The following is a 57,671-nucleotide window of genomic DNA, read 5'->3' as shown; positions in this document are numbered from 1 at the left end:
AAATTTTTAGGATCGACTATATCTTCTATTTCAAAATCTATTTTTTCTTCATCTTTATAATTTTTTTTAAATTTACCAATAAAACCATAGATTGTATCTACTTCACATTTGCTTGCAAATTTTTCATATACTTTACCAAATAGGCCACTGTCTATACTGCCATTAGCATCTGCAAGTGTTAAGAAAGCCATTTTCTTCCCACTTTTAGCTGTAAAGTCTCTTTTTTGTGTAACTGTGGCAATTAAAGCTGTCTTTTTATCCAATACAAATTTTTCAGGTTTTGATAAATCAAATATAACGCTGTTTTTAATCTCTTTTTTATATAAATCTAAAGGATGTCCTGATATATAAAACCCAAGTAATTCTCTTTCTCTTTCAAGTTTTTCTAAAATATTCCAATCAGGTAATTCTGGAATTTCAAATTCATTATAACTATCTTGTTCAAATTCTTCAAATAAGCTCATTTGACCTATTTCTTTATCTTCAATTATTCCTTGAGCAAACTTTACAGCTTCAGGTAAAGCTGAAAGAAGAGATGGCCTATTTATTTTTAAGGAATCAAACGCTCCTGCTATAATTAGAGATTCTAAAAGTTTGGAGTTTAATACTTTTGGATTACTTCTTTGGAGAAAATCCATGAAACTTTTATAAGGTCCATTTTTTTCTCTCTCTTCAATTATTTTAGCAACAGCTACTTCTCCAACATTCTTAATTCCAGCAAGACCATAAACGATTTTATTATCTACTACGCTAAAACTTTTTTCAGAATAATTTATCGAAGGTGGTAAGATTTCTAATCCCATATTTTCAGCAACATTTAAGTATTCCTTAAATTTGTCTGGGTTATTCATTTCATTAGTTAAGTTAGCTGCTAAGAATTCTGCTGGATAATTTGCTTTTAAATATGCTGTTTGATAAGCGACAATTGAGTAAGCTACAGCATGAGATTTGTTAAATCCATAACCCGCAAAAGGTTCAAGCATTTCAAAAATCTCTATAGCATGTTCTTTGCTATGTCCCTTTTTTGCAGCTCCTTCTATAAATATCTTTTTTTGTTCTTCTAGTTCATATACCTTTTTCTTACCCATTATTCTTCTAAGAATATCAGCTTGTCCTAAAGAATAACCTGCAATTATTTGGGCAACTTTCATTACTTGTTCTTGGTAAACTATAACTCCATAAGTAGTCTTTAGTTCATCCTCTAAAGCTGGATCTGCATATGTAATTGGTTGTCTATTATGCTTGCATTCAATAAATTGAGGGATGTAAGCCATGGGACCTGGTCTATATAGAGCATTTAAAGCTACAAGATCTTCTATATTACTTGGTTTTGCTTGCTTTAATATTTTTTGCATCCCTGTAGATTCAAATTGGAAAACACAGGAGGAGTCCCCATTTTGTAACATCTTGAAGGTTGCTTCATCTGTTTCACTTATATTTTCAATTGAGAAATTTTTGTCTTTCTTATGAATTAAATCTACACAGTGTTTAATTAAAGTGAGGGTTTTTAACCCTAAGAAGTCCATTTTAACTAAACCACAATCTTCAATCAAATCCATTGTATATTCTGTAGATACTGCTCCTGTTTTTGGATCTTTATATAGTGGTACATAGTTAGTTAATTCTTCTCTACCTATAACTACCCCAGCAGCATGGGTTGAAATGTGTCTATTTAATCCTTCAAGTCTTCTAGCTACAGCGAATAGAGTTTCATAGACACCACCTTGATCTCTTATTTCTCTAAGCTCTTCACTCATCTCAAGGGCTTTATCGACACTCATTTTTCTTTCGTCTGGTATAAGCTTAGCAATTCTATTTGCTTCAGCAAAAGGAATATCTAAAACTCTTGCACAGTCTTTAATTACGGCCTTTGTTTTTAAAGTTCCAAATGTTGCAATTTGAGATACTTTTTCTACTCCATAATGCTCAGTAACATAATCAATTACTTCGCCTCTTCTCTCTTGGCAGAAGTCAATATCGAAGTCGGGCATACTAACACGATCAGGATTTAAGAATCTTTCGAATAGAAGATTATATTTCATAGGATCAACATCTGTTATTCCAAGAGAATAAGCTACAATAGAACCTGCTCCAGAGCCTCTTCCAGGTCCAACAGGTATATTATGTTGTTTTGCCCAATAGATATAATCTCTAACGATTAAAAAATATCCTGGGAATTTCATATCTATAATAATCTTTAACTCATATTCCAATCTTTCTTCATATTCTTTAGGAACAGGATTATATCTTTTTTTAAGTCCTTCTTTTGATAGATGAATCAAATATTCTTCTTCATTTTTAAAGGGTTCGGGTATAGTTGATGCTGGTAAAATTGGTCCTGGGAAATTTATTTCTAAATTACATCTACTAGCAATTACATTAGTATTTTCTACAGCTTCTGGGTAATCTTTAAAAAGTTCAGCCATTTGATCTGGGCTTTTAAAATAGAATTCTCTACCCTTAAATCGCATTCTCTTTTCATCGCTTAATTTAGCACCAGTTCCAATACATAGTAAAACATCTTGTGCTAACCAATCAGTATCTTCTATATAGTGAATGTCGTTAGTACAAACTAATGGAATATTTGTTTCTTTTGCAATTTCAGCTAGAATTGGATTTGTAGCTTTTTGCTCTTCAAGACCATGGTCTTGAAGCTCTAGGTAGTAACGGTTATCGTCAAAAACACTTTTATACCAAAGAGCTCTTTCTTTTGCTTTGTCAATTTGTCCTTGTTGAATTAATTGTAAGATTTCTCCTCCTAGACAGGCAGAGAGACAAATGAGACCTTCGTTATATTTCTTTAATAATTCATCATCAACTCTAGGTTTTTTATAAAATCCTTCTGTGTAAGATATAGAAACTAATTTAAGTAAGTTTCTGTATCCTGTTTCATTCATAGCTAATAAAATTAGATGATATCTTTTAGTATTATCCTCATAACCCATTTTTTTTCTTAAAGTATGGCCTTCAGGATTAGAATAAACTTCACAGCCAATGATAGGGTTTATATCTGCAGATTTGCAAGCTTTGTAAAATCTTAGAGCACCAAAGAGATTTCCATGATCAGTTATCGCAAGACTTTTCATATTGTATTGTTTAGCTTTTTCTATATATCTGCTTATTGGGGCAGCCCCATCTAGTAATGAAAAGTCGGTGTGATTATGAAGGTGAACAAAATTTGTCAATGTTTTTCTCCTGGGTTATTATTATACTCAATATTATAATAATAATCTAAAAATTTTTCTCTGATTTTTCAACAAATTTCTTTGAAGGCGGAATTTGATATAAAATAGACTGTAATATTCGCTTAGCTCTCTCTTTTTGTAAATAGGTTACACCTTTAATATCCTTATTTAATTCATCTATATATTTTTTTGATATAGTAATTGCATTTTTTGGTATTATGGGTATTTGTACTCCATCTAATTCTGATGGAACTAGAGTTGATAGATGAATCCCAGCTGTTGGGAAAGTCACACTCATTTTAACATTATTAAGTAATGTTTGATTAATATCGGCTCTAAATGCAAAGATAACAGTAGAATTTGGTTCCTTTATTGGGTTCCCAACACAATAAAATCGTTCAAAATCAAAAGTATCTAAAGGTATTTTTATTTTTTTTATTAATGTACCCTTTTCTAGTAAAAGAGAATCATTTTTATATATTTTCTCTATAGGTACAAGCTTAGTTACAATTTTATTTTTTGATAAATCTAATAATTCAAGACTAGCTCCCATACAAGTTAATGTTCCAGGGAGAGAGTATCTAATGTTGTTTGTAGCAAGGGCTCCTCCTATTGTAATTTGATTTCTTACAATATGTGTCGCTGTATTGCTTAAAGTCTCTAATAACAAGTCATTGAAGGCAAGCGTTCCAATTTCTAATAACTTATTAGTTGTTACCATAGAGCCAACTTCAACATGTTTAATATTTCTTGTTACTTCAAATAAGTCTTTTATTTTTTCTAAAGAGATAATTTTTTGTGTATTATTAGATGGATATAATGAATGATTTTTCATTAAATAAGTGCCCCCAGCAAAAAATATTGAATCGGGGTTTTTTAATACAACTTGATGTAATTCATTTATTGTATCAGGTATGATCAATCTATTATTTCTATAATACACGGCGTTTTATCCTATCTTCTAATGCTTTAGTAACTATGTTATATAAATCTTTTGAGGTTAAACAACTGCAACTATTTAGAGAGAATTCTCTTTGTGCAGTTTCAAAATCAATTTGATTTTTTTCATCATCATCTATAGCTTTTGTTAAAAACTTTTTAGATAAATCATCAATATTGTTATCTATTCTTTTAGTTTTAGCTTTTAATAGCATTGATTCTATAATAAGAGTTTTTGCTTCATAACAAATTGGACAAGGTTCACAATTTAATAAATCATAAGTCCTTCTTATATTTCTATAATGAGCACTTTGCATAAAAGCATCAAAAGTTGTTACGGTTTTCCCTTGCAATTTATATGCTGGAATTAAACAACTTAGTACTGGCTCTTTTTCCAATATTACCAGACAGTTCCCACAAACATTATGAGAACAATTTCTAATTGGAATGTCAATATTTAAATCTTCATATAATATTTGAGATAAAGGTTTCATTTCATCTACAAATAATTCTAAGGCTGTTTTATTTAATTTCATCGATAATTTAATCATACTGACTCTCCAATTTTTGATAAAATGCTTTCACTCGATATTGGTAAGTTTTCATTATCTTTATTTAACGCCATTTCTAAAGCAGTGTTAAATGCTGCTGTTACAACACCTTTAAGTCCACTTGTTATACTATCACTAATATTATCATATTTATGCTCAACTTTGATATCGACTATAAAATTGTCTCCATATGCTATTTTAGCTCCTAATTCAATTAAACAGTTAATAATAACTTGTTTAAGATTCGAAATATAGGCTTTTTCATTTACTAAGCTTCCTATGGAGCAATTAGCCCATACTCTATAAACAATAGCATCAAGAGTTATTGGATCAATACTAGTTTCTATAATTAAAGATATCCATGATTTGCTTGAAAACAAAAAGTTTTTATTACTTTTTTTACTTCCACCGACAGTAACACTGATAGGAAGGCCTTCAATAAATCTTTTTTCGTTAATCTTTTTACAAGCCTGTTTTACTTGTGCTGCCATTATTCCACTATTAGTTGAGAGAACACTTGGTCCACTATCAACTAAATTCGGTCCATCTTCACTAAATGCTATATCTTCTTTTTTGACATCAAGTTCACTAGATATAATTTCTTTCCAAATCTCGCTTCCTTTTCCATCTGTAAAAAATGAAGTATTAAGTTCAACTTTCCCATCAAAATTTAATGTTAATGTAATTTTTGGAGTTGAATATATTTCATGAGTAGCTGAAAAGCCACTTATACTTGGAGCTATGGCTAAACCAATACCTCTAGCATAAGGTGTAAAGGTAGATAAGTTTTTATTAAGAGTTGAATTAACTTTATAAGCTGCATATTTTCTATTGAAGAAACTTCTTTCAACAAGATCTTGTAAAATTTGTTTTTGCTCTTGTATTGAATCAATTTCCATTATTTTTTTATGGATTGAGCTTTCATTTAAACTTTGAGAAATCCAAAAGAAGGGTGAGAGATTAAACTTTTTCCCAAGTTTTGTTGTATGAATTTGTGTTGATGCTATTGCGTTTACATAGCCAAGTCCCCCATAAAAATGGGCAGGTTCAAGTGAGCTTTGAATAAAATTGAAATTAATAGATATAGCTTTTAGATCATAAAGAGGAATTAACCCAGCTATATACTGTTTGCTCATTTCTTTAGAAAATAATTGATTAGAGCCTTGATCTATTGTTACATTAATTTTTTCAATGATTGTTTTTTTATCTTTAATAGAATACCAAGTTTCTCTTTCAATTGTAGTTTCAGGTCTAATACTAGTTAAGTTTTCATGTAAATATATTACTTTCTTTGTTTTGATAGCCGCTAATGCTGCAATGCTAGCTAAAATTGCAGGTTGAATTAACATTTCATCCTTTTTAGTATAAGTTGATTCTCTATGGACTATAATCTTTTTTTTGTTAAATCCACATACATTATTAACGGCAGAAGCTACTAAAGCTGGCCATTGAGTTGGACTGTAAATGTGTAGCATATCATCTTCTAAAGAGACAATAACTTTAGTAGTTTGATTTAAAGTTGAAGAAACTCTTTCGAAATTTATTTTTGATTTAAAATAATTATATTCGACTTCATGTATCTCTTTTTTTTCTTCATCATTTTCTTGTTCTTTTTCCTCTGTTAAAGCTAAAGAATTGATTTCAAGGATTTTATTTAATTCTTTTTCATATTCTCCTTCTTCAAAGTTGATAGTTATATTTTTTTTTGAATTTTCAACTTCATCTTTTTCTTGATAAGTTATTTCAATTTGTTTTATTAAAGCTTCTGCTTTTTCTAATGTTGGAGCAAAAATTCCAAATAAAGGTTGGTTTAAATAACTTATAGAGGAGGAAGCGATCAACGGTAAGGTTTCTTTTAATATTTCTATTCTATTAGAACCAATAATGTCTTTAGGTAGAATAATTAGACAATCGTCTGGAATTTGAGGAAGTTTAAATTGAGGATTTTTGGATACACCTTCCTTAGCTCTTACAATTAAACCATGAAGTGTACTCTTATTATTTAAAGAAATTGTCTTTTTTTTCATACATACCTCTTTGATAAAGGATATCATGAAAAACGTTTGATGGAAACTAGGAAAGTTTCATATCTTTTATGGAAAAATTATTAATTGTGGTGTACCATGTATCCATGAATAATAAAGATAAATTGTTAAAAGAAGTTCAAGATATTAGTAATAAATTAAGAGCTTATCAAAAAGCATATTATGTAGATAATAACCCAATCGTAAGTGATAGGGAATATGATAGATTATTTGATAGATTAGTAGATATTGAAAGAGAAAATCCGTCACTTAAATTTGAGGATTCTCCCACTCAAAGAGTAGGTAGTGACTTGGATTCTTCTTTTGAAGAAGTTACTCATACAATACCCGTTTTAAGTTTAGATAAAGCTTATAGTGGAGAGGAGATAATTTCTTGGATAAATAAATGTCAAACTAAAGAAGATTTAGATTTAAATTTTGTATTAGAGCAAAAAATAGATGGAATATCGATTGTTCTATATTACGAAAAAGGGATATTAAAAAGAGCTGTAACTAGAGGTAATGGATTAATTGGAAATGATGTTACAAACAACGTTAAAACTATCCAAGAGGTACCGCTTAGGTTAACTGAAGATATTGATGTTGCTGTTAGAGGCGAAATCTATTTAAGTAAAAAAGAGTTTGAAAGAGTTAATAAAACACTTGAACAACCTTTTGCAAATCCAAGAAATTTATGTGCTGGTACTATTAGAAGAAAAAAAAGTAGTGAAAGTGCAAAGATTAAGTTAAATATTTTTATTTATGAAGGCTTTTTCAATGAAGAAACGTATAGTTTTAGTTCTCATATTGAAATTCTTGCAAAGTTAAAACAATTAGGCTTTAGAGTTAATCCATCTTTAGCTATTTTTTCCAAAACTCGTGAAAAAGCTAAACAGTTATTAACTTCTTCTAATTTAGAAGGAAATAGTTATGAATTTGATAAAATTTATGATGAAATAAAAAAGCAAACAGAGGCAAGAGGTTCCCTTGAATGGGAAATTGATGGACTTGTTATAAAGGTAAATGAAATTAAGGTGAGAGAGGCTTTAGGTTATACTGTTCATCATCCTAGATGGGCAATCGCTTATAAATTTGAATCTCCTTTTTCTCAAAGTGTTGTAGAATCAATTGATGTTCAAGTTGGTAGAACTGGCAGGTTAACGCCTGTTGCAAGGATAACTCCGGTAGAAATTGGTGGCTCTACTGTTAGTAATGTTACTCTTCACAATCAGCAATATATTGATGAGCTAGAATTAGCTGTGGGTGATATTGTTGAAGTAAGCAAAAGGGGAGATGTTATTCCTGCAGTTGAGCAAGTTATAGAAAAAAATGAAATAGGAAATACAACTTATCAAATGCCAAATACTTGTCCTATCTGTTCTTCTTTAGTTGAAAATAGAGGTTCTCATACTTTTTGTCCCAATTCTTATTGCCCAAAACAAGTTTTTGGAAGATTAGAATTCTTTGTAGGTAAAGGACAAATGGATATAGATACTTTAGGTCCTAGAACAATAGAGGTTCTTTTAAAATTAGATTTGGTTAAAGATGTTCAAGATATTTATAATATTAATTTTGATAAATTAAGCTTAGAAAAAGGCTTTGGTGATAAAAAAATCAAAGCAATTATTGATGCTATAGAAAAAAGTAAAACCCAACCTTTTAGCAGAGTTTTAATTTCTCTTGGTATTCCTGAAGTTGGTAAAAAGATTGTAGATATGCTAATAAAAAATGGCTTAGATTCTATGGATAAACTTTATCAAGTTGTAGATGCTAAAGATTATGAAACTTTATGTAATATTCCTCTAATAGCAGAGAAGACTTCTAAAAACATTATCGATACTTTATCAGATCCAACCATGAGAGAGAGAATTTCTGCTTTAAAAAAATGCGGTTTAAACATGGAAGAAAAATATGAGGAAGATGAAGAAATAGAGAAAATCTTTGAAAATCAGGTTTGGGCCGTAACAGGATCTTTTGATGAGTTTAATCCAAGATCTTTAGCAATGGAGGAAGTTGAGAAAAGAGGTGGTAGAACTGTCTCCTCTATATCTTCTAAAACAACTCATTTGTTGCTCGGTAGAGGTGGAGGAAGTAAAAGAAAAAAAGCAGAGGCTTTAGGTGTTAAAATAGTTGATGAAGAAAATTTTCTCTCTTTATTAAAAAAAAATAAGGCTGAGAAAAAGCAATCAATAAGTTTTGAGCAAGGTGAATTATTTTAAAATATGTATAAACTTTACATAAAAATACGAAAAACCGCATAAATATATAGAATAATATAAGGATTTTCATTAATTTATAAAAAATCATTATTAGGGAGCAAAGTAAGAATGAATGAATTAGCTAAAGAATTGAATGAAACTTTGAAAGATAGTGTCGTTTATGATTTATTATCTGATTATGGCAAGAGAATGTATTTTCCTAAAGGGATTGTAGCCCAAAGTGCTCAAGCAAAAGCGAAAGCAACACGCTATAATGCTACAGTAGGTCAAGCTTTCAAAAATGGATCTCCTCTATATTTAGATGGGATATATGATAATTTTGATAAGGATAAAATAACTCCAAGTGAAATTTTTACATATGCACCTGGTGGTGGTCTTCCTAAACTAAAAGAGCTTTGGAAGGAAGATATGATAGAAAAAAATCCTTCTTTAAAAGGTAAAAGTTTTTCACTTCCTGTAGTAACTGGAGGACTTACTCAAGCTTTATCGATTATTTTAAGATTATTCTTAGATGAAGATGATAGTGTTTTACTACCTCATTTATTTTGGGATAATTATGATTTAATTATTAAAGAAAATGTTAATGCCTCTTTTACAACTTTCCCTCTATATGATGAAACTAGAAAAGCTTTTAATGTTGAAGGCTTTAAGAGTGCTATCGAAAATTCTACAGCTAAAAAACTTGTTGTTCTTTTAAATTTCCCGAATAATCCTACAGGTTATACACCAACAAATGATGAAATGGATAAGATAGCAAAAATTTTAATTGATGCAGCTAAAAAAGGTAGAAAAGTCTTAGCTATTTGTGATGATGCTTATTTTGGTTTGTTCTATGAAGAAAATACTGCAAGAGAATCTTTATTTGCTAAATTAGCGGATTCTCATGAAAATCTATTTGCTGTTAAAGGTGATGGTGCAACAAAAGAAGCTATGGTTTGGGGCTTTAGAGTAGGCTTTATAACAGTATCAACAAAAGGTTTTACTCAAGAGCAATATGATGCATTTAATAAAAAGATTTTAGGTTGTATTAGATCTTCTGTTTCTAACTGTAGTAAACCTTCTCAAAGTTTATTAGTTAAAGCTTTATCAGATAAAGCTTCATATAATAAAGGCAAAGAAGATGCTAGAAAAGAAATGGAATTACGCTATCGTTTGATAAAAGATAAACTAAAGGAAAAAGAATCAATTGATTATCTCAAACCGCTTGCTTTTAATAGTGGATATTTCTTATCTTTTGAATGTAAGGGTGATGTAGAAGAATTAAGAGTATATCTTTTAGAAAAATATAATATTGGTGCTATAAATATTATGAACAAAGTATTTAGAGTAGCATATTGTTCTGTAGATTTAGAAAATCTCGGAGATCTATTTGATATAATTTATAAGGCTGCAGGAGAATTATGGACTTAAAAACTAAAATTTACTTAGTTAATCAAGATAATGAGAAATTTATGGGCATTGGAGTTGTATGGTTGTTAGAAGGAATAAAAAAACATTCCTCACTTCGCTCTGCAGCTACTGAGTTAGGAATTTCATATTCAAAGGCGTATTCTATGATGAATACGCTTGAGAAATCTTTGGGTAAAGTAATTTTAGTTAGAAGAAGAGGTGGTTTTTCAAGACAAGGGGCCTATTTGACTGAATTTGGAGAAGACTTTCTTAAAGCATATAAAACTTTCCATAATGAAATAAAGGAAATAACAAAAGAGCCATATAATAAATTTAATGAAGATTTAAATGCTCTTTTAAATTGTTATGATGAAGATGGGAACAAAATATAAAAGTTTACAGAATTTTCAAAAAACATTAAACTTTTGAACTGTGCTGTTTATATTAGGAGGAAATAGATAATGAAAAAAAATCCAACTGAAGGATTGAAATATGATTTTGATATAACTAATTTAGGGGAGCCTAAATTATCAACACCTATTATAATGAGCGATAGCCAAGGTGATGGAAGAGCTGATTATGTAAGTGATGATGACAGATTATTTTTTAGTGTAGATTCTCAAATCAATGAAAAGGGTGAAAGAGTTCCATTAATTCAAGATACTGTTGAAAAAGCAGGACCTAGAAAAAAAATTTATTTTAATCCAGCACATGTTCATGCTGCAATTTGTACATGTGGAGGAATTTGTCCTGGTTTAAACAATGTCATTAGATCAGTTGTTAGATGTTTTTGGTATAGATATGGAGTTAGGAGAATTAGTGGTGTTCAATTTGGCTACCGTGGTTTATTAGAAAATTCTCCTTGGCCTTTAATTCCTTTAGATCCAGACGTAGTTGATGATATTCAAGAAAAAGGTGGAACAATCCTTGGCTCTGCTAGAGGCGGGGGAATGCAAGTTGATGAAATAGTTGATTCATTAGAAAGACTTAATATCAATATTTTAATTTCAATCGGTGGTGATGGTACTTTAAGAGGTGCTTATGATATCGGCGAAGAAATTAAAAGAAGAGGATTGAAGATTGCAGTTATTGGTGTTCCTAAAACTATAGACAATGATTTATCCTTTATTCAAAGTTCTTTCGGTTTTGATACTGCTGTTGGTGCTGCTGTACCAAGCGTTAGAGGGGCCCACGTAGAAGCTAAGAATTCAATTAATGGAATTGGCCTTGTTAAGGTAATGGGTCGTGAAAGTGGTTTTATTGCAGCACACACATCTTTAGCACAAAGTGATGTTAATTTCTGTTTAATTCCTGAAAATCCATTTGACTTATATGGTCCTAATGGTTTATTTGCACATTTGAAAGAAAGAATAATGACAAGAAAGCATGCTGTTATTCTTATAGCTGAAGGAGCTGGCCAAGAATTAGTTCCTGCTACAGGTAAAAAAGATGCATCAGGTAATGTTAAATATGGTGATATTGGTATTTTCTTAAAGAGTGAAATAAAGAAATTCTTCGATGAAGAAGGAATTGAAGTTAATATTAAATATATTGACCCTTCATATATTATTAGAAGTGCTCCTGCAAATTCATTTGATTCAATTTACTGTGCTAGACTTGGAGCTCATGCAGCACATGCTGCTATGGCAGGTAAAACACAGTGTTTAATTTCTCAAATTAATAATAGATTTGTACATATTCCTATTAAACAAGCTGTTAGCAAGAGAAATCATGTTGATATAGAAGGTAGTTTATGGAGAGATGTAATTGAAAATACTAGACAACCTTTTTCCATGAAAAATGATAAGAATATAGATTAAAAGGTGATAATATTTAGTAAATAAATAGTAAAAAATCAATTAATTGTATATTTTTTTTAAAAAAAGGGTTGAACAAAAAGCATAATTTTTGTATCTTACGCCTTGTAAGAGAGTTAAAAATTCTTTGTTGAATTTTCTCTTCAACCTCCTTTTGTTTTGCCTCGGTAGGCTTTTACCTCCTTTTAGTCTACTGAGGATCTTTTTTTGTCTAAATTAATTGATTAATATTCTATTTTTATTCCAGTGCTAAATTGAAAGTCATTATATGAGTTTGCTGAGGCTTTTAAGTCTTGGAAATACATATATGATAGAGTAGTTTTATTCGAAATATTTATGTGTTTGTTCTTATACATAGAATAATCTAAAGAACTGTGAATTATATGTTTAATAGAATAAATTCCATTTTTAAATATTGTTTCACCATAGTTAGGCATTCCATCATTTGTATAAGATCCTCCACCTTCGTTATGAAGTGGTGTAAAAATATCTACTTCACCTTTTATAGTTAGTGAATAATATAATAATGCTGTGAATTTATTTAACCTGTCATATTCTGCTTGAATTTTAAATGCAACAGTATCTCCACCTTCTGAATAACCGATGTATGTGGGCTCAATAACATAACTTTGATTTATAACAAAAGTTCTATCAAATACTATAAAATCAACGATATCCCTTCTATATAAACAAGGTAGAGTATATAAGCCTTCAACAGATAAAGATAAAATATCATTATTTACAGGGACTATATAATTTAAGCCAGTTGAAAGACCCCATGCACCAGATTGGCTGTCACTTTCATTTGGGGCTCTTGCTTGGTCTAATACAAATTGAGAGTACCAATTTACTCTATTAAATAAAAGAACTTCAGTTTCTAAAGATGCGATTGCATTAAACATTCCTCTCATATTTATGTTGTGATAAATATATGAAGGATTGAAATACAAGAAGGAATTCATATCATTTTGATACATAACATTTTCACTTACAGCAAACCTAAAAAAATCAAAAGGCATGAATTCTAATCTATGAGCTAAAAACATTTTAATTTCAGTATCAGCATCTTCACCACTTGAGGTTTTAGTATTTAAAAAGGCAATAGTATTGTTAATATTAAACTTTTGAGAATAAACTTTTAAGTTAACAAAATTATTTTTTATATGATCATCATAAATAAAATTACCTATTATACTATTTCCCCAATTAATTTTATCTTTTGAATAGTTAAAGTTAATATTCTTACCACCTATAGAAATTATTGATCTTTTTGGTGTATCAAAATCTATGTATTTACTTGCAATAGGTATATTAGTTGAGAATATCTTATTATATTGATTTGTTAGGATGTTATAAGTTATTTTATTATCTGTTAAAGCTATACTTGTTTCACCATTAACATCTCCATATTTAGTAATAAAATCTGAATCTTCTAAATAGTATCCAGCTTCATCGCTAGGTTCATATTTTCCTTGCATATATTGCAATTCGCTACTTGTGAAAAAAATATCATCAACAGAAAGAGTTAGCCCTAATTTTAATAAAGGCATTCTATCTTCTTGATCATAAATCCAATCTCTAAATGTAGTAACATCTTCAGTATTTGTATGTGAATACATTTCAAGGCCTGAAGTTGCATTAAAATCAAGCGAAGAATAGTCATCTAATTTGAATAAGTTATCTTCTTCATCTAATCTTTCTAAAATATAATTGTAATATTTTATCCCTGTTTTGCTTAATGAATTATAATTAATTTCATTTAAATATAACTTCATTTGGCCAATCGAATAAGGTTTTGCTGAAGTTGGGGGAATTTTTGAATCTAAAATATACACTAAATCAATGTAATCATATATTTTATCTTCAATTGGTAATATCTGTTGATCTTCAGAATAAAGATTGAAAGATATTACCAATAATAAAATTATAAAAAGTGTTTTTTTCATTTATTGTCCTATATACTGTAAGAAAGGCTAAGAACAAGTTGAACGTCTGAAGTTTTTTGTCCTGAAACATTTTGATAGTTTTTAATGTTTATATAATCAACTTGCATAAAGCAACTTAAATTTTCATTTACTTCATAATTAGCACTTGCCCCAATTACTAATGTTTTAGATACTGCATTTCTATCATCTGGGTCTGATGTTGGCTCTCTAGATGATAAAGAAGTGTTATTATTATTTTCATTGTTTGTCCCAGGATGATCTGTTGTTGGAGTAGTATATGTACTCTCATCATCACTAGTACTTATAGATTTCCAAGTTGTATATTTATCAAAAGTTCCATGAAGCATATAGAATATATTAGCTTGAATATTCCATTTACCATAATTTTTAATAGATGAATTTAAATTAAATGTTATAGCATCCCCACCATATTTATATCCTAAGAATTCATTATGATACCAGGTACCACCATCAACATTTGGTGAAAATTCTCTAAAAGCAACAATATAGTTAATACCATAGTCTCCTACCTCTTGTGAAGTGCTCGTACTTGTATCTCCATTTCCTCTTAAATATAAATAGGGATCAGTGAAGGCAAATTCTAAGCTAGTATTTCCTTTATATACATCAAGTACATCATAATGATATCTAATACCAGCTAAATATCCAAAAGCATTTGGGTATGCATTTGAAGAGGTTGAGCCAGGTGCAGGTTCTCCAGGAAGGGCAAATTCATCAACTACCATTTGCCCATAAATATTAAAGTTTTTAAAAGCTGTGTAATCTGCTTCTAAAGAAAGCATGGAATTTGCATTTCCTCTAATATAATAATCATGGAAAATTGCTGTTGGGGATAAATATCTTAAATCTAATACATTATCTAATGATGAGTACATAATAGTTTCAGATAAAGCTAGTGTTAATTTATCATTAAATAATCTACCTTCTCCTCTGTGAGCAATAAGGGCATATGTTCCTTGAACTTCACTGCTTTGTCCAAGGCCAGTTGTAGGATCTCCATCACCACTACCATTTATTCCATCATTTATATAGTTACTTGGGTGAGGGAAAAAGGCTGTTAAGAAAGTATATTTAAATTGGTTCGAAAAGTTTGTATATCTAAGTTGATCTAAATATGGTAGGTTATCTCCAATTAAAAGGTTTGATGCAACGCCATTTCCCCATCTAACTCTATCTCTACCAATAGAGAGAGAACTTGACTCATTACCAAAGGCTATAAAAGCTCTATATGGCATATTCATATCTAAATCTTGTATATCATTTGGAGGAAGTGCTATAACATTAGTAGAAAAAATAGTACTGCCAAAGGTGTTTTTAAGAGAATAGTTGTTTCCTATAGAGAAATTACCTAGACCATAAAAATTACTATTATTCCAAGCTTCAACTCCAATATTTATTAAAGGTTTTTGATCTAAAAAGTTGTATTGAAAGTTTTCTCGTCTAAGGAAGTCTGTTGTCTCAGAGTGAACATATCCTTCTAAATTGAGATCAACACCCCAATCGACTTTTCCATATTCATTTGAGTTTTTGTCATCTATAGAAAGACTTTCTGTAATATAATTATAAACAGCTTGGTCAGCTTTACTAAATTTCCTAGTATCTAATAAATCTAACATCATTATCAACTCTGCATCTGAATAAGGTGCGGCAGCTGATGGCAATCCTAGAGATTGTGATAAATAGAGATCACGAATTCCCTTATATATGTCGTTGTCGACGTGTTGAATTTTTTGATGATTGTCAAAAGCAAAAATGTTATTGGAACAAAGAATACCCATTAATATAATATATGTAATAATTTTTTTTATTTTCATCAAAATACTCCTATATTTTATACAATTAGTTATATTATAGGGGAAAATTTTTATATGTACAATGAAAATAGTAAAATAACATTAATAAAAAAAAGAGACTGGATTTTTCCAATCTCTTAAAATATATGTATTTTTATGATTTTATATGTATTTTTATGATTCTAAATATTATAAAAGTGATGAATAAGAAATGAGAAGTTCGTCTCCTTCACAACCGTTTAACACCTTTTTAGCTAAGATTTTTCCAAGTTGAACACCTTCTTGATCGAAAGAGTTCAAATTCCATATAAAGCCTTGGAACATTACTTTGTTTTCAAAATGGGCTAGTAAAGCACCGAGCACTTTTGGTGTTAATTGTTCTGCAACTAAGAGAGAAGAATATCTATTTCCTTCAAAAACTTTGTTTGGATTAGAATCATCTTTACCAATAGCAAAAGCAACAATTTGAGCTGTTAAATTTGCATTTAATTTTTCCTGACTTGTTGATCCATCAACTAAAATATCTTTTTCGAATTGGCTTCTCTTAAATCCGATAAATTGTAAAGGAACAATGTCAGTACCTTGGTGCAATAATTGGTAGAAAGAATGTTGTCCATTAGTTCCAGGTTCACCAAAAATAACAGGACCTGTTTGATAGTCTATTTGTTCACCATTTCTATTTACATGTTTACCATTACTTTCCATATCAAGTTGTTGTAAATGAGCTGGGAATCTAGATAAAGCTTGTGAATATGGTAGAACAGCGGTAGAAGGAATTTTTAGAACATTTCTAAGATATACACCGATACAAGCATCTAATAATGAGGCATTTTCTAATACATTTTCATTTAAAGCATTTTTATCTGACTCATTTGCACCTTCTAATAGCTCATTAAAGGTATCAAAACCTAAGGCAATTGATAATATTACTCCACCAACTGCACTAGTAGAACTATAGCGACCACCAATATAATCATCAATATAAAAAGCATCAAGAACTTGTTTGCTTTTTGCTAGAGGACTAGTTTTACTTGTTACAGCAATCATATGTTTACTAGGATCAAATCCTTCAATATTGGCAGATTTTAAAGCATCAAAAACTAAATCTCTATTTGTTAGAGTTTCTTGAGTTGTTCCACTTTTTGAAACTAAAACAAACAATGTAGTTTCAAAATCAATATCTTTTATAACATCACTAACATCATCTGGGTCAACATTGCTTATGAATTTTGCATCAATAACTTGTGTTCCTTTTGCTATAGCATAACCTTTTAAAGCTAGATATAGTGCTCTAGGGCCTAAGTCACTTCCGCCAATACCAATTTGGATTACTGTTTTGAACTTTTTATTAGTAGAGCCAACAATTTCTCCATTTCTAACTTTTGTTGAGAATTCTTTGATTCTTTCTAATTGTGATTTATAAAACTCGCCTTTGTTTTCATCATCAACAATAACATCATCTAATAATTGACCTCTTGTTAATTGATGAAGTACAGCTCTATTTTCTCCAGTATTAATTCTGTTTCCTTTTAAAAGCAATTTATATTTTTCAATTAAAGATTGTTCTTCACATAGTTGTTGAAATATTTGAAGATGTTCTTCACTAACAGGCATTGTTGCATAAGAATAAGTTAAATTAGTCCCATTTTTAACTTGATATTGTTCTATTCTTTTTTTGTTTAAACCTTCTTTTAAATTAAAAGGTTTTGTTTTTGATAATTTATCAAAAGATGTAAGATCTGTTAAATTTTTAAATTCCATTGTAGTCTCCTATGAGAGTTATATTATTTAGAGATTAAAAAAAAAGCAAGAAAAAAGGCTTTGATTAAGATCAAAGCCCTAAGAATTTATTCTTGTATGTCAGGTATTCTATTTTTGAAGCTTTCTTGTAAATCTTCTTTAGTCATGCCTTCTCTGAGAATAACAAATATTGTATCATCACCTGCTAAAGTTCCTAGAATTTCTGGTATAGCAAGAACATCTAAAGCAATCGCAACACTATTTGCATGACCACTTCTAGTTTTTATAACCCCAAAGTTGCCACTGAATTCTATAGATAGAATACCACGTCTAACATCTTGGATATAACTTTTTTCAGATTCGCTAATTAAGTCATTTTCAGGTAAAGCATAGTAATAGCCAGACCAACCATCAGAAATTTTTCCAACTTTTAACATTTTCAAGTCTCTTGATAGAGTAGCTTGAGTAACAGAGTAACCTTCTTTTTTTAACATTTCTAATAATGTGTCTTGGTTATCAATTCTGTTATTTTTAATTAATTCTTTTACAAGATTAAGTCTAGTATGGCGTTCTCGCATTATGGACTCCTTTGATACTATGCAATTGTACTGTATAAATATACAATAAATATATTAAAAAAACAAGATATATTTATTATGTAAAAAAAAAGCGAGTTTATTTTATAAAATAGTGAAAAAAAAGTTATCAAAATTTAACTATATTAAAGGAAAAGAGATAAATTAAGTCAAACGTGTTATTAATAGCCTTGAAACACTGATGTCTAATGTGCATTATTTTATTATGAAAACAAATTATGTGGGGTTATTAATTTCTGTAGTATATGTAGCTTTTATATTAGGATTTTCTGCTTTTATAAAAACTCATACAAAAGTTAAAGATGAAACCGTTCGGAAATTTATTCATATATTATCTGCAAATTGGTGGTTGATTTTATTAAAATTTATTGACGATCCTCTAATTGCTGTTATAGGGCCAATAGGGTTCGTTTTTATAAATTCTTTGTTTATTTTTTATCCAAAATTAGGCACCCCTTTTGGCTGTTCTAATAAAAATAGAAATTTTGGGCTTGTATATTATCCTTTTTCATTGATAATACTAATACTATATTCATATTTAGGTGCGCTTGATATTAGTGCTGCTACAGTTGGTGTATTTTGCATGGGATATGGGGATGGCTTTGCCGCTATACTAGGAAGCAAGTGGGGAAAGAAAAAAATTCCACTACCTACAGGTGGAAAAACTTACTTTGGTAGTATTGTTATGGTTATTGTTTGCTTTCTAAGCAGTTTTATTATTTTAGCTTTAATGAGTGATTTAACTTTAACAGTGATAATATTTTCTTCTATATTAATAAGTTTAGTTGCAACTTTGGTTGAAGTTATTACACCTTTAGGCTTAGATAACATAAGTGTGCCAATATTAAGTGCTTTGATTGCTGGGGGGATAGTTTGATGAATAGGTTTTTAGCTAGTGCTAATCCAAGTTCTTTAGCTGCTTTTATTGATAATTTCTTTTTATCAATTAATTATTATGTAATTTGGATTATTGCAATATTGCTAATAATATCTATAGTTGCTGTTATTACAGACCAATTAAATATTACAGGGTCGATTGCAGCTTTTTGTCTTGGAGTTATGATAATTTTAGCATTTGGGTTTGGAGGACTAGGCGTTTATCTTTTTTTTATAATAGGCGCTGCAATTTTATCTAGACTAAATAAAAATAATGAGATATATCTTGAAGCAAAAAATATCCAAGAGAAATCAGGTAGACGGGACTTTGCTCAAGTATTTGCAAATGGTGGTATTGGTTTTATTTTAGCAGCATTATATCTATTTTTTCCTCATCCTATTATTATAATAATGTTTGGAGCAAGTGTAGCCGAAGCAGTGAGCGATACATTTGCTGGTGAAGTTGGGATGTTGACTAGATCTAAAGTTGTTTCAATACTTACTGGAAGGCCCTTAAAACCAGGACTCTCAGGAGGAGTTTCTTTTCAAGGGACCTTAGCAAGTTTGATAGGTTCGTTTTTGATTGCTATATTATGGTATTCTGTTTATTATGCTCCTTCCCTTAAAACGATTTCCTATCTAGCTATTGTAACACTCGCTGGCTTTATCGGAGCCATTGTAGATAGCATTTTAGGAGTAACAATACAGGCTCACTACTATGATGAGGAAAATGATCGAATTGTTGAAAAAGAATATGTAAATGGGAAAAAATTACCTTTAGTTAGAGGTATTAGAACAATAAATAATGATAAAGTAAATTTTTTAAGTAATATGTTTAGTGTTGCTTTTGCAGCATTTTTCTATTTGATTATAAGATAATCCAAAACAAAAAAAATATTAAATATTGACTTGCTTATTGGCAAATTTATTTGTATTTTTTTAGAGATAGCTTAGTGCTATGAAAATTTACTTTAAATAATTGAATTTGAAGAGAGGAAAATGAAATGGCTAAACAACTACAATTTAGTGAAGAATCGAGAAAATCTTTAGTAAATGGTGTTGAGAAAATTTCTCGTGCAGTTATGACAACTTTAGGCCCAAAAGGTCGCCTTGTTTTATTAGATAAAAAATTTGGGGCTCCAACTGTAACTAAAGATGGAGTATCAGTAGCTCGTGAAATAGAACTCGAAGATCCATTTGAAAACATGGGTGCGCAATTACTTAAAGAAGTTGCAACAAAAACCAATGATGTAGCAGGTGATGGTACAACTACAGCTACTGTTTTAGCTTGGTCAATCACAAAAGAAGGTATGAAGAGTGTAGCCTCAGGTGTTAACCCAATGGGTATTCGTCGTGGTATTGATAAAGCAGTTAATGATGCTGTAGCAGAAATTAAAGCAATGTCTAAATCTATTAAAGATAAAGAAGAAATTGCTCAAGTTGCTACTATCAGTGCAAATAACGATAGAACAATTGGTGATGAAATCTCTAATGCAATGGAAAAAGTTGGTAAAGATGGTGTTATAACTGTTGAAGAATCAAAGACTTTTGAAACAACTACTGACTTTGTTGAAGGTATGCAATTTGATAGAGGTTATCTAAGTGCTTACTTCTGTAACAATAGAGAAACAATGACTAGCGTATTAGAAGATCCATTTATTCTTATTTATGATAAGAAAATTTCTAATATGAAAGAGTTATTACCTATTCTAGAAAAAGTTGCTCAAACTAATAAACCTCTATTAATTATTGCTGAAGATGTTGAAAGCGAAGCTTTAGCTACATTAGTAGTAAACTCAGTCAGAGGCATTTTAAATGTAGTAGCTGTTAAGGCTCCTGGTTTTGGTGATAGAAGAAAAGCTATGCTTGAAGATATTGCTATATTAACAGGTGGAGAAGTTATAAGTGAAGAAATTGGCTTAACACTTGAAAAAGCTGAAATTTCAATGCTTGGTAGAGCTAAGAATGTTAAAGTTGATAAAGAAAATACTACAATTATCAACGGTGCTGGTAAGAAGAGTGATATTGAAGAAAGAACTGCTCAAATTAAAGCTCAAATTCTTGAATCTACAAGTGATTATGATAAAGAAAAACTTCAAGAAAGACTTGCTAAACTTGCAGGTGGTGTAGCAGTAATCAATGTTGGCGCTGCAACAGAAGTTGAACTAAAAGAAAAGAAACATAGAGTTGAAGATGCATTAAGTGCAACTCGTGCAGCAATTGAAGAAGGAGTTATCCCAGGTGGTGGAGTTGCTCTAGTTCAAGCTGTTAAATCTTTAGAAAAGAAAAATCTTGATGATTTAACTGAAGATGAAAAGATTGGTTATAAGATTGTAAGAAGAGCATTAGAAGAACCTATTCGTCAAATTGCTCAAAATGCTGGTCTTGATGGTTCAATCATTGCTGACAAGTGTAAAAATAGTAAGAAGGGCGTTGGTTTCGATGCTAATGTAATGGAATGGGTAAATATGGTAGATAATGGAATTATTGATCCTATGAAAGTTACTCGTTGCGCATTACAAAATGCAGCATCAATTGCTCAATTAATTCTAACAACAGAATGTGCAATTACAGATATTCCTGAACCTGCAGCTCCTGCAGCCGCTCCTGCACCTGGTGCTGGAATGGGTGGAATGGGCGGAATGATGTAATTTCCCACTAAATCTTTGAAATAGGGCTTCGGAAATCGAAGTCCTATTTATTATATTCCCCATAGACAAAACTTAAAACTTGACTATAATTAACTTAACATGTTATTTTATTTTGCATTGGTATTTGAATTTATTCAATAATTTCAATATCTGATGGGAATTTTTGACATAATATTATAATTATGCATTATAAAGGTGGTTTATTAAATGAATTCATTATTAGCACTAATGGGAACAACTGGTGCCCAGAGTAGTTCCGCTCAAGCCGGGTCAATGGCAACATCAATTATTACTTTCGGTTTAATAATTGTTATTATTTATTTCTTAATTATTCGTCCTCAAAGAAAACGTGATAAAGAAGCAAAAGAAATGTTAGCTTCTATTGCTAAAGGTGATAAGATTGTTACCATCGGAGGAATCCATGGAACAGTCGTTGCAATTAGAGAACAAACTGTTGTAGTAAAAGTTGATGATAATTCAAGAATTGAGTTTACTAAATCAGCAATCAGTAGTGTTGTTGCTAAAAAAGGTGCATCAAAAGTTTCTGCAAAAAATAAAGCAAAAACAAAGAATGCAAAAAAAGAAGTAGAGAACACAAAAGAAGAAACTAAAACTGAGGCTACTGATACTAAAGAAAAAGCAGCCGAAGAAAAAACAGAAAAATAAAAATATCACATAAGTTACTATTGGAGAATGTTATGAAAAAACGTGATCGATTGATCATAGTTCTTTTGGTATTACTATTGTGCGGTTATTTCTTATATCCAACTTTTAAGTGGTATACAATCGTACCTCAGGAAACAAAAGATCTCGCAAGTGGCTCAAATGAGCAAATTAGAGAGTATGCCCGTGGACAGGCTACTCGAGAACTTCGTGCAATTAAAGAATTAGTTACAAGTGATGCTTCAGCTGATGTTCCAGCAGAGTATTCTTATCTAAAACCTATTGCAAAGGAAAATTATCGTGCGATGAGTAAAGATGTTCCTTCATCATGGACAATAGAAAGTCTATGTGCAGGCTTCTATAATGAAAAAGCAATGTTTGATGCAATTGAACAACATTATAGATCATCATTACTTGAAGTTAAAAACTTAAGCGATAGCGTTTTACAATTAGGATTAGATTTACGCGGTGGTATGAGTATTTTATTAGATGCTGACGTTGATGCATATAATGAAAAAGCTGGTAAAACTGCAAGTAGCCAAGAAATTAATGCTTTAGTTCTTCAAGATATTGAAATTCTTCAAAATCGTATTGACCAATTTGGTGTTAGTGAACCTGAAATTAGACTACAAGGAAATGATCAAATTTTAGTTGAAATTCCTGGTGCTGCAGACCCTGAGAGAGTAAATTCATTCTTACAAGGTAAAGGTTCATTGCTATTCCAAATTGTAGACCAATCTTTAACTACTGAATTAAATACATACTTCGAACAAAATCCTTCCGAAGTTTACACAGACAGTGGTGAAATCAAACAACCAGATTTCCTACCTGCTGGTAAAATAGCAGCTGGATATTATGTAAAAGATTCTTATGGAATTGATGAGCTACAAAGCTTTGTTGTATTAGACTCAGAAATAGGGCTAGATGGCATTCACTTAGAAAGTGCCCAAACTGGAACAAATTCAATTACTGGACAACCTGTAGTTAATTTCCATTTAGACGCTAGTGGTGGAGATGCTTTCTATAAATTTACTTCAACTCATGTTGGAGAGTCTATGGCTGTTGTTATGGATGGAAAAGTTAAATCAATTGCTACAATTAATGAAGCAATTAGACAAGACGTTCAAATTTCAGGATTCACTCAAGATGAAGCAGCTGACTTAGCAATTGTACTTAGAACTGCGGCCTTACCAATTGAACTAGTAGTATCAAGTCAACAAGCAGTTGGTGCAACCTTAGGAGAAGATGCTGTTGAAGCTGGATTGATGGCTATAGCAATTGGTTTAGCATTAGTAGTAATCTTTATGTTTATATATTATGGCTTAAGTGGTTTAGTAGCTGATTTAGCTTTAGTATTAAACTTAATTTTGATGCTAGCTGTATTATCCGCCTTTAAGTTCACACTCACATTAACATCTATTGCAGGTTTAATATTAACCCTTGGTATGGCAGTTGATGCAAATGTAATTATTTTTGAACGTATTAAAGAAGAGTTACGATTTGGAAAGAGTTCACAAGTCGCAATTAAGACAGGATTTGGAAAAGCATTCTGGACAATTATGGATGCAAATATTACAACCATAATCGCAGCATTAGTTCTTTCCCAATTAGGTTCAAGTGCAGTTAAAGGTTTTGCTAATACCTTAGCTATAGGTATTATAAGTTCTTTATTTACTGCTTTATTTGTATCACATTTAATTTTTGACGCTGCTATCACCGATCGTGAGGGAGCCAAATTACATATAACCTGGAGGAAAAAATAATGAAAAAGAATCTTCCTGTTATTAAAACACGTTTTATAGCGTTAACATTCTCAGTTCTATTATTAGTCATAGGTATTGGTTCCTTAATTTTTAATGGTGGTTTTAATACTGGCATTGACTTTGAAAGTGGATTAAGCCAAAGAATTCAAGTAGCACCTGTAGGGCTTTCTCTTACATATAGTGGAAGTGAAGATATTTCAGTTTCAGTAGACAATGGTAGCTTAGTTATTGAAGAAAGAGGCGAAAGCGGAGTTAATACAGAAACATTAAATAGTGTTGATTATCCTACAGCTTCAGATTTAGCAAAAGGGCTTGAATCAATTGAAGGAATAAGCGTTGAAGTTGTTAATCCCGATTTCAAAACTGAAAATTTATTATCTGGTTATGGTTTTCCAGCAACCTTATCTGAAGAAGCTGTATCTTTAAATTTTGCTACAACTGGTGAAGTTTCAATTGATCAAGTTAGAGAAACTTTAGCTGATTTAGGTAATGTTCAAGTTCAAACAGTTGGAAATGAAGAAGACCAAGTATTCCAAATTAAACTTGGAACTAATGATGGTGATACACAAGATAGTATGGAAAATGCTGTGGCAAATGATTTTGAAAAAACATTTGGAGATGGTTTTGTCGTACTTGAAAGCAATTTCGTTGGACCAAGATTTAGTAAGACTTTAATTTATGGATCTCTTCTAGCTGTTCTAGTAGCTATGGTTTTGATTCTATTCTATATTTGGATTAGATTTAGATTTGCCTATGCAGTTTCCTCTTTGATAGCCTTAACCCATGATGTATTATTACTATTAGGTTTTATTGCTCTATTTAGATTTGAAGTATCTAGTACAACGATAGCTGCTGTATTAACAATTATTGGTTATTCATTAAATGCTACAATTGTTATTTTTGATAGGATTCGTGAAAACAGTGCTTTAATGAAAGATAAACCATTTAATAATGTTATTGAGCATAGTGTAACTCAATCATTAACACGTACAATAATTTCAAGCGTCACTACAGTCTTAGCTGTATTACCTCTTGCTTTATTAGCTAGTGGAACGATTAAATTGTTTGCAATAAATCTTATATTTGGTATCGTAATTGGTACATATTCATCTAACTTTATTGCTCCATCTTTCCTTTATTGGATTAGTGGTGGTGAACATGTTAATGAAAAAAAGAAAAAATAATGAATTCATGATTTGTTAAATATAAGCCGCAAGAATAATCTTGCGGCTTTTTTTCCCTTTTAAAAGATACAATTATAATTTATAATGAGGCAGAGGTGAAAATGAAAGTAATAAAGTCAGAAGTAATTGGTTATTGTAAAGGTGTATCAAGAGCAATATCAATTGTAAATGAAGCTTTAGACCTTGGAAAAGAAAAAAATTTAAAAGTTTATTCATTAGGCCATGTTATTCATAATCCACAAATAGTTGAGCAAATGGAAAAAAAAGGTTTAATTATTTTAGAGGAGGAGGATGCAAATAAAGTTGAGCCAGGGATTATTGTCTTGAGGGCTCATGGTGTTAGTGACAAGGTTAGAAGAACTTTTTTAGACAATAATTTTTATATATACGATGCTACCTGTCCAATAGTGTTAAAAGAACAAACAATAGTGGAAGCAGCTCCAATTGATTCAACTATAGTAGTAATAGGTGGACAAAAACATCCAGAAGCTATAGCTTTACAAAATGTTGAAACCCCTAATGAAAAAGTTATAATAAGTGATGTTGAAGATATAATAAAAATTCCAACAACTAATAATTTGTTTGTTGTAATACAATCAACTTATCCAAGTGGGATGAGTAGAGATATAGTAACTGCATTAGATAATTTTGCAGCAAAAAATAAAATTAATGTGCAGTTTGCAAATGAACTTTGTAATAGTAATCAAAGAAGAAGAAACGCTGTTGCAAAATTGTCAAAGCAATGTAATTGTATAGTTGTAGTGGGTGGGAAAAATAGTTCTAATACTAGAGGTATTTATAATTATTGCAAAAACCAAGGTGTTGAAACATATTTAGTTAGTAATAAAGAGGAGGTACCTTTACATTTATTTGATTATGAAGTAATTGGTTTAGCTACAGGTACATCCACTCCTCCTTTTGTGATTGATGAAATAGAAAAATATTTAATAAGAGGTAAAAATGAAACATAAAATACCAATTCCAACAATAAAACGGTTTCCATCTTATATTCGCTTAATAAAGCAATATAAAGAAAATGGACTTGAAAGTGTAAGCGCAACTAACCTTGCAAACGATTTAAGATTAAATCCTATACAAGTTAGGAAGGATTTAGCATTTTCCGGAATAGAAGGAAAACCTAAAGTTGGATTTAACATTGATGAATTGTTAAGAGCCTTGATAGAATCTTTAGGTTGGAATAATTCTACAGATGCTATTTTAATTGGAGCTGGTAATTTAGGCTCAGCTTTGATGGGTTATAAAGGATTTGAAACTTATGGTTTAAGAATTGTTGCAGCTTTTGATAAAAAAGAGGAAGTAGTTGGTAAGAAAATAGGTGACCTTTGTGTAAAACCTTTAACCGAACTAGAAGAGTATGTCTTATTAAATGGAATTAGTATTGCAATTTTAACTGTTCCAGCGTCACAAGCACAAACTTGTGCGCAATTATTAGTAAAATGTGGAATTCAAGCAATTTGGAGTTTTGCCCCTAAAGATTTAACTCTTCCAGAAAATATTGCTGTTCAGAGAACTGATTTAGCTACCCAATTTGCTGTTCTTTCCGCTAAGTTAAGATCAAACATATTAAACGATAAGAGCAAAGCTGATTCTGATCTATGGTAATAACAATAATGTGATGAAAATCACATTATTGTTGAATTTAACTAATTTAATATGAAATAATTGAATATAAAATTAATTATTTATTATTTTTTATGAATTATTTCTATATATTGTTTTATTATTTTGTAAGATTGGATTATATACTTTAATTTTACTTGACCCCATAATAAAAAAGTATTATAAAAATAATGCATGGGGAAAAATATGAAAAAAGTTAAGGTTGAGCTTTGTATGGGAAGTTCTTGTTTTTCTAGGGGAAATTCAAGAACTCTTGAATTGTTAGAAACTTTTATTAAAGAAAATAAATATGAAGATTTAATAGAAGTTGAAGGACATTTATGTTTGGGAAGGTGTAGTTCAGGGCCAATTATTAAAATTAATGGCAAGGATTATGAAAATATCAATCCTGAATGTGTTATTGATTTAATTCAAGAAGAATTAAAGAAGTAATAATTGAGGAGTAGAAATGATTCATCCAATATATACTGAACTTACACAATGTAGAGATTGTTATAAATGTGTTAGGGCTTGTCCAACAAAAGCTATCCAAGTCAAAGAGGGTAACGCAGTTGTTATTCATGATAGATGTACCTATTGTGGAATATGTGTCGACGTATGCCCAGCTTCAGCAAAAAAAGTCAGAAAGGATTTAGCAAGAGTTCAGCTATTTATGAAAAGTAATCGTAAAATAGTTTGCTCTTTAGCGCCTTCCCATAGTAGTGAATTTGAAGATAGAGAAGCAGCCCTATTAATTGCGCTTAAGTCTTTAGGCTTTGATTATATAAGCGAAACAGCAATAGGGGCTTCGTTAGTTAGTGCAACTGTAGATGAGTATAGAAATAGAAATATAGATACTTCTTGGATTTCTACCGCCTGTCCTTCAGTAGTTCAATTAGTTAAAAAATATTATTCAACTTTAGAAAACCAATTAGCCCCAATCCCATCCCCATTACAATTGCATTGTGCTTATTTAAGAGAAACTTATGGCGATGATATTGGGATAGTTTTTGTTGGCCCATGTATTGCAAAAAAATGGGAAGCTGATGAATGGCCAGGTTATCCAAATTTTTCTTTAACCTTTGAAGAGTTAAAACAATGGCTTGAAGAAGAGAAAATAGATTTAGAGACGATAAATAAACAGTTGTTTATTACAGAATGTGAAATTCCCTCTTACGTTCCAGCTAAAGCAGCAGTAACCTCCGCCTATAGTGTAGAAGGGGGAATGATTGCCTCGTTTAAAGGGGGACAAGATTTCTTTCAAGATAATTCAATTGCTCTCTCAGGAAATCAAGTAATCAAATCAACTTTAGATAATTTAGTAAATAACGAAAATCATCAGTTTCTTGAACTTTTAAGTTGCGAAGGTGGTTGTATAAATGGACCAGCAACTAAGAAAAATATCCCCTTATCTAATAAAAAATATATTACAACTGGATATACTAGAGAAAGACTGCATGAAGAAAATTTATTTACTCCTCCAAAAAATTTCATCGATAAAGTTGTAAAAGAAGGATATAACATAATAAAAGTTGATCAAACTACTAAGACTCATAAGCATTATGATAATTCTGTTTATAGTGAAATAGAGATAAATAAGGCTTTAAGAGAATTAGGCAAAATACATCCTGAAGATCAAATCAATTGTGGGGGATGTGGTTATTCAACTTGTAGAGATATGGCTATTGCTTATTTAGATGGTATGGCTGAAATCGAAATGTGTGTTACAAAAATGAGAAAAGAAGCACAAAATAAAATGGATGTCCTTCTTAGAACAATTCCAATGGGTGTTGTTATAGTTGATGAAAATTTAAATATTATAGATTGTAATGCAAGATTTTTTGAACTATTTGCAAATGTAGATTATGAAATGGATGATGCTTCCCTTGAAGCAATAAAAGGCATTTCGATTCGTCAGTTTGTAACATTTGAAGATAAATTCCAAGAACAATTTAAAAAAGAAGTATCTAAACAAGTTAAAATTAAATTTAATGATATGTTTTTAAAAGTTACTTTTTTCTCAATAAACAAACATAATCTAGTTGGAGCTTTGTTTGATGACATTACAAGCCCTACAGTTAGAAGAGAAACAGTTGTAAAAAAAGCAGAGGTAGTTATTCAAAAAAGTTTAGAAACTGTACAACAGATAGCATCTCTACTTGGAGAAAATGCTGCAGACACTGAAATAACCTTAAATTCTTTGATAGAAGCATTTGATGTACCTTCGGATGAGAAAAATAAAACGAATAAATTATAAAGGAGACTTATGAAAGATATTTTTATTGATATAGATTACAGTCAAATTTATAAGTTCGGCCAAAAAATAGGTGGGGATGTTTTTTTACAAAAGCGAAATCCCGAGAGAAATCAAATAGTTGCGGTTTTAAGTGACGGTTTAGGTTCTGGAGTTAAAGCAAATGTATTAGCTTCACTTACAGCAAATATGGCAAAGAAATTGAGTTTTTCGCCAATGGATTTAAGGCATTCGGCAAATATAATTATGGACACTTTACCAGTATGTAAAGAGAGGAAAATTAGTTATTCAACTTTTTCTATTGCTGATATTCGTTACAATGCTTTAAATTCAAATATTAAAGTTAACTTTTTAGAATATGATAATCCTCATGCTATATTTTTTAGAGAGTCAAAAAATATAGAATGGACTGGAGATGTTACTATTTTAAATAGAAAAAAAGCATTCAAAGAAGAAGCAATTGTACATAATGTTTTTAATTTAAAAGTTGGAGATAGATTAATTATTATAAGTGATGGAGTAACTCAGGCAGGTCTTGGTGCTTCAAGAGCACTTGGTTGGAGACTTCCAGGTGTGAAAGAATATATTAGCGAGATTTTAAAAGAAAGTCCTTCAATTAGTAGCAGAGCTTTAACTAAAAAAATCGTAAATAAAGCTTTAAGCTTAGATGGTCTAGCCTCAAAAGATGATATTACTTGCTGCTGTATTTATATAAGAAAACCAAGAAGAACTTTAATTGTAACAGGGCCACCTTTTTCAAAAGAGTCTGATCCATTACTTTGTAAGAAGATAGAGGCTTTTAAAGGAAGGAAAATTATTTCTGGAGGTACCACAGCTTTAATAGTATCTAGAATTTTAAATAAAAGGATTAAGGTTGATTTGTCTTCCTGGTCTAAAGATGTACCTCCTTCTTCAGTGATGGAAGGAATGGATTTAGTTACAGAAGGGATGCTAACTCTATCGAAGGTAGTTAATACTCTTGAGAGAAAACTTCCTTTAGTTGAATTAGCAAATGATGCAGTAAAAAAGTATGTTGAATTAATTTTAGACAGTGATCAAGTTCATTTCATAGTTGGAACAAAAATAAATGAGGCTCATCAAGATCCTAGTATTCCTGTAGAAATAGGGATAAGACGGACATTAATTGAACGATTAAGAAGGGCTTTGGAAGATAATTATTTAAAAGAAACATCGATAGAATATATTTAAAAGAGAGGAAAAAATGGACAAAAAGGTTTCAATTAAAATTTGTGTTGGCACATCTTGTTTTGTACAAGGAGGCTCAGATTTACTTTTATATAATGATTTCATTGATTCAGATATCATTGAAAATTGTGAAATCGAAGGAACATCTTGCTTTAATGCATGTAAAGGTCATGAGGGAGAGAGTGCTCCTTTTGTGATGATTAATAATAAAATATATGGCGATATGACACCCGAAAAATTAAAAAAAATAGTTGATGAGGTTTATCATGCTAGAAAGAAATAATCAATTTACTCATTTAAAAAATAAAGTATATTCTACAGTTTTAAAGAGCTATTTTAATGGGACATTGGAAGAAGACATTGATAAAATTCCTTATTGGATAATTCCTAAAGACACCGATCCAAGTAGATGTTGTATATATAAAGAAAGAGCAATGATTAGATACAGAATTTTGGCATTTCTTGGAGTAAATATTGAAAAAGATGACGATGAAATGAAACCTCTAAGTGCATATTATAGAGAAGTAATTTCTAAAAAGATGAAGCCTTTACCAGTTTTAACAACTATAAGTACAGCTTGTAGTGCATGCCCTAAAGATCAGTACCATATAAGTGAAGCTTGCAGAGGTTGTTATGCTCGACCATGTTTAGCAAACTGTCCAAAAGATGCAATTGTTTTTGTAAATGGAAAAGCATCTATAGATCAAGAAAAATGTATTAGATGTGGAAAATGCCAAGAAGTTTGTCCTTTTAATAGTGTTTTACATAGATTAGTTCCTTGTGAAGGCGCCTGTCCTGTAAATGCAATAAAGAAAAATGAAAAAGGCTTTGTAGAGATAGATTACAAAAAATGTATAAGTTGTGGTAAATGTGCAAGAAGTTGTCCTTTTGGTGCAATAGTTGAAAGAAGTAGTATTTTTGAAGTATTAAAGCTACTTACTTCTGATGAGAAAGTTACAGCAATTATTGCTCCGGCAATTGATGGTCAATTTCCAGGAACCTTAGGCCAAATTAAAAGAGCTCTAAAACTAGTTGGCTTTGATGATGTTGTTGAAGTTAGTGAAGGTGCAGAAATAACTAGTATAAATGAAGCTATGGAACTTAAAGAGAGACTTGAAAGAGGCGATAAACTTATGAGTACAAGTTGTTGTCCTTCATATATAGAAATCATTGAACGTCATTTGCCAAATTTAAAATCTATAAAAAGTGACACACTCTCTCCAATGGCATATACAGCACAACTTGTAAAAGAAAAAAATCCTGAAACAAAGGTAGTGTTTGTGGGGCCTTGTTTAGCAAAAAGGGTTGAAGCAATTAAATTAGATACAATTGATGGAGTTATTACATTTAGTGAGTTAGGTTCAATGTTTGTAGCGAAGGATATAGATGTTAAAGAACTTGAGGAAGATGATTTAGGCAATACAGAGAGCTTTGAAGATTGTAGAAACTTTGCAATAAGTGAAGGTGTTAAAGGCTGTGTTCTAAGTAGAATGGAAGATCCTTCGATAGTAAAACCTTTTTCCATAAATGGTGTAGATAAAAAAGTCTTTAAGATGCTTAAAGTAATAGATAAGATTCCATCTAAAGGAAACTTTGTTGAAGTTATGGTTTGTGATGGAGGGTGCATAAATGGCCCTGGAACCATAGTTAATCCAAAAATTGCAATGAAACTAAGAAATGGTAATACAAAAGCAATTGCTAAAGTAATGAAAAAAGAAACACTTTATTGACCAAGAGTAAATTAATGTTTATTTTATATCCAAGAGGTATATATGAACACAAAAGAGGACTTAGAAGCTTTATTAGAAAGCTATGATGGGTCAATAGAAAGCAGGTATTGTTCCTTAGCTAATACTGTTGCTTTTTTAAAAAATTTACTTGAAGAAATTTCTTGGATAGGGTTCTATCTAAAAAAGGATTCATTTTTAGTTTTGGGCCCTTTTCAAGGAAATATAGCTTGTGAAAAAATTCCCTTCACTAGAGGTGTTTGTGGTGATGCATATACCTTAAAGAAAACTATTAATGTAGATAATGTTAATTTATATGAAAATCATATAGCTTGTGAAAGTGATACTTGTAGTGAATTAGTAATCCCATTAATAAATAAATCAAGAGTAGTTGGTGTTTTAGATATAGATTCTAAATCTTTTAGTAGATTTAAAGCTGATGAAATTGCATTATTAGAAGAACTTGCCGATGTTATTGCAAAAAAACTATTTTAATTAATAGTTATTGCTTGACATCCCAAATTAAAAAGAGCATATTTTTATTAAAGGCTATGATAAAGACGAGTAGCAAAAGAAAGTGCTAAGAGAGAGAGTATTCATTGGCTGGAAAATACTCAGTTACTCTTTTGTGAAAACCCCTTTGGAGCTGCAACCCCAACGATATAAATCAAGTAAGGAAGCCGTTTTCTCAACGTTATGAGACAAATTAAGCGTCTTTTCTTTTTGTAAGGAAAGGAAGCAAGGTGGAACCGCGGAAGCTATTATGCCTTCGTCCTTGTATTTGATGATTTATGTCATCATTTATAGAGATGAGGACATAATAGCTTTTTTTGTTATTAAAATTAGGAGATAGATTATGGCAGAAAAATTAAGTGCTGAAGAAAAATTAGCTAGAGTTCGTCATTCCATGGCACACGTAATGGCTGAAGCTGTTTTAGAAATGTTTCCAACAGCTCAAATAGCTATTGGACCAGCAATTGAAAATGGCTTTTATTATGATTTTGAATTACCAAGACAGTTATTAAGTGAAGATTTAGATGAAATAACTGAAAAAATGAAAGCAATAATTAATAGTGATAAAGAATTTGTAAGGACAGAAGTATCTCGAGAAGAAGCAAGAGAAAAATTCAAAGATCAAAAATATAAATTGGAATTACTAGATGCAATTGATGAAAATGAAGTTGTATCTTTATACAACCAAGGTAATTTTACTGATCTTTGTAGAGGTCCTCATGTAAAATCAACAAAAGAATTAAGAAGTGATTCTTTTAAATTAATGAGTATAGCAGGAGCATATTGGAGAGGAAAAGAATCAAATCCAATGCTAACTCGTATTTATGGAACAGCTTGGACAAATAAAAAAGATTTAAGATTATATTTACAAAAATTAGAAGAAATTGAAAAGAGAGATCACAGAAGACTTGGTAAAGAGTTAGATTTATTCTCCATGCATGAAGAAGCTGGTCCTGGTTTAGTTTATTGGCATCCTAAAGGTGCTAGAATTAGATTAGCAATTGAAGACTTCTGGAGAAAAGAACATTATAAAAACGGTTATGAAATGGTATATACCCCACATGTAGGTAAATCTTGGCTATGGGAAACAAGTGGTCACTTAGATTTTTACAAAGAGAGTATGTATCCAGAAATGGTAATGGATAAGGCTAATTATTATGCAAAACCTATGAACTGCCCATTCCATATCATGATTTATAACAATAAGAAGCATTCTTATAGAGAGCTTCCATGTAGATGGGCTGAACTTGGAACAGTTTACAGATATGAAAAAGCTGGAGCTCTTCATGGACTTTTGAGAGTTAGAGGATTTACACAAGATGATGCTCACCTAATTGTAACTCCTGAACAAATGGATAGTGAAATTGAAACAGTATTAAAGTTTTCTCTTCATATGTTACATAGCTTTGGATTTAAAGAAATTAAAGCATATCTTTCTACAAAACCAGAAAAGAGTGTAGGAGAAGTTGAAAGATGGGATGCTGCAACATCTGCACTTAGAAGAGCAATTGAAAAAGAAGGCTTAGAATATGAAGTTGATGAAGGCGGTGGAGCATTCTACGGACCAAAAATTGATTTAAAGATAAAAGATGCAGTTGGAAGACAATGGCAATTATCAACAGTTCAATTTGACTTTAACTTACCAGATAGATTTAATATGACATTCGTTGATAAAGACGGTGTTGAAAAACGTCCTTATATGATACATAGAGCACTTCTAGGTTCAATTGAAAGATTCTTCGGTGTATTATTAGAACATTATGCTGGATCTTTCCCAGCTTGGTTATCTCCTGAGCAAGTTAGAATTATTCCTATTAATGATTCTTGTTTTGATTACTGTAAAGAATTAGAAATGAAACTTCTTAGTGAAGACTTTAGAGTTTCAGCTGATTTAAGCACAGCTCACTTTAAAGCAAAAATCAAAGAGGCTCAACATGAAAAAGTGCCATATATGATAGTTGTAGGTAATAGAGAAGTTGAATCGAAACAAATGTCGGTAAGGCTTAGAAATGGAAAGCAAGAAAATTGGGGAGATTATAATTCCTTTGTTGAAAAGCTTCATAAAATAATTGACTCAAAGCAAATTGAGTTATAATAATGAAAAAGGGTGGCAAAACATGTCGCCCTTTTTTAAGGACTAAAAAAATGAATAAAGAAAAATTTAAAAAATTAGAAGATTTAGATAGAAAAATTACTATGATAAATCATTTAACTCAGGTTTTGGAGTATGATTTAGAAGTAAATGCCCCCAAAAAAGCTTTAGGAGAAAGGTCAAAACAATTATCATGGACTTCTTTAGAAGCTCATAAAATTGCTTCAAGTGATGAGATGGGAGAACTATTAGCAGCCCTTGGAGCTTCAGATGAAAATGTAGAAGGTTTGGGAGAGAGTGATTTTGAAAAAGCATTAATTAGAGTAAGGTTTAAAGAATATTCTAAAGCAAAAAAGATTCCTTCACAGTTTATAGAAAAGAAACGAGAAATATTAACAGTATCATATGATAAATGGGTGGAAGCTAGAGAAAATGATGATTTTTCAATATTTGCACCATATTTAAATCAAGTTTTAGAATGTGCTAGAGAAGAAGCAGAGTATATTAAAAAGCCTAATCAAAGTTTATATGATGCCTTGTTAAATGAATATGAAGAAGGCTTAACAAGTGAACAGATAGATAAAGTATTTGATGATTTAGAGAAAAAACTAATACCCTTGGTAGCAAAATATAAAGATATAGAAGTAAATGATAAATTCTTATATCAAAAGTATGATGTAAAAAAACAAGAAAAGTTTGCTACTGAGATTTTAAAAGACATGGGATTTGATTTTGATAGAGGAACTTTAGCCTTAGCTGTTCATCCTTTTACTACAACATTGGGCTGTGATGATATTAGGATAACAACAAGATATTCAGACCCTAATTTTAGTGACCCCCTTTGCTCTACCATACATGAGGGTGGACATGCTTTATATGAAATGAATGCTTCTAAAGATTCTCTTAAAGGAACAAGTTTAAGTGAAGGTGTTAGCATGGGCATTCATGAAAGTCAAAGCAGATTTTGGGAAAATGTTATAATTAAAAATCCAGAATTTTGGGATGTTTGGTATCCAAATTTAAAAGAAAAATTTCCAACTCAATTAGAAAACGTTTCACAAAAAGAGTTTGTTAAAGCTATTAATAAAGTTAATCCTTCTTATATTCGAGTTAATGCTGACGAAGTAACTTATAATTTACATATAATATTGCGATATAAATTAGAGAAGCAATTGATTGAAGGGTCTTTAAAGGTAGAAGATTTACCGAAGGCTTGGAATAAGAGATTTGAAGAAGCTTTCACATTGAAGATTGAAAATGAGAGTGATGGTTGTTTACAAGATGTTCACTGGGCTAGTGGATTGATTGGATATTTTCCAACATATGCATTAGGTAATCTTTATTCTGCTCAGTTGTTAAATAAAATGGAAGAAGATTTTGGTGGTAAGAAAATTGGTAAAATTATCAAAGAAAATGGTTTAAGAGATATTAGTAAGTGGTTAGATGAAAATGTTCATAGTAAAGGAAGTTTGTATATTCCTAAAGTTTTGATCCAACAAATAACAAATAAAGCCCTTGACGGGAACTATTTCACACAGTACCTTGAAGACAAGCTAGAAGTAATTTTTGATTAATTAGGAGATAATTGTGAATTTACCAAATAGATTAACACTTGCACGTTTAATAATGACACCTCTATTTTTTATAGTATTTAATTTGCCGATATGGTTTAATTCTTCATTTCAGACAGTTTCGACAGTCTTAGTTCTACTGTTATTTATTGCAATAGAAGCAACTGATTTACTAGATGGGATAATAGCTAGAAAAAGAAATTTAGTTACTGATTTAGGAAAAGTTATGGATCCTTTCGCAGACACCTTTGCAAGACTTACGTATTTTGTCTGTTTGATGAGTGTTGGAATTTTCCCTATAATAGCTTTTGTTATCATTTTATGGAGAGAGTTGGCTCAATCCTTTATAAGATCATTATTAATGAGAGAAGGAAAAGCTCTTCCTGCTAATATTTGGGGAAAGACTAAAGCTGTTTTGTATGCAGTATCAGCAGTTGCTGGTGTTCTCTATCTAATATTGGTAAGAAGCCTTCCAGATATGAAATATTTAGAACAAATTCATTTAGTTTTAAATGTTTTATTCTATATCTCAGCATTTGCGTCAATAGGCTCTTTTTTCACATATATTATCCAAATTAAAAAAAGCAAGATTTTAAGTCATTTGAGTAAATAATAATTTAAGCAATATAATACTCCCTAATTGTGAAGTTTATAAATTCTTTACAGTTGAGGGAGTTTTTTTATTTGCATCGAGAATTAAATGTAAATAAAAATTAAAATTATTATAGTGAATATTTAATTGTAAAAAAATAAAATGAAATGATAAAATCTTATCAAATTTTTAGTTAAAATTTGGTGATTTTTTAATAGTAAAAATGAGGTTGAAAAAAAAATAAAAAAATTGGAAAAAAGTACTAGACAAAATTTTAAAGTTTTCGTAATATCCCACTTGTTGTTCGGGTAAAAACGTTATTACAAAGCGATTTAAACGGCAATTGCAAGAAAATTTAAATAAAAATTAAATAAGCTATTGACTATAATTTTTATACATGTTATTTTCAACAAGCTTGTTAATAATTTAAGATGTTTTCAAGCAGATTTTTGACATAAATATTAGAGAAGAGAAGAGAAGTTAAAATGCTTTTCGATTACCATTTATTTGGTCGTTGGAAAAGCAGATTATAGAAAGCATTAGGGCTTTCTGTCAATTCAAAATAAGAACAAAGATGAAATAAGCTAATGTTCGTTAAGCGAGTGACAGGAATTAAATTAATTTGTTAATTATAGTGGTCTTTATGACCATAATTATATAACGGAGAGTTTGATCCTGGCTCAGAACGAACGCTGGCGGCGCGTTTTAAGCATGCAAGTCGAGCGGTAAGCTAACTTCGGTTAGCCTAGAGCGGCGGACGGGTGAGTAACACGTGGATAATCTACCCTCTTGTTTGGGATAGCCTGTGGAAACATGGGGTAATACCAAATAATACTCTTTTATCACAAGATAAGAGAAGGAAAGGCGCCTCAAAGCGTCGCGAGAGGATGAGTCTGCGTCCCATTAGCTAGATGGTAGGGTAAAAGCCTACCATGGCGATGATGGGTAGCCGGCCTGAGAGGGTGATCGGCCACATTGGAACTGAGATACGGTCCAGACTCCTACGGGGGGCAGCAGCTAAGAATCTTCCGCAATGGACGAAAGTCTGACGGAGCGACGCCGCGTGAACGATGAAGGCCGTGAGGTTGTAAAGTTCTTTTCGGGAGGAGGAATAAGGTTTGCAGGAAATGGCAGACTGATGACGTGAATCCCGGAATAAGCCCCGGCTAACTACGTGCCAGCAGCCGCGGTAACACGTAGGGGGCAAGCGTTGTTCGGAATCATTGGGCGTAAAGGGCGTGCAGGCGGTATTGCAAGTCTGGCGTGAAAGATCTCGGCTTAACCGAGGGAACGCGCTGGAAACTGTAATACTAGAGTACAGGAGGGGACATTGGAATTCCAGGTGTAGGGGTGAAATCTGTAGATATCTGGAAGAACACCGGTGGCGAAGGCGAATGTCTGGCCATGTACTGACGCTGAGACGCGAAGGTGCGGGGAGCAAACAGGTTTAGATACCCTGGTAGTCCGCACAGTAAACGATGTACACTAGGTGGTGGGTGGTTACACTCAGTACCGAAGCTAACGCATTAAGTGTACCGCCTGGGGAGTATGCTCGCAAGGGTGAAACTCAAAGGAATTGACGGGGGCCCGCACAAGCGGTGGAGCATGTGGTTTAATTCGATGATACGCGAGAAACCTTACCAGGGCTTGACATATATTGGACGAATCTAGAGATAGGTTTTCCCTTCGGGGTCGATATACAGGTGCTGCATGGCTGTCGTCAGCTCGTGCTGTGAAGTGTTGGGTTAAGTCCCGCAACGAGCGCAACCCCTACTGCCTGTTACCATCACGTTATGGTGGGGACTCAGGTGGGACTGCCGGTGACAAACCGGAGGAAGGTGGGGACGACGTCAAGTCATCATGGCCCTTATGTCCTGGGCTACACACGTGCTACAATGGCCGGTACAAAGCGCAGCGAAACCGCGAGGTTAAGCGAATCGCAAAAAGCCGGTCTCAGTACGGATTGGAGTCTGCAACTCGACTCCATGAAGTTGGAATCGCTAGTAATCGCGCATCAGCATGGCGCGGTGAATACGTTCCCGGGCCTTGTACACACCGCCCGTCACACCATCCGAGTTGGGGGTACCCGAAGTCGCTAGTCTAACCCGTAAGGGGGGGACGGTTCCGAAGGTATGCTTGGCGAGGAGGGTGAAGTCGTAACAAGGTAGCCGTACCGGAAGGTGTGGCTGGATCACCTCCTTTCTAATAAGAAAGGTAAAGTATTAACCTCTCACAGTTAATACTACAAACATAGGATGTTATCCGATAGGTGGAAGACCTATCACAAAAAGACCCTAGTGTCTCTTCTCTTCTTTTGTATTTATGTCGTTCGGGACTGTAGCTCAGGTGGTTAGAGCGCTTGCCTGATAAGCAAGAGGTCACAAGTTCAAGTCTTGTCAGTCCCATTTTCAGCGAGCATTATATGTCGCTGGTTTTTTTACAGAATATTTTATTTATTCAATATAGCGTAAGGGATTGTAAAGATAATATGGTCAAGCGAATAAGGGTCCACGGAGGATGCCTAGGAGCCGCCAGGCGAAGAAGGACGTGGTTAGCTGCGAAAAGCTGCGATGAGGGGCCAACACCCTATGATCCGCAGATATCCGAATGGGGTAACCCGACAGTCTGGATGATTGTCACTATTATGTGAATAAAATAGCATAATAGAGGTATACGCTGGGAACTGAACCATCTAAGTACCAGCAGGAGTAGAAATCAAAAATGAGATTCCCTTAGTAGCGGCGAGCGAAGGGGGAAGAGCCCAAACCAAGCGCTTTTAAGTGTTTGGGGTTGTAGGGGTGCATCGGGGGAATCCCGATTAGTAAGAAAAGTATTTATTAGACGAAAGATTCTGGGACGGTCTGTCAGAGAAGGTGAAAGCCCTGTAGTCGAAAATAGATACTCTAATTGGATGCACTACCTGAGTACGGCGGGACACGAGAAATCCTGTCGGAATCTGGGGGGACCACCCTCCAAGGCTAAATACTCGGCGGCTACCGATAGCGCATAGTACCGTGAGGGAAAGGTGAAAAGCACCCCGGGAGGGGAGTGAAAGAGAACCTGAAACCGTGGACTTACAAGCGGTCAAAGCCCGAAAGGGTGATGGCGTGCCTTTTGTAGAATGAGCCTGCGAGTTACCGTGTGTAGCAAGGTTAAGGGATAGGAGTCCTGGAGCCGTAGGGAAACCGAGTCTGAATAGGGCGATAAGTTGCATGTGGTAGACCCGAAGCCAAGTGATCTAACCATGGCCAGGCTGAAGCTGGAGTAAAATCTAGTGGAGGGCCGAACGTAAATCCGCTGAAAAGGGTTGCGATGAGCTGTGGTTCGGAGTGAAAGGCTAAACAAACTTGGAGATAGCTGGTACTCCCCGAAATAGCTTTAGGGCTAGCGTTACGTGGACTGCCACGGAGGTAAAGCACTGGATAGATGCGGGCCCTTCACCGGGTACCAAGTTTAACCAAACTCTGAATGCCGTGGTACAATGCGTAGCAGTCAGACGGCGACTGATAAGGGCCGTCGTCAAGAGGGAAACAGCCCAGACCGTCAGCTAAGGTCCCAAAGATATACTAAGTGGGAAAGGAAGTATGATTGCACAGACAGCCAGGAGGTTGGCTTAGAAGCAGCCACTCCTTCAAAGAGTGCGTAATAGCTCACTGGTCGAGTAGTCATGCGCCGACAATCCAACGGGGCTAAGTATATCACCGAAGCTACGGCACAGCGCTAGACGCTGTGGGTAGGGGAGCATTCTGTGTACGGATGAAGTCAAGACGGAAGTTTTGGTGGACGGGACAGAAGAGAGAATGCAGGCATGAGTAACGAAAAGAGGGGTGAGATCCCCCTCCGCCGAAAGCCTAAGGTTTCCAGGGTAAAGTCAATCTACCCAAGGGTTAGTCGGCCCCTAAGGCGAGGACGAAAGTCGTAGTCGATGGGAAGCGGGTCAATATTCCCGCACCTCTCAGTGTTTCGATGGAACGAAGCATAGGGCGAAACGCGGCAGGGCGACGGTTGTCCCTGTCAAAGCAGCGATGCGTTAAGGTTAATAGGCAAATCCGTTAACTAAGAGGAGCTGTGAGCGATTACTTTTACGGAAGTAAGAAGCGCGTGTAGTCGTCGTGCCAAGAAATAGTTTCTAAGGTAAGGCACTGAGGGACCGTACTATAAACCGACACAGGTGGGCGAGCTGAGAATGCGAAGGCGTACGGAAGAACTCACGTTAAGGAACTCGGCAAAATGCATACGTAACTTAGGGATAAGTATGGCTCACGAGAGTGAGTTGCAGAGAAATGGCCCATGCGACTGTTTACCAAAAACACAGGTCCATGCGAACCAGCAATGGGAAGTATATGGACTGACACCTGCCCGGTGCTGGAAGGTCAAGGGGAGTGGTTATTGATTTATCAAGAAGCTGCGAACTCAAGCCCCAGTAAACGGCGGCCGTAACTATAACGGTCCTAAGGTAGCGAAATTCCTTGTCGGGTAAGTTCCGACCCGCACGAATGGTGTAACGATATGGGCGCTGTCTCAACGTGAGATCCGGTGAAATTGAAGTTCAGGTGAAGATGCCTGATACTTGTGGTTAGACGGAAAGACCCCGTGAACCTTTACTTCAACTTGACATTGAAAATTGGACAAGGATGTGTAGGATAGGTGGGAGACGTAGATGCGTGGACGTCAGTTTGCGCGGAGTCGTTGGTGAAATACCACCCTTCCTTTTCCAGTTTTCTAACCCTGGCCGTGAAACCGGTTAGGGGAGAGTGTCAGGCGGGAAGTTTGACTGGGGCGGTCGCCTCCTAAAGTGTAACGGAGGCGCGCGATGGTCACCTTAGGATGGTTGGGAATCATCCCTCAAGTGTAAAGGCACAAGGTGGCTTGACTGCGAGGCTTACAAGCCGAGCAGGTACGAAAGTAGGTCTTAGTGATCTGGCGGTAGCGAGTGGAAGCGCCGTCACTTAACGGATAAAAGGTACTCCGGGGATAACAGGCTGATCTTGCCCAAGAGTTCATATCGACGGCAAGGTTTGGCACCTCGATGTCGGCTCATCGCATCCTGGGGCTGGAGCAGGTCCCAAGGGTTTGGCTGTTCGCCAATTAAAGCGGTACGCGAGCTGGGTTCAGAACGTCGTGAGACAGTTCGGTCCCTATCTGCCACAAGCGTTGGATGTTTGAGGGGTTCTGCTTTTAGTACGAGAGGACCGAAGTGGACAAACCTCTGGTGTACCAGTTGTCGTGCCAACGGCAGGTGCTGGGTAGCTACGTTTGGAAGGGATAACCGCTGAAAGCATCTAAGCGGGAAACCCTCCCCAAGATGAGACATCCCATCCTCTTTAAGAGGACTGAAGGAACCAGAGAGAATATCTGGTTGATAGGCCGAGAGTGTAAGCATGGCGACATGTTCAGCTTATCGGTACTAATTAGCCGTGAGGCTTGACCATATTATCGTTGCGATCCCTAGAATATCGCACTTAAACTCGATAGCTAAATTTATTTAGCTCTCTAGGTTTAAGTTGGCCCGGTGGCCATAGCAGAGTGGACACACCCGTTCCCATCCCGAACACGGCAGTTAAGCGCTCTCACGCCGATGGTACTACAATTATGTGGGAGAGTAGGTAGCTGCCGGGCCTTTTTTTATTTTTACACCTTTGGGTGTATTTTTTTTACCTTTTTATTAAAATTGTTGTTTATGCAACGTCTATTTAGGTTAGATTATACTAACATTTAATTATAGGAGATAAATCATGAGAAAAAATGATTATGAAGTAATTGATGTTAGAAATATTACAACCACTTTTCTACCTGGCCTATTAAAGAAAGCAAAAGCTCTTGAAATTGGAAAAGGCCTTTGTATAGTTCAAAGCTTTGATCCAAAACCATTATATTCTGCTATGGAAGATTTAGGATATGAATGGGAAGTTGATAAAGTTAGTAAGGATGAATATAGGTGTTATTTTTTAAAAGTAAAAGACTTTGATTTAAAATATGAAGATGGTGCTGATATGCCATTTAAGCCAACAGCTATATTAAATTATAAAAAGATTGATAATGATTTGGCTGAGACTGTTGTAGATTTTTGGCAGCTAATTTGGGAGAAAGAAAATCCAGCTATCGATTTAAAAACTAAACTTCTATTATCATTAAGCAATGCAGTTGGAGCGGCTAGATTTAGACAAGCAACAAGAGAATTAATTAAAGCATATTCAATTGGATTGACTGTTGCAGAATTAGATGAGCTTTTTTCTTTATTTGCCTGGAACCAAGGAATTGGATATTTCTCATCAGAGATTGGCCCTTCAGTCTTATTTAAATCTTATCAGTTAATTAAAACTTTAGAAAAACAAGGGAAACCACGCAATCAAATTATGAAAGAGCTATTAAACAAATTTGGAGAAAAAAATAAAGAAGTAAGTACTACTTCTTCAATTTTTGATTAGTATAACAATAAGAAATAAAAAAACTTCCATTGAAAGCTAAAAGAAGCTTAGATTGGAAGTTTTTTTCTTTATACTTTAATTTACAAGAGTTTTTGTAACTTCTTTTAACAAATCCCTTATTTTTAGATGCTGCGGACAGTGAGTTTCACATAAACCACATTCAACACAGGCATTTGCTTTTTCTTTTGCTGTAAATACTGATTTATATTCACTTTTAATTTTATTTTTATTTTTCACAGAATCTAAATTGTAATATTTATTATAATATTTAAAATTATCAGGAATTAGTACGCCCTGAGGGCAAGGAAGACAATATTTACAATTAGTACAACCTATTCTTTTCGACTTATAAATTATAGAGAGAACATTTGATATAGTGGCAGTATCTGCATCAGATAATGATCCTACATCAAAGCTAGAAGCAGATGAGATGTTGTCTTTGACTTCTTCTAGGGCTCCCATACCACTTAAGATAACTTTTACATTCTTTTGGTTTAATAGCCATTTTAGAGACCATGAAGCATAAGAAGCATCTTTATCAGCTTCTTTATAGACTTCTTCAGCTTTAGGAGGTAATTCTCTAGCTAATTGACCACCCTTTAATGGTTCCATAATAACACAACCAATTCCTTTTGACTCACAGTAATCAAGGCCTTCTTTACCAGCTTGATAATATTCATCAAGATAGTTGTATTGAATTTGAACCATATCCCAATCATAGCTATCAACAATTTCTTTAAAAAGAGAAATAGATTCATCATGGAAGGAGAAGCCTGTATATTTAATTTTTCCCTCTTTTTTAGCTTTATCTAAAAATTCCAAAGCTTTGTAATTTTGAGCCTTTTTCCAATTTTCCTTATTAAGAGCATGTAAAATATAGAAATCAAAATGAGATTGATTAGACCTTTTAAGTTGAGCATTTAAAAATTCATCTAATTTATCAGCAGATTCAACCATCCATAAAGATAGTTTTGAAGTTAGATAAACCTTATCTCTTAAATTTTCAGTATTTAAGATATTACCAACAACTACTTCACTCATCCCTCCATGATAAGGGTATGCTGTATCAATGTAGTTAACACCATTACTTATAGCATATTTTAATAGCTTTGTAGTTTCTTCGATATTAATATCTTTTGTATCTTCTGAATTTAATGGAAATCTCATGCATCCAAAACCAATTTGTGAAACCTTAATCTTATCTTTACCTAATTCTCTATACTTCATTTTTCCTCAACTTAAATATAATATTATAGTTTTAAGACTACACGTAACTTACCATTCTTCTAAAGTTGTTCTCATAATTTGGTAATTATTTCTTATATTATATTACGGATTTTAAAAATTTGAAATACTTTGTAAATTTCGTCCCATTTATTTGAAGATGATTCAAATTAATACTGGTTGTCTTTATTAAGTTCTACTAAATTATATATTTAATCTTATATTATAAAATTTATAGTATTTATTTATATAAAAACTCTAGGAAGATAGATAAAACAACAAAAAAATAAACATTAATTATAATATTGAAAACAGAAAAATAATAAAAAAATTAAAATTATTGGAAATTGGGATTATTTTACTTTACTAATTAGCATAAATAGAGTATTTTAAAATTAAATCGTACGCGATTAATTAGGAGAATTCAATGACAATTTATGATTTTGAAGTAGAGAAGGCAGATGGAAATAGTGTTAGTTTAAAAGAGTTTAAAGGTAAAGTCTTGCTAATAGTAAATACTGCTAGTAAATGTGGGTTCACTCCACAATTTGAGGGTTTAGAAAAATTATATGAAAAATACAAAGATAAAGGGTTGGTTATATTAGGTTTTCCGTGTAACCAATTTGCTAATCAAGATCCTGGGACTGATGAAGAGATTTCATCATTCTGTAGTTTAAATTATGGAGTTACCTTTCCAATCTTTAAAAAAATTGATGTAAATGGTGAAAACGCTCATCCTTTGTATAAATATCTAAAAAATGAAAAAAAGGGTGCTTTAGGTTCAAAAATAAAATGGAACTTTACTAAATTCTTAGTAGATAGAGATGGAAAAGTTGTAAAAAGATTTGGTTCAAATAAAAAACCTAAAGATTTAGAAGCGGATATTAAAAAAATATTATAAAAATTAAAAAAATAAATATTTTAAAAGTTAAGAGAAATGCTATTTTTGTAACGAAAAAATGGCATTTTTTTGCTTTTAAACCTAAAAAAAAACTTAATAATTGTGTAAAAAATCACTATTTTTAGGAAATTTCAAAAAAAATGAAAAATTTTTCAAAATGTACTTGAATAAATTTTAATAGTAGTATAGTTTCTCATCTCGTTGGCTGACAAAAAAAGCAAACAGTTTGATTTTTTTAGGAAAATAAATATAGCAAAAAAATTAAAAAAAGCTATTGACTTGTTTGTTTGAAAACTGTTATGTTAACTGAGTGCTCAAAATATTGAGCGCTGCAAAATGTTCTAAGTTATTAGAGCTAAATGCAATTGTTATTTGAAATTATGAGCGTAAGGGAAGAGAAATAGAAAGCAAATTATGGTGATGAAAATTGCTGTAAAGAGGGCTTTCTGTCAATTCAAAATAAGAACAAAGATGAAATAAGCTAATGTTCGTTAAGCGAGTGACAGGAATTAAATTAATTTGTTAATTATAGTGGTCTTTATGACCATAATTATATAACGGAGAGTTTGATCCTGGCTCAGAACGAACGCTGGCGGCGCGTTTTAAGCATGCAAGTCGAGCGGTAAGCTAACTTCGGTTAGCCTAGAGCGGCGGACGGGTGAGTAACACGTGGATAATCTACCCTCTTGTTTGGGATAGCCTGTGGAAACATGGGGTAATACCAAATAATACTCTTTTATCACAAGATAAAAGAAGGAAAGGCGCCTCAAAGCGTCGCGAGAGGATGAGTCTGCGTCCCATTAGCTAGATGGTAGGGTAAAAGCCTACCATGGCGATGATGGGTAGCCGGCCTGAGAGGGTGATCGGCCACATTGGAACTGAGATACGGTCCAGACTCCTACGGGGGGCAGCAGCTAAGAATCTTCCGCAATGGACGAAAGTCTGACGGAGCGACGCCGCGTGAACGATGAAGGCCGTGAGGTTGTAAAGTTCTTTTCGGGAGGAGGAATAAGGTTTGCAGGAAATGGCAGACTGATGACGTGAATCCCGGAATAAGCCCCGGCTAACTACGTGCCAGCAGCCGCGGTAACACGTAGGGGGCAAGCGTTGTTCGGAATCATTGGGCGTAAAGGGCGTGCAGGCGGTATTGCAAGTCTGGCGTGAAAGATCTCGGCTTAACCGAGGGAACGCGCTGGAAACTGTAATACTAGAGTACAGGAGGGGACATTGGAATTCCAGGTGTAGGGGTGAAATCTGTAGATATCTGGAAGAACACCGGTGGCGAAGGCGAATGTCTGGCCATGTACTGACGCTGAGACGCGAAGGTGCGGGGAGCAAACAGGTTTAGATACCCTGGTAGTCCGCACAGTAAACGATGTACACTAGGTGGTGGGTGGTTACACTCAGTACCGAAGCTAACGCATTAAGTGTACCGCCTGGGGAGTATGCTCGCAAGGGTGAAACTCAAAGGAATTGACGGGGGCCCGCACAAGCGGTGGAGCATGTGGTTTAATTCGATGATACGCGAGAAACCTTACCAGGGCTTGACATATATTGGACGAATCTAGAGATAGGTTTTCCCTTCGGGGTCGATATACAGGTGCTGCATGGCTGTCGTCAGCTCGTGCTGTGAAGTGTTGGGTTAAGTCCCGCAACGAGCGCAACCCCTACTGCCTGTTACCATCACGTTATGGTGGGGACTCAGGTGGGACTGCCGGTGACAAACCGGAGGAAGGTGGGGACGACGTCAAGTCATCATGGCCCTTATGTCCTGGGCTACACACGTGCTACAATGGCCGGTACAAAGCGCAGCGAAACCGCGAGGTTAAGCGAATCGCAAAAAGCCGGTCTCAGTACGGATTGGAGTCTGCAACTCGACTCCATGAAGTTGGAATCGCTAGTAATCGCGCATCAGCATGGCGCGGTGAATACGTTCCCGGGCCTTGTACACACCGCCCGTCACACCATCCGAGTTGGGGGTACCCGAAGTCGCTAGTCTAACCCGTAAGGGGGGGACGGTTCCGAAGGTATGCTTGGCGAGGAGGGTGAAGTCGTAACAAGGTAGCCGTACCGGAAGGTGTGGCTGGATCACCTCCTTTCTAATAAGAAAGGTAAAGTATTAACCTCTCACAGTTAATACTGCAAACATAGGATGTTATCCGATAGGTGGAAGACCTATCACAAAAAGACCCTCTTAAAATAATTTGCAGAAAATTCTCTTCCCGCTCTTTTATAATTTTAGACAACGGGGGCATAGCTCAGTTGGCTAGAGCATCGGCTTTGCAAGCCGAGGGTCAGGGGTTCGAGTCCCCTTGCCTCCAAAAGAAGAGATATTTGACATATATAGCGTAAGGGATTGTAAAGATAATATGGTCAAGCGAATAAGGGTCCACGGAGGATGCCTAGGAGCCGCCAGGCGAAGAAGGACGTGGTTAGCTGCGAAAAGCTGCGATGAGGGGCCAACACCCTATGATCCGCAGATATCCGAATGGGGTAACCCGACAGTCTGGATGATTGTCACTATTATGTGAATAAAATAGCATAATAGAGGTATACGCTGGGAACTGAACCATCTAAGTACCAGCAGGAGTAGAAATCAAAAATGAGATTCCCTTAGTAGCGGCGAGCGAAGGGGGAAGAGCCCAAACCAAGCGCTTTTAAGTGTTTGGGGTTGTAGGGGTGCATCGGGGGAATCCCGATTAGTAAGAAAAGTATTTATTAGACGAAAGATTCTGGGACGGTCTGTCAGAGAAGGTGAAAGCCCTGTAGTCGAAAATAGATACTCTAATTGGATGCACTACCTGAGTACGGCGGGACACGAGAAATCCTGTCGGAATCTGGGGGGACCACCCTCCAAGGCTAAATACTCGGCGGCTACCGATAGCGCATAGTACCGTGAGGGAAAGGTGAAAAGCACCCCGGGAGGGGAGTGAAAGAGAACCTGAAACCGTGGACTTACAAGCGGTCAAAGCCCGAAAGGGTGATGGCGTGCCTTTTGTAGAATGAGCCTGCGAGTTACCGTGTGTAGCAAGGTTAAGGGATAGGAGTCCTGGAGCCGTAGGGAAACCGAGTCTGAATAGGGCGATAAGTTGCATGTGGTAGACCCGAAGCCAAGTGATCTAACCATGGCCAGGCTGAAGCTGGAGTAAAATCTAGTGGAGGGCCGAACGTAAATCCGCTGAAAAGGGTTGCGATGAGCTGTGGTTCGGAGTGAAAGGCTAAACAAACTTGGAGATAGCTGGTACTCCCCGAAATAGCTTTAGGGCTAGCGTTACGTGGACTGCCACGGAGGTAAAGCACTGGATAGATGCGGGCCCTTCACCGGGTACCAAGTTTAACCAAACTCTGAATGCCGTGGTACAATGCGTAGCAGTCAGACGGCGACTGATAAGGGCCGTCGTCAAGAGGGAAACAGCCCAGACCGTCAGCTAAGGTCCCAAAGATATACTAAGTGGGAAAGGAAGTATGATTGCACAGACAGCCAGGAGGTTGGCTTAGAAGCAGCCACTCCTTCAAAGAGTGCGTAATAGCTCACTGGTCGAGTAGTCATGCGCCGACAATCCAACGGGGCTAAGTATATCACCGAAGCTACGGCACAGCGCTAGACGCTGTGGGTAGGGGAGCATTCTGTGTACGGATGAAGTCAAGACGGAAGTTTTGGTGGACGGGACAGAAGAGAGAATGCAGGCATGAGTAACGAAAAGAGGGGTGAGATCCCCCTCCGCCGAAAGCCTAAGGTTTCCAGGGTAAAGTCAATCTACCCAAGGGTTAGTCGGCCCCTAAGGCGAGGACGAAAGTCGTAGTCGATGGGAAGCGGGTCAATATTCCCGCACCTCTCAGTGTTTCGATGGAACGAAGCATAGGGCGAAACGCGGCAGGGCGACGGTTGTCCCTGTCAAAGCAGCGATGCGTTAAGGTTAATAGGCAAATCCGTTAACTAAGAGGAGCTGTGAGCGATTACTTTTACGGAAGTAAGAAGCGCGTGTAGTCGTCGTGCCAAGAAATAGTTTCTAAGGTAAGGCACTGAGGGACCGTACTATAAACCGACACAGGTGGGCGAGCTGAGAATGCGAAGGCGTACGGAAGAACTCACGTTAAGGAACTCGGCAAAATGCATACGTAACTTAGGGATAAGTATGGCTCACGAGAGTGAGTTGCAGAGAAATGGCCCATGCGACTGTTTACCAAAAACACAGGTCCATGCGAACCAGCAATGGGAAGTATATGGACTGACACCTGCCCGGTGCTGGAAGGTCAAGGGGAGTGGTTATTGATTTATCAAGAAGCTGCGAACTCAAGCCCCAGTAAACGGCGGCCGTAACTATAACGGTCCTAAGGTAGCGAAATTCCTTGTCGGGTAAGTTCCGACCCGCACGAATGGTGTAACGATATGGGCGCTGTCTCAACGTGAGATCCGGTGAAATTGAAGTTCAGGTGAAGATGCCTGATACTTGTGGTTAGACGGAAAGACCCCGTGAACCTTTACTTCAACTTGACATTGAAAATTGGACAAGGATGTGTAGGATAGGTGGGAGACGTAGATGCGTGGACGTCAGTTTGCGCGGAGTCGTTGGTGAAATACCACCCTTCCTTTTCCAGTTTTCTAACCCTGGCCGTGAAACCGGTTAGGGGAGAGTGTCAGGCGGGAAGTTTGACTGGGGCGGTCGCCTCCTAAAGTGTAACGGAGGCGCGCGATGGTCACCTTAGGATGGTTGGGAATCATCCCTCAAGTGTAAAGGCACAAGGTGGCTTGACTGCGAGGCTTACAAGCCGAGCAGGTACGAAAGTAGGTCTTAGTGATCTGGCGGTAGCGAGTGGAAGCGCCGTCACTTAACGGATAAAAGGTACTCCGGGGATAACAGGCTGATCTTGCCCAAGAGTTCATATCGACGGCAAGGTTTGGCACCTCGATGTCGGCTCATCGCATCCTGGGGCTGGAGCAGGTCCCAAGGGTTTGGCTGTTCGCCAATTAAAGCGGTACGCGAGCTGGGTTCAGAACGTCGTGAGACAGTTCGGTCCCTATCTGCCACAAGCGTTGGATGTTTGAGGGGTTCTGCTTTTAGTACGAGAGGACCGAAGTGGACAAACCTCTGGTGTACCAGTTGTCGTGCCAACGGCAGGTGCTGGGTAGCTACGTTTGGAAGGGATAACCGCTGAAAGCATCTAAGCGGGAAACCCTCCCCAAGATGAGACATCCCATCCTCTTTAAGAGGACTGAAGGAACCAGAGAGAATATCTGGTTGATAGGCCGAGAGTGTAAGCATGGCGACATGTTCAGCTTATCGGTACTAATTAGCCGTGAGGCTTGACCATATTATCGTTGCGATCCCTAGAATATCGCACTTAAACTCGATAGCTAAATTTATTTAGCTCTCTAGGTTTAAGTTGGCCCGGTGGCCATAGCAGAGTGGACACACCCGTTCCCATCCCGAACACGGCAGTTAAGCGCTCTCACGCCGATGGTACTACAATTATGTGGGAGAGTAGGTAGCTGCCGGGCCTTTTTTTATTTTTATCAATTTATATTCGATAGAAAATAAATTTTTCTATCTAAATATAAGTTGATTTGGTGACCATAGCAGAGTGGACACACCCGTTCCCATCCCGAACACGGCAGTTAAGCGCTCTCACGCCGATGGTACTACAATTATGTGGGAGAGTAGGTAGTTGCCAAATCTTTTTTTGTTTATTAAACTTAGATGTTTTTAATTATATAAATAAGTTCATCATTTTGGTGGACTTTTTTTTTATTCAAAATTTATATTTTTTTGTGAACTTGCATCAATCATATTTTAGATATAGAATATTTAAAAATCTTTTAGTTGCTACATTATATTAATCATTTTCTACCAGTTGCCTTAGTTTTTTCAAAAAAAGTATAAAGGTAAGCTGTAATATTATGAAACAACTATTACATAGATGAAGGATAATTATTTTGGCTATACTATATAAAAAAATATATCAAGAATTATTAAATCAAATTGCTCAAGGTTTTTTTAAGATAGGAGACAAGCTACCCTCTGAGAAAGATCTTTGTACATTGTATGGTGTAAGCAGAATAACTTCAAAAAGAGTACTAGTTGAATTAGAAAAAACTGGATATGTAGAGAGAGTTAGAGGAAAAGGAACTTTTTTAATAAAAACAGTTAACAAGCCACTAGAATCTATTAATAAGACAAAAGATAAATATAAAGGTTCAATTGCTATTGTGTTTCCTTCGATGCATGAATTTGGTAATTTTTCTCAAACCCTTGAAGGGTGTACAAAAGTAATTTGTGAACATAATTATAAACCTAATTTATATTTTAGATTTCACAATTTGCAAGAAGTTGAGAGTCTTTTACAGAAATTAAAAAGAGAAGGTGTTAAAGGTATAATATATTATCCATATTCTCTTTTAGATAGTTATGAAGTATTAAATAGTTTTAAATATGCAAAGATACCTTTAGTAACTATAGACAAATATTTTACTGGTATAGATATCAAAGCAGTTTGTAGTGATAATTTTAGGGGAGGAAGACTTGCTACTGAATATTTAATTAATTTAGGACATAAAAAAATTGGTTTTATATCAGATGTTTCATTAGAAGGTGTTTCTTCTGTTAGAGATAGGTATTTAGGCTATTGTGAAGCCTTAGATAAGGCAAATATTTCATATAACTCAAATTTAATTAGTATTAAAAAATTAGATATAGAGTTTTTGAAAGAATATGATGAAGCTTATTTTATTGATGAAATAAAAAGATTATTAAGAAATGGAGTAACTGGCATAATAGCTATAAATGATATAGTAGCATCATATGTGATTAGAGTAGCTAAAATTTTAGATATTAACATCCCAAACCAATTATCAGTTGTCGGTTTTGATGGAGTGCCTTATTCAGAATTTCAAGAAATTCCTTTGACATCAGTTCTTCAAGATTTTACTAAGATGGGGAGAGAGGCTGCTTCCATTATAATCGATGAATTAGAAGGAAGAGAAAGAGAGTCCATCACATCTTTGCCTGTTTCTTTAGTAGTGAGAGATTCTTGTTTGCCTCCAAAAAAATAAAATAAAGTTAAGCAATTAAATTATAAGTCCACTTAGGACTTATTTTTTTTTATAAAAACAAATATTTCTATTATCTAAAAAATAATTATAAAAATAATTAATTGACAAATATGGTATGTAAACTTATTATGAAAGATATAATTATATTAAAATATATCAACTTATTTTTAAATTGGTATATTTTTATAATAATTTAAATAGTAAAATTCTTATATTTCAATTAAAAATGATATATAAAACAAGTATTTTAAGACAAAAGGATTAATAAACCCTTTAGTGAAGAATAGGTATAGGTTTAACTTAAAATATAACTTACCATTTTAATCTTATTTATAAAAACAAAGATTTGAAAAAGTTAAATTAAATGAATTATGAAGGAAATAAAATGATACAAATTTCAGAGAGAATTGGAAAACTTTTACAGTATTTAGAGGCCCAAATTTACAGTGAAGAACAAGCTATAAAAAATTATAAAATGTTAAAGACTGAAAAAAAATTTGATAAAATAGATGAAATTAATACAAAAGATTGGAATCATTTCGATCACCGAGAAATCTGGGGAGGAAATGAAGAATATTATTGGTTTGAAACATTTGTTACTATAGATGAAAAATATAATAATAAATGTGTTGTATTTGAATTAAACACAGGAAAGGAAGAATCTTGGGATGCAACAAATCCTCAGTTTACTATTTATGTAAATGGTCAATTAATACAGGGGCTTGATATTAATCATAGATCAATAATACTAAGTGAGAATGCTAAAGTTGGACAAGAATTTAGAATTGTTTTATCTGCCTTTACAGGAACCCAAAATTTCTATCTAAAATTGGATAGTTGTATAAAAGTTCTACATCGTGATGTAGAGAAATATTATTATGATATTTCAGTTCCATATAATGTATCTAAATTATTATCTGATGAAGATGATACAAAAATATTAATATTAAAAGCATTAAATAATTCTCTTAATTTAGTAGATATGAGAAAAGAAAATTCTCAAATCTTTTATGATAGTATTAAGATAGCAGAGGAAGATATTCAAGCAAATTTTTATAGTAAACATTGTGGAGATCAACTAGTAAAAATTTATTGTGTTGGACACACTCACATAGATTGTGCATGGCTGTGGACACTAAAAGTTACAGAAGATAAAAGTGTTAGAAGTTTTTCAACAGTACTAAATTTGATGAAGCAGTATCCTGAATATATTTTTATGTCTAGCCAACCTCAATTATATAAATATGTTAAGAAAAATAATCCTAAAGTATTTAAAGAGATTCAAGAAAAAGTTAAAGAAGGTCGTTGGGAAGTAGATGGAGGAATGTTTGTTGAAGCTGATTGTAATATTGCTTCAGGAGAGTCTTTAGTAAGACAGTTTATTCATGGACAGAAATTTTTTAAAGATGAATTTGATAAAAAGAATGAAATTCTATGGTTGCCTGATGTATTTGGATATTCAGCTGCTTTGCCACAAATTATTAAAAAATGTGGTCTCAAATATTTTATGACAACTAAATTAAGTTGGAATGAATTTAATAAAATGCCATATGATACCTTTGAGTGGGAAGGCCTAGATGGAACTAAGGTTTTAACACATTTTGTGTCAATTAGGGATTATCATAATCGAGGTAAAGAAGGGAGTGAGCGAACCGAGCATTTTACAACATATAATGGATATATAAACCCAAAGCAGTTGAAAGGGGGTTGGGAAAGATATAGTCAAAAAGATTTAAACAATGAAATTTTATGTTGCTATGGCTTTGGTGATGGCGGTGGTGGGCCTACAAAAGATATGTTAGAAAACCAAAGACGTCTTTCAAAAGGTATTCCAGGTTGTCCTCAAACAATTTTAAGTACTGCTAAAGACTTTTTTCACGTATTAGATAAACACGTTTCAAAGAGTAAGTACCTTCCAAAGTGGGTTGGAGAATTATATCTCGAATATCATAGAGGCACATATACTAGTATGGCAAGAAATAAAAAATATAATCGGAAAAGTGAATTTGCCTTTCAAAATATAGAAACATACGCATCAATATCTAATTTATTAATTAATAAAGATTATCCTAGCCATGAGATATATGAAGGATGGGAAGTTATATTAAGAAATCAATTTCATGATATTTTACCAGGTTCATCAATATTTCAAGTATATGAAGATTCCAAAGATGAATATGAAAAAATATTAAAACTTAATAAAGAATTAGTTTACGATACAATCTCATCCACCGTAGATGAAATAAAAGCAGACAAAAATTCTTTAATAATATTTAATCCTAATAGTTTTAATTATTCAGGATTGGTTGAAATTGATTTAAAAGATGAACAGGAAGTACTAAAGAAATATAAAGACAGGTTACCAATTCAAAAACTCAGAAATGATAAATATCTTTTTACCGTAAAAGATATTCCATCTAAAGGGTATGGTGTAGTAAATGATATATCAACTGAGCATCAAAAATCTAATAAAGAGTTAAAAATTTCTAAAGATAGAATGGAAAATAGATTTTTTATTATTACCTTTAATGAAAAAGGTCAGTTTAGTTCAATTTATGATAAAAGGGAAAAGAGAGAAATATTAAAGAAAGGTCAAAATGGAAACGTAATTATTAGTTATGAAGATAGACCACACAATTATGATGCTTGGGATTTAAATAAATACTATGTAGAAAAACAATGGGAAGTTGATAATGTAGATCAATGGGAGATTGTAGAAGAAGGACCTTTGAGAGCCTGTGTTAAAATTAAGAGACTGTATCTTGATTCAGACATTACTCAATATATCTATATTTATAGAGATATTGATAAAATTGATATAAAGAACTCAATTGATTGGAAAGAACATCAAATTTTTCTAAAAACTTGGTTTCCCTTAGATATTCATACAAATGAAGCAACCTTTGACATTCAATATGGAAATGTAAAAAGAAATACTCACAACAATACATCTTGGGATTGGGCGCAGTTTGAAGTATGTGTACACAAATGGCTTGATGTTAGTGAAAGTGGTTATGGTGTAAGTATTATGAATGATTGCAAATATGGCTGCAGTGTCAAAAATAGTGATGTTAGTTTATCAATGCTTAAATCAGGTGTTTATCCTAATCCTAAAGCAGATCAGGAATATCATGAATTTACTTACACTATTTATCCTCATAAAAGAAGTTGGATGGATTCAGATACTATCAAAAAATCTTATGAATTAAATAATCCAATTTTACCAAGAATAAAGAAAAATAAGGGAGGATCTTTAAAACAGAATTTCTCATTTGCCTCAACTGATAAAGATAATGTAATTATAGAAGTGATAAAACAAAGTCTTGATGGTACTTCGACTATAGTAAGATTGTATGAGTGTTATAACATGAGGGAAAAAACAACTTTAACATTTGGTAAATCTTTTAAAAAAATATATGAATGCGATATGATGGAAAATAAGATAAAGAAAATTGACAAGCAAAGTAATAATAGTATTAATTTTGAAATAAACCCATTTGAAATTAAAACTTTTAAAGTGGAATTTTAGAGCATAGATGAAGAGGGTAGGAAAAAAATCTCTTATCCTCTTTTTTTATTTAAAGAAAATTTTACTCTTAATAAAAATTCAATAGATAAAATAAATTAGCTTATTAAAAGTGTTTTTTTTTTATGTATCTATATATTGTTATTAGACCCATCTTTAATATAGAATGAAACAAATAACTTAATTGGAGTAATGATGGAAATAAAACTAAAAAAATTAAAAAAAGCTTATGGTGATTTAAAAGCCGTTGATGATATTAGTTTAGACATTCCCTCAAATACAGTTTACGGAATTATTGGACGAAGTGGTGCTGGTAAGTCTACGCTAGTGAGATTAGTAAGTATGTTAGAAAAGCCAGATTCTGGTGAAGTTTTTTATGGGTCATCAAGAGTTGATAATTTAGAAAAAGAAGAATTGCATAAACAGAGAAGACGAATTGGGATGATCTTCCAAAATTTTAACTTATTTTCTTCTAGAACAGCTGGACAAAATATAGCTTATCCTATGGAAATACAAGGCTATGATAAGCAAAAAATAAAAAATAGAGTAAAAGAAATGCTAGATCTTGTTGATTTACAAGGCAGAGAAAATGCTCCAATTAGTACTCTTTCAGGTGGTCAAAAGCAAAGAGTAGCAATCGCAAGAGCTCTTTCTACAAAACCTGATATTTTATTTTGTGATGAAGCAACAAGTGCTCTAGATCCGCAAACTACTCATTCCATATTAGATCTTATAAAAGATATACAGAGAAAAATGAGTTTAACAGTTGTAATGATAACACACCAAATGGAAGTCGTAAGAGATGCTTGTGATTATGTTGCAGTATTAGATAGTGGAAAAGTTGTAGAAGAAGGGAAAGTAATAGACATTTTCTCTAATCCAAAAACAAAAGTGACAAAAGACTTTTTATCTCACCTTTCAACAGATACTCCTTCCTCTGAAATTGTTAGATGGAGTGATGGAGGCCTTTATACTTTAAGATTTAAAGGACAACATACAGATGAACCAATACTTTCAACAATAACAAGAGAATTAGGAGTTGAATTTAACATAAGGGCAGGTGGAGTTCAGAATGTTGAAAACATTCACATTGGAACTCTTATTTGTGATATTAGCGGAGATGAAGAACTAGTTAAACAAGCTATCATTAAATTAAGAGAAAACGGAATTATCGTGGAGGAGAGTGTATGAACCAATTATTTACCTTAGTTAGCACATCAACAATTGAAACTTTGCAAATGGTGTTTTTCTCAACTTTATTTTCACTTATTCTAGGCTTACCCTTGGGTGTTTTATTATGCATTACTTCAAGTGAACAACAAGGGGGAATAATTCCTCATCCCTTTTTAAATAATATTTTAGGTAGAATTGTAAATGTTCTTAGATCATTTCCTTTTATAATTCTTATGATTTTATTATTTCCTTTATCAAGATTGATATTAGGAACTTCAATAGGAACAAAGGCCGCTATAGTGCCATTAAGCATAGCAGCAGCTCCCTTTGTAGCGAGGGTAATAGAGTCAGCTCTTAAAGAAGTAGATCCAGGAGTAGTTCAAGCAGCTAAAGCTATGGGATCAACTAATTATCAAATAGTTGTAAAAGTTTTAAT

The 57,671-nt window shown here is 33.6% G+C and carries 36 protein-coding genes, 2 tRNA genes, 7 rRNA genes and 1 other annotated feature (2 of these 46 cut by a window edge); of the genes, 36 read left to right on the top strand and 9 right to left on the bottom strand.

Translation table 11 applies throughout. The features are described from left to right. The 4 genes in view from dnaE to ACZ5SO_RS12525 are tightly spaced (at most 46 nt apart) and all read right to left on the bottom strand, a layout consistent with a single transcriptional unit that may run on beyond the window. Positions 1-3,185 carry the 5' portion of a DNA polymerase III subunit alpha gene (gene dnaE, locus ACZ5SO_RS12540; RefSeq protein ID WP_464625039.1) on the bottom strand. The gene continues 286 nt to the left of window position 1, outside the view, so 3,185 of the gene's 3,471 nt are visible here — the first part of the coding sequence; the start codon lies at positions 3,183-3,185; its stop codon lies beyond the left edge, outside the window. A gap of 46 nt (positions 3,186-3,231) precedes the next feature. Next, positions 3,232-4,128, bottom strand: coding sequence for an FAD binding domain-containing protein (locus ACZ5SO_RS12535; protein WP_464625037.1), 897 nt, complete (start codon positions 4,126-4,128; stop codon positions 3,232-3,234). Continuing rightward, positions 4,118-4,675 (bottom strand): (2Fe-2S)-binding protein, encoded by a 558-nt coding sequence (locus tag ACZ5SO_RS12530; protein WP_464625036.1) that lies wholly within the window; start codon positions 4,673-4,675, stop codon positions 4,118-4,120. The genes ACZ5SO_RS12535 and ACZ5SO_RS12530 overlap by 11 nt, the downstream gene beginning before the upstream one ends. Continuing rightward, the gene (locus tag ACZ5SO_RS12525) at positions 4,672-6,702 is read right to left on the bottom strand and encodes a molybdopterin cofactor-binding domain-containing protein (RefSeq protein ID WP_464625035.1); all 2,031 of its coding nucleotides are present in this window, start codon (positions 6,700-6,702) and stop codon (positions 4,672-4,674) included. The genes ACZ5SO_RS12530 and ACZ5SO_RS12525 overlap by 4 nt, the downstream gene beginning before the upstream one ends. 104 nt (positions 6,703-6,806) lie before the next feature. On the opposite strand from ACZ5SO_RS12525, the gene ligA reads away from it, so the two are divergent. The 4 genes from ligA (at position 6,807) to ACZ5SO_RS12505 (ending at position 12,127) form a co-directional block, all read left to right on the top strand. Next, the gene (ligA, locus tag ACZ5SO_RS12520) at positions 6,807-8,918 is read left to right on the top strand and encodes an NAD-dependent DNA ligase LigA (RefSeq protein ID WP_464625033.1); all 2,112 of its coding nucleotides are present in this window, start codon (positions 6,807-6,809) and stop codon (positions 8,916-8,918) included. A gap of 108 nt (positions 8,919-9,026) precedes the next feature. Further along, on the top strand, positions 9,027-10,328 hold the full coding sequence (locus ACZ5SO_RS12515) for an aminotransferase class I/II-fold pyridoxal phosphate-dependent enzyme (RefSeq protein WP_464625032.1): 1,302 nt from the start codon (positions 9,027-9,029) through the stop codon (positions 10,326-10,328). Beyond that, the gene (locus tag ACZ5SO_RS12510; protein ID WP_464625030.1) at positions 10,319-10,699 is read left to right on the top strand and encodes a winged helix-turn-helix domain-containing protein; all 381 of its coding nucleotides are present in this window, start codon (positions 10,319-10,321) and stop codon (positions 10,697-10,699) included. Before ACZ5SO_RS12515 ends, ACZ5SO_RS12510 begins: the two co-directional genes overlap by 10 nt. Positions 10,700-10,768: 69 nt before the next feature. Next, positions 10,769-12,127 (top strand): ATP-dependent 6-phosphofructokinase, encoded by a 1,359-nt coding sequence (locus ACZ5SO_RS12505; protein WP_464625029.1) that lies wholly within the window; start codon positions 10,769-10,771, stop codon positions 12,125-12,127. Positions 12,128-12,348: 221 nt separating this feature from the next. Here ACZ5SO_RS12505 and ACZ5SO_RS12500 read toward each other — a convergent pair whose 3' ends face one another. The 4 genes from ACZ5SO_RS12500 to argR form a co-directional block, all read right to left on the bottom strand. Then, positions 12,349-14,070: a hypothetical protein gene (locus ACZ5SO_RS12500; protein ID WP_464625028.1), complete on the bottom strand. Its 1,722-nt coding sequence runs from the start codon at positions 14,068-14,070 to the stop codon at positions 12,349-12,351. An 8-nt stretch (positions 14,071-14,078) separates the two neighbouring features. Continuing rightward, entirely contained in the window at positions 14,079-15,905 is a 1,827-nt protein-coding gene (locus ACZ5SO_RS12495; protein ID WP_464625026.1) for a hypothetical protein, read from the bottom strand. Positions 15,906-16,073: 168 nt separating this feature from the next. Then, positions 16,074-17,645 carry a glucose-6-phosphate isomerase gene (locus tag ACZ5SO_RS12490; RefSeq protein WP_464625024.1) on the bottom strand — a complete coding sequence of 524 codons (1,572 nt, stop codon included), beginning with the start codon at positions 17,643-17,645 and terminating at the stop codon, positions 16,074-16,076. An 86-nt stretch (positions 17,646-17,731) separates the two neighbouring features. Then, positions 17,732-18,202: an arginine repressor gene (gene argR / locus ACZ5SO_RS12485; protein WP_464625022.1), complete on the bottom strand. Its 471-nt coding sequence runs from the start codon at positions 18,200-18,202 to the stop codon at positions 17,732-17,734. 223 nt (positions 18,203-18,425) lie between these two features. On the opposite strand from argR, the gene ACZ5SO_RS12480 reads away from it, so the two are divergent. The 22 genes from ACZ5SO_RS12480 (at position 18,426) to ACZ5SO_RS12375 (ending at position 43,360) form a co-directional block, all read left to right on the top strand. Then, a complete protein-coding gene (locus ACZ5SO_RS12480) occupies positions 18,426-19,097 on the top strand; it encodes a diacylglycerol/polyprenol kinase family protein (protein ID WP_464625021.1) in 672 nt (223 codons plus the stop codon). Then, the gene (locus ACZ5SO_RS12475; RefSeq protein WP_464625019.1) at positions 19,097-19,975 is read left to right on the top strand and encodes a DUF92 domain-containing protein; all 879 of its coding nucleotides are present in this window, start codon (positions 19,097-19,099) and stop codon (positions 19,973-19,975) included. Before ACZ5SO_RS12480 ends, ACZ5SO_RS12475 begins: the two co-directional genes overlap by 1 nt. Positions 19,976-20,100: 125 nt before the next feature. Beyond that, the gene (gene groL, locus ACZ5SO_RS12470) at positions 20,101-21,747 is read left to right on the top strand and encodes a chaperonin GroEL (RefSeq protein ID WP_464625017.1); all 1,647 of its coding nucleotides are present in this window, start codon (positions 20,101-20,103) and stop codon (positions 21,745-21,747) included. A 207-nt stretch (positions 21,748-21,954) separates the two neighbouring features. After that, entirely contained in the window at positions 21,955-22,413 is a 459-nt protein-coding gene (gene yajC / locus ACZ5SO_RS12465) for a preprotein translocase subunit YajC (RefSeq protein WP_464625016.1), read from the top strand. A gap of 32 nt (positions 22,414-22,445) precedes the next feature. Continuing rightward, positions 22,446-24,173 (top strand): protein translocase subunit SecD, encoded by a 1,728-nt coding sequence (secD, locus tag ACZ5SO_RS12460; protein WP_464625015.1) that lies wholly within the window; start codon positions 22,446-22,448, stop codon positions 24,171-24,173. Then, the gene (gene secF / locus ACZ5SO_RS12455; protein WP_464625013.1) at positions 24,173-25,357 is read left to right on the top strand and encodes a protein translocase subunit SecF; all 1,185 of its coding nucleotides are present in this window, start codon (positions 24,173-24,175) and stop codon (positions 25,355-25,357) included. The genes secD and secF overlap by 1 nt, the downstream gene beginning before the upstream one ends. 101 nt (positions 25,358-25,458) lie before the next feature. Beyond that, the gene (ispH, locus tag ACZ5SO_RS12450) at positions 25,459-26,328 is read left to right on the top strand and encodes a 4-hydroxy-3-methylbut-2-enyl diphosphate reductase (RefSeq protein ID WP_464625011.1); all 870 of its coding nucleotides are present in this window, start codon (positions 25,459-25,461) and stop codon (positions 26,326-26,328) included. After that, on the top strand, positions 26,318-26,980 hold the full coding sequence (locus tag ACZ5SO_RS12445) for a redox-sensing transcriptional repressor Rex (RefSeq protein ID WP_464625010.1): 663 nt from the start codon (positions 26,318-26,320) through the stop codon (positions 26,978-26,980). The genes ispH and ACZ5SO_RS12445 overlap by 11 nt, the downstream gene beginning before the upstream one ends. A gap of 204 nt (positions 26,981-27,184) precedes the next feature. Beyond that, the gene (locus ACZ5SO_RS12440) at positions 27,185-27,430 is read left to right on the top strand and encodes a (2Fe-2S) ferredoxin domain-containing protein (protein WP_464625008.1); all 246 of its coding nucleotides are present in this window, start codon (positions 27,185-27,187) and stop codon (positions 27,428-27,430) included. 16 nt (positions 27,431-27,446) lie between these two features. After that, a complete protein-coding gene (locus ACZ5SO_RS12435; RefSeq protein WP_464625006.1) occupies positions 27,447-29,234 on the top strand; it encodes a [Fe-Fe] hydrogenase large subunit C-terminal domain-containing protein in 1,788 nt (595 codons plus the stop codon). 9 nt (positions 29,235-29,243) lie between these two features. Then, positions 29,244-30,440, top strand: coding sequence for a SpoIIE family protein phosphatase (locus ACZ5SO_RS12430; RefSeq protein ID WP_464625004.1), 1,197 nt, complete (start codon positions 29,244-29,246; stop codon positions 30,438-30,440). A gap of 13 nt (positions 30,441-30,453) precedes the next feature. Beyond that, complete coding sequence (locus tag ACZ5SO_RS12425; protein ID WP_464625002.1) at positions 30,454-30,720, top strand: NAD(P)H-dependent oxidoreductase subunit E; 267 nt, start codon at positions 30,454-30,456, stop codon at positions 30,718-30,720. After that, a complete protein-coding gene (locus ACZ5SO_RS12420; protein ID WP_464625000.1) occupies positions 30,704-32,167 on the top strand; it encodes a monomeric [FeFe] hydrogenase in 1,464 nt (487 codons plus the stop codon). Before ACZ5SO_RS12425 ends, ACZ5SO_RS12420 begins: the two co-directional genes overlap by 17 nt. A 42-nt stretch (positions 32,168-32,209) precedes the next feature. Next, on the top strand, positions 32,210-32,659 hold the full coding sequence (locus ACZ5SO_RS12415) for a GAF domain-containing protein (protein WP_464624998.1): 450 nt from the start codon (positions 32,210-32,212) through the stop codon (positions 32,657-32,659). A 47-nt stretch (positions 32,660-32,706) separates the two neighbouring features. Then, positions 32,707-32,944 (top strand) — a binding site (T-box leader). Positions 32,945-33,020: 76 nt separating this feature from the next. Further along, positions 33,021-34,772, top strand: a complete 1,752-nt coding sequence (gene thrS, locus ACZ5SO_RS12410) for a threonine--tRNA ligase (protein WP_464624997.1) — start codon at positions 33,021-33,023, stop codon at positions 34,770-34,772. A gap of 50 nt (positions 34,773-34,822) precedes the next feature. Beyond that, positions 34,823-36,343: a carboxypeptidase M32 gene (locus ACZ5SO_RS12405; protein ID WP_464624996.1), complete on the top strand. Its 1,521-nt coding sequence runs from the start codon at positions 34,823-34,825 to the stop codon at positions 36,341-36,343. A 13-nt stretch (positions 36,344-36,356) separates the two neighbouring features. Further along, positions 36,357-36,953 (top strand): CDP-diacylglycerol--glycerol-3-phosphate 3-phosphatidyltransferase, encoded by a 597-nt coding sequence (gene pgsA / locus ACZ5SO_RS12400; RefSeq protein ID WP_464624994.1) that lies wholly within the window; start codon positions 36,357-36,359, stop codon positions 36,951-36,953. Positions 36,954-37,589: 636 nt separating this feature from the next. Continuing rightward, a 16S ribosomal RNA gene (locus ACZ5SO_RS12395) occupies positions 37,590-39,134 on the top strand. Positions 39,135-39,263: 129 nt separating this feature from the next. Next, a tRNA-Ile gene (locus ACZ5SO_RS12390) sits at positions 39,264-39,337 on the top strand. An 85-nt stretch (positions 39,338-39,422) separates the two neighbouring features. Continuing rightward, positions 39,423-42,364: ribosomal RNA gene (locus tag ACZ5SO_RS12385) — 23S ribosomal RNA — on the top strand. Positions 42,365-42,440: 76 nt separating this feature from the next. After that, a 5S ribosomal RNA gene (gene rrf / locus ACZ5SO_RS12380) occupies positions 42,441-42,551 on the top strand. Together the 16S, 23S and 5S rRNA genes with 1 tRNA gene alongside form the textbook arrangement of a ribosomal RNA operon. 116 nt (positions 42,552-42,667) lie before the next feature. Then, positions 42,668-43,360 carry a DUF2249 domain-containing protein gene (locus ACZ5SO_RS12375; RefSeq protein WP_464624993.1) on the top strand — a complete coding sequence of 231 codons (693 nt, stop codon included), beginning with the start codon at positions 42,668-42,670 and terminating at the stop codon, positions 43,358-43,360. A gap of 75 nt (positions 43,361-43,435) precedes the next feature. On the opposite strand, the gene ACZ5SO_RS12370 is transcribed toward ACZ5SO_RS12375, so the two are convergent. Then, complete coding sequence (locus ACZ5SO_RS12370) at positions 43,436-44,587, bottom strand: aldo/keto reductase (protein WP_464624992.1); 1,152 nt, start codon at positions 44,585-44,587, stop codon at positions 43,436-43,438. 424 nt (positions 44,588-45,011) lie between these two features. Here ACZ5SO_RS12370 and ACZ5SO_RS12365 point away from each other — a divergent pair, with 424 nt between their 5' ends. The 10 genes from ACZ5SO_RS12365 to ACZ5SO_RS12320 form a co-directional block, all read left to right on the top strand. Next, positions 45,012-45,485, top strand: coding sequence for a glutathione peroxidase (locus ACZ5SO_RS12365; protein ID WP_464624991.1), 474 nt, complete (start codon positions 45,012-45,014; stop codon positions 45,483-45,485). 554 nt (positions 45,486-46,039) lie between these two features. After that, positions 46,040-47,584: ribosomal RNA gene (locus ACZ5SO_RS12360) — 16S ribosomal RNA — on the top strand. A gap of 148 nt (positions 47,585-47,732) precedes the next feature. Continuing rightward, positions 47,733-47,806 (top strand) — tRNA-Ala (locus ACZ5SO_RS12355). Between the two features lie 50 nt (positions 47,807-47,856). Then, positions 47,857-50,798, top strand: a 23S ribosomal RNA gene (locus tag ACZ5SO_RS12350). Positions 50,799-50,874: 76 nt separating this feature from the next. Continuing rightward, a 5S ribosomal RNA gene (rrf, locus tag ACZ5SO_RS12345) occupies positions 50,875-50,985 on the top strand. Between the two features lie 65 nt (positions 50,986-51,050). Beyond that, positions 51,051-51,161, top strand: a 5S ribosomal RNA gene (gene rrf / locus ACZ5SO_RS12340). A gap of 259 nt (positions 51,162-51,420) precedes the next feature. Beyond that, positions 51,421-52,536, top strand: coding sequence for a GntR family transcriptional regulator (locus ACZ5SO_RS12335; protein ID WP_464624990.1), 1,116 nt, complete (start codon positions 51,421-51,423; stop codon positions 52,534-52,536). 385 nt (positions 52,537-52,921) lie between these two features. Continuing rightward, complete coding sequence (locus ACZ5SO_RS12330; RefSeq protein ID WP_464624989.1) at positions 52,922-56,065, top strand: alpha-mannosidase; 3,144 nt, start codon at positions 52,922-52,924, stop codon at positions 56,063-56,065. Between the two features lie 192 nt (positions 56,066-56,257). Beyond that, positions 56,258-57,253 (top strand): methionine ABC transporter ATP-binding protein, encoded by a 996-nt coding sequence (locus ACZ5SO_RS12325; protein ID WP_464624988.1) that lies wholly within the window; start codon positions 56,258-56,260, stop codon positions 57,251-57,253. Continuing rightward, positions 57,250-57,671 carry the 5' portion of a methionine ABC transporter permease gene (locus ACZ5SO_RS12320; protein WP_464624986.1) on the top strand. It continues 241 nt past the right edge of the window, so 422 of the gene's 663 nt are visible here — the first part of the coding sequence; its start codon is at positions 57,250-57,252; its stop codon lies beyond the right edge, outside the window. The genes ACZ5SO_RS12325 and ACZ5SO_RS12320 overlap by 4 nt, the downstream gene beginning before the upstream one ends.

The organism is Pleomorphochaeta naphthae, from assembly GCF_055396005.1.
This window is presented reverse-complemented; position numbering and strand designations above follow the sequence as displayed.

Bases quoted from the DNA above. Each gene is read 5' to 3' on its own strand.
- ACZ5SO_RS12530 (WP_464625036.1), bottom strand. From the start codon at position 4,675: ATGATTAAATTATCGATGAAATTAAATAAAACAGCCTTAGAATTATTT.
- ACZ5SO_RS12525 (WP_464625035.1), bottom strand. From the start codon at position 6,702: ATGAAAAAAAAGACAATTTCTTTAAATAATAAGAGTACACTTCATGGT.
- ligA (WP_464625033.1), top strand. From the start codon at position 6,807: ATGAATAATAAAGATAAATTGTTAAAAGAAGTTCAAGATATTAGTAAT.
- ACZ5SO_RS12515 (WP_464625032.1), top strand. From the start codon at position 9,027: ATGAATGAATTAGCTAAAGAATTGAATGAAACTTTGAAAGATAGTGTC.
- ACZ5SO_RS12510 (WP_464625030.1), top strand. From the start codon at position 10,319: ATGGACTTAAAAACTAAAATTTACTTAGTTAATCAAGATAATGAGAAA.
- ACZ5SO_RS12505 (WP_464625029.1), top strand. From the start codon at position 10,769: ATGAAAAAAAATCCAACTGAAGGATTGAAATATGATTTTGATATAACT.
- ACZ5SO_RS12500 (WP_464625028.1), bottom strand. From the start codon at position 14,070: ATGAAAAAAACACTTTTTATAATTTTATTATTGGTAATATCTTTCAAT.
- ACZ5SO_RS12495 (WP_464625026.1), bottom strand. From the start codon at position 15,905: ATGAAAATAAAAAAAATTATTACATATATTATATTAATGGGTATTCTT.
- ACZ5SO_RS12490 (WP_464625024.1), bottom strand. From the start codon at position 17,645: ATGGAATTTAAAAATTTAACAGATCTTACATCTTTTGATAAATTATCA.
- argR (WP_464625022.1), bottom strand. From the start codon at position 18,202: ATGCGAGAACGCCATACTAGACTTAATCTTGTAAAAGAATTAATTAAA.
- ACZ5SO_RS12480 (WP_464625021.1), top strand. From the start codon at position 18,426: ATGAAAACAAATTATGTGGGGTTATTAATTTCTGTAGTATATGTAGCT.
- ACZ5SO_RS12475 (WP_464625019.1), top strand. From the start codon at position 19,097: ATGAATAGGTTTTTAGCTAGTGCTAATCCAAGTTCTTTAGCTGCTTTT.
- groL (WP_464625017.1), top strand. From the start codon at position 20,101: ATGGCTAAACAACTACAATTTAGTGAAGAATCGAGAAAATCTTTAGTA.
- yajC (WP_464625016.1), top strand. From the start codon at position 21,955: ATGAATTCATTATTAGCACTAATGGGAACAACTGGTGCCCAGAGTAGT.
- secD (WP_464625015.1), top strand. From the start codon at position 22,446: ATGAAAAAACGTGATCGATTGATCATAGTTCTTTTGGTATTACTATTG.
- secF (WP_464625013.1), top strand. From the start codon at position 24,173: ATGAAAAAGAATCTTCCTGTTATTAAAACACGTTTTATAGCGTTAACA.
- ispH (WP_464625011.1), top strand. From the start codon at position 25,459: ATGAAAGTAATAAAGTCAGAAGTAATTGGTTATTGTAAAGGTGTATCA.
- ACZ5SO_RS12445 (WP_464625010.1), top strand. From the start codon at position 26,318: ATGAAACATAAAATACCAATTCCAACAATAAAACGGTTTCCATCTTAT.
- ACZ5SO_RS12440 (WP_464625008.1), top strand. From the start codon at position 27,185: ATGAAAAAAGTTAAGGTTGAGCTTTGTATGGGAAGTTCTTGTTTTTCT.
- ACZ5SO_RS12435 (WP_464625006.1), top strand. From the start codon at position 27,447: ATGATTCATCCAATATATACTGAACTTACACAATGTAGAGATTGTTAT.
- ACZ5SO_RS12430 (WP_464625004.1), top strand. From the start codon at position 29,244: ATGAAAGATATTTTTATTGATATAGATTACAGTCAAATTTATAAGTTC.
- ACZ5SO_RS12425 (WP_464625002.1), top strand. From the start codon at position 30,454: ATGGACAAAAAGGTTTCAATTAAAATTTGTGTTGGCACATCTTGTTTT.
- ACZ5SO_RS12420 (WP_464625000.1), top strand. From the start codon at position 30,704: ATGCTAGAAAGAAATAATCAATTTACTCATTTAAAAAATAAAGTATAT.
- ACZ5SO_RS12415 (WP_464624998.1), top strand. From the start codon at position 32,210: ATGAACACAAAAGAGGACTTAGAAGCTTTATTAGAAAGCTATGATGGG.
- thrS (WP_464624997.1), top strand. From the start codon at position 33,021: ATGGCAGAAAAATTAAGTGCTGAAGAAAAATTAGCTAGAGTTCGTCAT.
- ACZ5SO_RS12405 (WP_464624996.1), top strand. From the start codon at position 34,823: ATGAATAAAGAAAAATTTAAAAAATTAGAAGATTTAGATAGAAAAATT.
- ACZ5SO_RS12375 (WP_464624993.1), top strand. From the start codon at position 42,668: ATGAGAAAAAATGATTATGAAGTAATTGATGTTAGAAATATTACAACC.
- ACZ5SO_RS12370 (WP_464624992.1), bottom strand. From the start codon at position 44,587: ATGAAGTATAGAGAATTAGGTAAAGATAAGATTAAGGTTTCACAAATT.
- ACZ5SO_RS12365 (WP_464624991.1), top strand. From the start codon at position 45,012: ATGACAATTTATGATTTTGAAGTAGAGAAGGCAGATGGAAATAGTGTT.
- ACZ5SO_RS12330 (WP_464624989.1), top strand. From the start codon at position 52,922: ATGATACAAATTTCAGAGAGAATTGGAAAACTTTTACAGTATTTAGAG.
- ACZ5SO_RS12325 (WP_464624988.1), top strand. From the start codon at position 56,258: ATGGAAATAAAACTAAAAAAATTAAAAAAAGCTTATGGTGATTTAAAA.